Origin of the sequence: Saccharibacillus kuerlensis DSM 22868, from assembly GCF_000378145.1 — a bacterium.
GTDB classification, from domain to species: Bacteria; Bacillota; Bacilli; order Paenibacillales; family Paenibacillaceae; genus Saccharibacillus; species Saccharibacillus kuerlensis.
The window spans coordinates 1-57,671 of sequence record NZ_KB899289.1; the positions used below are offsets into that span (position 1 = coordinate 1).

Below are 57,671 nucleotides of genomic sequence, written 5' to 3' on the forward strand. Positions count from 1 at the left end.
TGGTCGGCAAAGCCTTCCCCCGTCTTACTTTTCTCAACCCACCGTTGAATCTGGGATTTATTTGCGATGTTCAGCTTCTCCATGATTTGGGGATAGCTCCAGCCTTCTTCGGTTCTCAACCTCACGGCTTCCCGTTTGGTTTCTTCCTCGTATCGCTTGAACGTTTGTCCTTTTTTAGCCATAAAAAATCCCCTCCGGTCTTCAGTGTTGATCTCATTTTACCATGAGGTCTTTTTTCACTGTCTACCTTGAGGGGATAATACCATTGCGCACGGCTTTTTTTGGGAGATCTTTCAGGTACAGTTTTTTGAGAAGGCTGATAAGCAGAGGGATCATTTCAGTGCAGGAGTGATAACGTTCGCCTTTGCAATCGGGAAGCTTCCGTCTTAATCTCATCCTGCTTCCCGATTGCAACACGCGACCGAAACGAAATGATCCCGGAGCCCCTCGGCCTTCTACACGAACAGGACTTGCTTTCTCCCAGATTCAGCCAAATCAAGCTCAGCCGCTCAAGCCCGGCCAAATCCAAAATAAGAAGCCGCATTTCCATAAGCGATATCTTCCACGATTCCTCCGAGCATTTCCACATCGTCCGGCGCTTCGCCTCGCTGGGCAAGCTCGCCGAACCATTCGCACAGCACGCGGCGGAAATACTCGTGACGCGTATAGGAGAGGAAGCTGCGTGAATCCGTCAGCATACCGACAAACCGCGGCAGCAGGCCGTTGTCAGCAAGCAGCGTAATCTGGCGGCGCATGCCGTCACGCGTGTCATTGTACCACCATCCGGAACCGAGCTGCATTTTGCCGGGAATATCCCGCTGGTAGCAGCCCATCAGCGCCAGCAGCGCCGGGTAGTCGCCGGGATTAAGCGAGTAGAGAATCGTCTTTGGCAGCCCCGATTCACTCTCGGCGCGGTCCAGCAGCTGCGAGAGCGGCTGAGTCAGCGGTAGATCGTTCAGGGCATCATAGCCGGTGTCCGGGCCGAGTTTGCGGAACATTGGCGTATTGTTATTTCGGTATGCGTGAAGATGAAGCTGCATCGTCCAACCCTGCTCTGTATACATGGCGATCAGGCGGGTCAGCAGTTCGGTCCGGTAGCGGGTGACCTCTACTCCGGACAAGGCTTGGCCGGTACGGCGTTTGGCATAAATCCGCTCGATTTCCTCCATATCGGATTTTTCATATTTGAGTGTATCAAGTGCATGGTCGGATAACCGGCAGCCCCGCTCGTTGAAGAAAAGTACCCGCTCCTTCAGCATGCCGATCAGTTCGTCGAACGATGAGGCGGAACGCCCGCAGGTCTGCTCAAGTCTCCCAATCCAGTCGGCGAAGCCCGGGGCGTCGATATTGAGCGCTTTATCCGGACGGAAAGTCGGCAGTACCGCAAAGCGCTGTTCTTCTTCTGCCAGCAGACGGTGATACTCCAAATCGTCGGCCGGATCGTCGGTCGTGCAGAGGATCTTGACGTTCGAATTTGCAATCAGAGAGCGGCGGGTGAATTCCGGTTCTTTCAGCCGCTCGTTGGCGCGTTCCCAGATTCCCGGCGCCGTCTGAACGTTTAAAGGCGTATCGATATCGAAAAAGCGCCGCAGTTCCAGATGAGTCCAGCTGTAGAGCGGGTTGCCGACTGTCTTCGGAACGGTCTCCGCCCAAGCCAGGAACCGGTCGTAATCGGATGCCGAGCCGGTAATCCGTTCTTCGTCGATTCCGTTGGCCCGAATCAACCGCCATTTGTAATGATCGCCATACAGCCAAGCTTCTGTCAGATTGGCAAAGGGACGATCTTCATAAATTTCTTTCGGGTCCAGATGGCAGTGATAATCGATAATCGGCATATCTTTGGCATGTTCGTGGAACAGACGTCTTGCCGTATCCGTGGACAGCAGGAAATGGTCGTTTAAGAATCCGCTGCTGTTTGCAGACGCCGAGCCGGTTTGCGCAGCCGATGATCCCGAACCCGTATCCTGCATACCTGTGCCCATACCTGTACTGACTGCCGATTGCGTTTCATTCGTTTCATTCATTTTCGAATTCATAGCGTTACCCCCGTTTTAAAAATAGCCAGTTCCCGCACCTGATTCTGCTCGTTGCGTGTCGGACGGCCGCTGGCGACTTCGATTAGATAATGGATAAACGATTCCAGCAATTCCTCCATCGGCCGCTCCAGCAGGGGACCGGCATTGAAATCCATCCAGTGTCCTTTTTTGGCAAACAATTCGTTGTTGGTCGCGATCTTCACGGTAGGCACGAAGCTGCCGAACGGGGTGCCGCGTCCTGTTGTGAACAGGACAAGCTGACAGTCGGCGGCAGCCAGTGCGGACGAAGCGACCAGATCATTGCCCGGCGCCTGCAGCAGGCTGAGACCTTTGCGGCGAAGTTTCTCCCCGTATTTCAGCACGTCGACAACGGCCGATGTACCGGCTTTCTGCGTGCAGCCCAGCGACTTGTCCTCCAGCGTGCTGATACCGCCCGCTTTGTTGCCCGGCGACGGATTTTCGTAGACGGCTTCACCGTGCGAAAGAAAGTACTGTTTGAAGTCATTGATCAGCCAGACGATCTTTTGGAACACTTCTTCGTTTTCGGCGCGGGCCATGAGCATCTTCTCGGCACCGAACATTTCCGGCACTTCGGTCAGGATTGTGCTGCCTCCCTGGCTGATCAGAAAGTCGGAGAATGCGCCGAGCAGCGGATTGGCAGTAATACCGGAGAAGCCGTCGGAGCCGCCGCATTTTAGTCCGACATTCAGTTCGCTCAGCGGCACCGGCTCACGTTGGTCGTCAAGTGCGGCTTCATACAGTTCTTCAAGAAGTGCAAGGCCTGCTTCGATCTCATCGCCGACTTCCTGCGCAATTAGAAATTTGACGCGCGACTCATCGAAATCACCCAGCTTCTCCTTGAAGTCGGCGACAATGTTATTCTCGCAGCCCAGCCCGAATACCAATACCCCGCCCGCGTTCGGATGATGCACCGCATCCATCAGAATATCGCGGGTCATGCGGTGATCGTCGCCGAGCTGCGAGCAGCCGTAAGGATGCTTGAGCACCGTTACATTGTCGAAGGTGCCCAGGTCGGGATAGAGAGCTTTGAATTCGGTGACCATCTGCTCGGCAATGCCGTTGACGCAGCCGACTGTCGGTACGAGAAACAGATCATTGCGAATCCCGACTTTACCGCTGCGCCGTCTGTAACCGTCAAAGGTCAATCCTCGGTTAGGATGGACGACCGGATGCAGTTCAGGCGTATAGCGATACTGTTCTTCGCCGGCCAGCGTCGTCTTGATATTATGCGTATGGACCCATTCGCCGGCATCGATATCTTCGGCCGCATAGCCGATCGGCGCACCGTATTTCATCACGACATCGCCTTTTGGAATAGAAGAGGTCGCCATCTTGTGACCCTGCGGAATATCCCGCAGGCTGAGTACTCCGGTACCTTCGCTGTCCAGATACTCTCCGGCTGTAAGTGGGCGCAGCGCAACCGCCACATTGTCTCTCGGATTCATTTTCATTAATGTTCTCATGCCGTATTCCTCCTCTATACGAGCTGGTGCAGCAGAGCACGCGAACCGGAAGCTTGAAGTTCATGGATATGTCCGTTCAGCCGTGCGGCAAGTCCCGGTACTTCGTTCAGATCGCTTCCCCACAGTGCCGATTCCTGTAAAATATTTTCCGTAAACGACTCCGGTTCTTGGCGAGCGCGGTCGAAAAGTTCCAGCACGGAAGCTTCATCCTGCCGCGGAATTCGCTCGTCCGAATAGCTGTAGAGCAGGGCGGCGAACGCCAGCGTGATCCGGGGCGGCAGCTGTCCGTGTTCACGGGTATAACGCAGCAGAATCGGCAGCAGGCGCGCTTGGAATTTCGATATGCTGTTAAGCGCGATCGAGCGAAGCTCATGCCGGATCGACGGATTGCGGAACCGGTCAAGTACGGCTTCGGCATAGCTGTGCAGCTCGTCCGCTGGGAGATCGAGCATTGGAATCAGCTCCTGTTCGATCAGGGAGCGAACAAAGGCGGAAAAGACCTCGTCGTTCATCACGTCTTCGACCGTTTCCAAGCCTGCCAGCATACCGAGCGGCACCATCGCCGTATGCGGACCGTTTAGCAAATGTACTTTGCGCTGGCGATACGGTGTCATATCGGAGGTGACGATCACGTTCAGTCCGGCTTTGGTCAGCGGCAGTTCTTCGGTCAAGCGCTGAGGACCTTCGATTGCCCAGAACAGGTAAGGCTCGGCCGTAACCATCAATTTGTCGCGGTAACCCAGCTTTGCTTCCAGTTCCTGTTCGCGTCCCTGCGGAAAACCCGGTACAATCCGGTCTACGAGACTGCTGCAGAACGTATTTTCCCTGTCCAACCATTGTTTGAATTCTTCGCCGAGTTCCCAGTCGTCTGCATGCTTTTGTACAATTTCCAGCAGCTTTTCACCGCTTCGCTCGATCAATTCGCATGGAATGACGGTAAAACCCGGTTTGCCGAGCGTATAACGGCGATGCAGCAGGGCGGTCAGCTTGGCGGGGAAGCCTGTCGGTGACACATCGTTTGGCCGATCTTCGGAGCGATAGACGATACCGGCTTCAGTCGTATTGGACACGATGAAGGTCAGTTCTTCGTTGTCGGCGAGTGACAAATAATCCGTATAATCCGTATAAGGGTTAACCAGGCGGCTGATACTGGATACCACCTGCACGGAATCGACGGTCTGTCCGTCTTGAATGCCGTTCAGCAGCACAGTGAACAAATAATCCTGCTCCGCATATGTCGGATTGGTTTCCTTGGAGAACGTCTGGACCAGTACGGCGCTGCCACCAAACAATCCCCGGTCGTTCATCTGCTGCAGCTGCCAATTGAAGAACGCCCGAAGAAAATTCCCACTGCCAAATTGGATGACCTTTTCGGGATAGACGGAAGGAACAAGTTGAGAAAGGCTGGACAGTGCGCTGCGCGACAATGTAGGAGTCATCTTATTTTTCGCTCCTTTACAGGTTTTTAAGAACTTTTTGCACACGTGAACATTTCAGGGTGAAAAATTCTGTTGGTGAGAAAATGGCAGGTAAGGACAGCCTACAGTTGAGAAATTCATCTCTAAAAAAGTTGCATAAAAGTACGGCTGTTCAGAAAAATGATGCCATCCAGGATAGTCTTGCTGCGGAGTGCGTTCCATCAGAAAATGTCAGGTGCTGACGCACCTTTCAGTTTTTGCGGTTAGAGAGATTGGAAACGGAACTTCGGCGAACCAGTTCGCAGCCGATCAATCGCTGTACCGGCGGAGTATCGGGCTGTTCCATAAGCTTCAGCAGCAGCTCCGTTCCTTCCCGGCCGATCTCTGATACGGATTTGCGAATCGTTGTCAGAGGCGGATTGGTGTAGGCGGCGAACATCATGTCATCGAATCCAATCAGCGATAAATCTTCGGGAATAAGGATTCCCTTGTCGAAGCAGGCGTTCATGGCGCCGATCGCCATATCGTCGTTGCAGCAGAATACCGCGGAAGGCTTATCTTCGAGTGAGAGCAGCTTTTCCATGGCAGCGCGGCCGCTTTCGATACTATAGTCTCCCTGTACAAAAAAGCGCATGTCCGGTGCCAATCTGTTCGCCAGCAGGCCGTCGATAAATCCTTGCCTGCGTTCGTCCGCGGACTTGAAGCCCGAACGTCCCTCGATAATACCGATCCGGCGGTGTCCCATCTCACAGGCATGTTGGGCAGCAGCCCGCGCTCCTCTACGATCTTCCGAAGCAACGTTTGGAATCGAAGGGTCATCCAACTGCCGGTTAAGCACGACGAGAGGAATGCCGGCCGCCTTGGCGTGATAAATAAATCGGTTGTCCCGCTCGCTCTGGCTCATGACGAGAATGCCGTCGAAGCGGCGCGGATGGATGCTGTCGAGACCGCTCATATCGTCGATTCCACTGACTGTCAGCATGTAATTTTCATTTAACATCTGACGAATTCCTTTTAAAGCATCAACCAGAAAGCTCGAAGACGTGCCCTGCTCCAGACTGGAGAAGAATAAGCCAATCGTGTTGGATTTCTTGGTGACCAAATTTTTCGCATTATAATTGGGTACATAATTCATGTCGGCGGCAATCTTCGCAATCTTCGCCCGCGTTCCCGGCTTGATCAGCGAACTTCCGTTCAATGCACGGGAAACGGTGGTGTGGGAGACGCCTGCCGCTCTCGCAATGTCTTTGATCGTAATCATGGCTTCGCTCCCAGTTATAAATGTTAACGTTTTCATCATAATAGGGTTGGAAGTCTTTGTCAATCGGACAGGAAGGCGTTAAGAGAGAAAAAGGCCAAACAAATACCTTGGTGATGCTTCATGTGGCGCTGTCTGATCCCTTGTTTTTGATATAAAAAGGGACTATACAGCTGCTATAACACGTGTTATATTCGACGCGAGGTGCTGATTATGACCAATAAACCGACTATGGGCAGTAAAAGAGTAACAAGTCAAGATGTCGCAAAGCATGCCGGTGTCTCAAGAAGTGTCGTTTCGGCAGTTCTAAATGGAACCCGAGGGATTGGAGTAAGCGCACAGACAAGGGAAATCGTGCTGGCTTCAATTGCGGAGCTGAATTATCAGGTGGATGCACAGGCACGCAGTATGAAAACAGGACGCAGCATGACGATCGCCGCTTTCGGTGACACAGCGCATCCGCTATTCATACGGCTGCTCGAAGGAATGCAGCGGGCGGGCGAGCGTGAAGGCTACCATCTGCTGCTCTGTTCGCCGAAAAGCGGAGAGAATCGGGAAGAAGACCGTGAAGGGCGGCATAAACTGCTGGATCTCTACCGACAGCGAAAGATCGACGGCATTGTCACACTGGACGATACCAGTTATGCGGATTCCGATTGGGCAGACGAGGTCCGGAGAATCGGAGTTCCCTACGTTTCCGTAGAAGGGTATGCGGAAGAGAACAGCATTTCGTCGGTGCATGCCGATTACCGGGGAAGCATGGAGACGGCGCTGGATTACTTGACAGAGCGGTACCCGGAGCTTACGCAGGCGCAGAAGATTGCCCCGGAGTATGCGGAAATAGAAAGCGCGGCTTTAGGGGGAAAGGTCAATTGGGCGGAACAGCAGCGGAAAACAGGCTATCTCGATTGGTGCAGCAGGCGGAATCTGAAGCCGCATGCAACCAATCTGCTGCAGCAGAACGGACATGTGAATTGGGATAATTGGCTGCAAGTCAGAGCTGAACAGCATGCACGGCCGGTACTTGTGAATTGGTCGAGCGCTGTTCTCGATCTCTACCGTATAGCCCGCCGTTTCGCTCTCGAAATCGGCGAAGATCTGCCCGTTATGGCTGCGGACAATACGATTCACGGAGACCGACTGAGCGTACCGACGCTAAGCTGTATGGAAATTCCGTATGCGGATATGGGCAGAGCGGCGGTAGAGATTTTGCTGCGCCGGATTGAAGGGGAGACAGATCGTCCGGCGAAGATGTGGCTTCCGGCTATTTTGAAACCCGGAGAGAGTGCCTAAATATTAAGAAATCAAATCTTAAAATTAGAACCTTAAACTTCGAACAGCGAAAGTTAAATATTGAACTTTAAAGGGAAGTTGATTGAGGCTTAAATGAGAAAAGCGGTTTTATGGCAAAAACCATATGACCGCTTCTCTTTTTAAAATATAACACGTGTTATGAGAGGAGATCGACATGTTCCAAACCGAAGAAAAGCTTGCCGCGCGTATTACCGAGCTGGACAAGTATCGCTATCGTGATGCCATACAACTGGAAGAGTGGTTGGGGCTGGAGGATGAGAAAGGAGAAAACGGGACTTTTCCGCCGGTCTTTGGAAAAGATCAATCGGCCAATGAAGACGGGCTGCAGACGCAGGTTTACCGAATCGGAGATCATTGGACCGGCCGGGACCGTTACCTCTGGCTGTACCGTCAGGTGGAAGTGCCTGCGGAATGGGCGGAGCGCCGGGTTGTCGGGCGTTTCGACTTTGGTCGAACCGGAGACTTTTACAACAGTGGGTTTGAATCGCTTCTCTTCTTGAATGGCCATCCTTATCAAGGTGTCGACTCCAATCATCAGGAAGTGTTCCTGGAATACTCGGCGGGCCATACGCTGGAACTGGCATTTCGGTTGTGGTCCGGGCTGGAAGGCGGAGGTCTTCCGCTGCCGCAGGAGCACAGGCTGCGTATGGCCGAGCTGGCCTGGCTGGACGAAGATACGGATGACTTATACTACACGTCGCGTGCCGTACTCGGCGTATACAAGCAGCTGCCGGACAATGAAGCGTTGAAGTCGGAGCTGCTGGCGCTGCTGAAGGGCATTTATAGGCTGCTGGACTGGTCGAAGCCTGGCAGCGAGTCTTTTTATACAAGCGTTATCGAAGCCAATACACAGCTGCGTGAGCAGTTGAAAGCAATGAAGCGGGAGCATCCTGTAACGGTAACCGCAATAGGACACACGCACATCGACGTAGCTTGGTTGTGGAGGCTGACGCATACGAGGGAGAAAGCGGCCCGTTCTTTTTCCACCGTGCTGCGTCTGATGGAGCAGTTTCCCGAATATGTCTTTTTGCAGACTCAGCCTCAGCTGTACGAGTATATCCGTCACGATTATCCTCAGCTGTACGAACGGATCGCCGAGCGGGTGAAGGAAGGACGATGGGAAGCCGGCGGAGCCATGTGGCTGGAAGCGGACTGCAATCTGCCAAGCGGAGAATCGCTGGTGCGGCAAATCTTGCAGGGAACGCTCTTTTTCCGCGAAGAATTCGGAACGGAATGCACGCATCTATGGCTGCCGGACGTGTTTGGATACAGCTGGGCACTGCCGCAGATCCTGCGCAAATGCGGTATCGAGACATTCATGACGACCAAGATCGGATGGAACACCTATAACCGGATGCCGCACGATACTTTTTATTGGAGAGGAATCGACGGCAGCGAAGTACTGACCCATTTTATTACGACGCCCGCGCGTGCAAATTCGGAAGGCTATACGTACAACGGCGTAATCGAAGCTTTTTCCGTACAAGGAATTTGGGACGGTTACCGGGAAAAAAGGCTGAACCGCGAACTGCTGCTGGCATACGGATACGGTGACGGCGGAGGCGGCGTGACGCGCGATATGCTGGAAATGCGCCGCCGCCTCGACGATCTGCCGGGTATCCCCAACGTCAAGCCGGGGCGGGCCGACGATTATTTCAAGCGCCTGAACGAGACCGTTCGCAATACAGACGAATACGTGCATAAGTGGGACGGCGAGCTGTATTTGGAGACGCACCGGGGCACCTACACCAGCCAAGCCTACGTTAAACGGATGAATCGCAAGCTGGAGCTGCTGTACCGCGAAGCGGAATGGATGCAGGTGCTGCTGGCCGCGGAAAAAGGGAGCTTTGATCATTATCCGGCGAACGAACTGCAGGAAGGATGGAAAATTCTGCTGCGCAATCAGTTCCATGACATTATTCCGGGCTCGGCAATCCGCGAAGTATACGAAGATGCGAGGCTTGAATATGAAGAAGCGGAAAGAATCGGCAGAAAGAGTATGCAGCAGGCGGCATCCGAACTGGTTGGGTTGAGCCGCCATGATCTTTCCAATTCAAATCTTTCCGACTCGAATGCATCGTCTGAAAAAGCTGAGGAGTATACGGTATTCAACAGTGCCTTTTTCTCCAGAACCGGACTTGCTGCAGTGGAATGTCCGGATAGTGGGGGAAGAAATTGGAAAGCATCAGACGGAAGCCTGTTAACCGCCCAGCGACTCGATGAACAATATTGGTTGGTGGAGGTACCTTCTCTGCCGATATTGGGGACAACGGTTATTCAAGCTGAGCGCTCCAATCCGCATCCTCAGAACGTTTCATCGAAGCTGCCTTTCTCATGGAATGGAACCCATTTGATTACGCCTTTCTACGAATTGGAGTGGACCGCAGGTGGGCAGCTCAGCCGAATTTACGATCGGGAAGTGGAGCGAGACGTGCTGGCGGAAGGCGAATGTGGGAACAGACTGCAGGTATTCGAGGACAAGCCGCTGGAGTACGATGCGTGGAATATCGACCTGTATTATACGGAAAAAATGCGAGAAATCACGGAACTTGTGTCTATGGAGCTAGTCGCAAATGGTCCACTATTCGCAGTGCTGCGTCTGACGCTGCGTTACATGGATTCTTCCGTCGTACAGGATGTTCGGGTATATGCGGGAAGCCGCCGAATTGACTTCGAGACCCGCGTCGATTGGCATGAACATCATCAACTGCTGAAAGTCGCGTTCCCGGTCGGAATTCGTTCTACCGAAGCGACGTATGACATTCAGTTCGGCAATGTAAAGCGTCCCACTCATTGGAATACGAGCTGGGATTACGCCCGGTTCGAGACGGTCGGTCATCAATGGGCGGATCTGTCCGAGCGGGGATACGGTGTCAGTCTGCTCAACGACTGCAAGTACGGCTATGATATTAAGGAAAATGTCATGCGTCTGACGCTGATCAAATCCGCGACCGAACCCGATTGGGATGCCGATCAAGGCGAGCATCTGTTTACGTACTCGCTGCTTCCGCATTCGGACGATTGGGTGGAGGGACGGACGGTAGAGGAGGCATGGGATCTCAATCAACCTCTCCATACGATCTCCGGAGCTTATTCGGCAGGAAAAGATCGATCGTTTATTCATATTGACGCGACCGGTTTGGCTGTCGATGCCGTCAAGCGGGCGGAGGATGGAGACGGGATTATCGTAAGGATGCACGAATATACAGGACGACGTGTAAAGGCGGAGATTTCCAGCGATTACAGTGTCCGGTCGTGGCAGCCGAGCGATCTGCTGGAACGTCCGATTGAAGACGCCAAACTTGGAAAACGAATGGTATGCACGTTCAAGCCGTACGAAATCATCACTCTGCGGGTACGACTGACGGATTGAGTGAACGTAACGTAGTCGTTGACGTATTCAATGACGTGCTCGCTAGCGTATTTGTTGATGTACTCGATGACATATTCAGTGACGTATTTGCAGAGTGATTTAGCTTCCGGTAAGTTCTTGGAGACATCCCGGACAGCCGCTTGAACATTTTGCCGAAGTGGGAAAAGTTATCGAAACCGGCAAGTTCCGAAACGTTCGTTACGCTGTGACTCGTTTCTCGCAGCAGGCGCTGAGCTTCCTTCACTCGCGTAATATTGACGTATTCGGCAAATCTAAAACCTGTCACGTCCTTAAATACTCGACTAAGGTGGCTGCGGCTGATATAGAAACGTTTTGCCAATTCGTCGAGTTCTAGCGGTTCGTCGTAATTCGCATTGATATGCCGAACGACTTCGGATATTTTGCGTTGAACAGGAGTCGGCTCGGGCAGTGCAGAGGAGCTGCGGCGCTGGAAGCAGCGGGCCGCAAGCAGCAGCAGTTCGCCCGCCATATGACGAACGTGCAGCCGGTAGCCGGGCGGACGTTCGTGCAGCTCGGCAAGCAGAGAGCAGAGCAGCTCTTCCGCTCGCATTCGCTCCTGCAGATTGGGCCGAATCAGCGGACTGCTCTGGGTGAATGGAGTCAGCAGCAGCTCGCGCTCCTCCAGGGAGTACTCGCGAAAGTATTCCGGCGCGAAATACAGCACCACCCGCTCGTGATCAGGTACACCAGAATCGCCGCTCTTGTGCAGCTCATTCGAATCGATCAGCACTAGATCTCCGGCATGAATCCGATAAACGCTGTCTTTGATAAAATAACGACGTTCGCCGCTGAACAGATAATACAGCTCGTAATCGCGGTGATAATGGTTTTCCTTCATCGAGTAATGTCCGCTTCTACGGTCAAATTCCATTCGAAGATGTTCATTTTCGTAATTCAGCACGTTGGGAATCTGTTGGAGCGTCATTGCCAACCTCCTCGTCTTTGTTCTACAATTTCTTCCAGTGTAACAAAAAAGGCGGGGTATTCGTCAAGAAAGCGCTTATATGCGGTGAAAATCCGTCCGTATCAAGGTAATCTGGTCGAAAAGAAAAGATAGAGCGAGAGGAGAAGAAAGCATGAAGATAACGAGTTTTTATCTGGCAGGCGATTCTACAATGGCCGATTATCCGGAAGAGCGTGCGCCGATGCAGGGATGGGGAAACAAGCTGCCTCTTTTTTTGCCAGGGGGAAGCAAGGTTGTCAACGAAGCGGTCTGCGGTCGGAGCAGTCAAAGCTTTATCGAAGAAGGCAGGCTGGATCGTATATTGCAAGCAATTAGAGAAGGCGATTATCTACTGATTCAGTTTGGTCACAACGACGCCAAAGACGACCCGGAGCGCCATACGAGTCCTTGGAGCAGCTACAGAGAATGTCTGCTGCGTTATATCGACGGAGCGAGGGGGAAAGGCGCTCAGCCGATTCTAATTACTCCGCTGAGTCGTCGTCATTTCGACGCGGATAATCTGCTGCTGGCTACCCACGGCGATTATCCCCGGGCGATGGAAGCATTAGCCGTACGGGAAAATGTTCCGATTATTGATCTGACAAGCCGCAGCGCCGCCGTTTACAAAGAAATGGGCGAACGGCAATCTAGACAATGGTTTACACAATTTGCTCCGGGTGAGCACCCCAACTACCCGGAAGGGATTGAGGACAATACTCATCTGAATGAGCAGGGGGCAGAAGCGGTGGCGGAACTGGTAGCGGACGGACTGCGGCGGATCGGAGTGCGAACATTAGGTGGAAGCTTTACCGAAGTGTCAGCGGAATTCCGAGAGGCGGTGGAAAAAGTTTGAATACAAATTTTTCTGCTGCAGAAGCTTTTTGTTTAAAGGGAAGTGTGCGCATTTGCTTATCGGAAGAAGTCGCGCAGTCCTCTGAGGTCACTCATGCGCTGCGGCGGCAGCATGGTCGTTCCGGGGACAGATCTGCCGCGTCATGGCATTCATAACCGATTAGCGTCGGAAATGGGATTGAAAGTGACGCATCATCACGCCGAGCCGTTGGGAGCGGAGATGTTTCTAAGAGCTTTTCCCGATCATCCTGGCAGCTATCATTGGGAACCCGAGCGATATGAGCGGCTGTGGCGTCAAGCGATCGAGGATCAGAAAGATCTGGATATAATCTGGGTACTGTCCTGCCGGGGAATGGGGATAAACCTTTTTGGGAGGATGATCCGGAATTTGATACTCCGGAGAAGCGTGGAGCACAGATTGGCAAAGTCATGCAAAGGCAGTACGATCTCGTCAAGAAATATGTGGAGAACCCGGTTTGCTACGCAGCGCTTTACGGTGAGATTGCCGAGCTGTACAAGGAAGGACATGTGCGTCTGCCTGAAGAAACAATTCGCGTATGGGCGGATAACGGCTATGGTTGCATGGTATCGAGACGCAGAGATCAAGAAAATTTGCGGATTCCGTCTCTTCCCGCTGCAGCAGAAAACGGTCTTCACGGTCTGTATTACCATATTACATTCCATGATCTGCAGGCATCCAATCATCTGACAATGTACACCGGTTCGGCCGAATTTTTGAAGAAAGAGCTGGAAACGGCTTTTTCCGCCGGCGCAGACGATTATCTGCTGCTTAACTGCGGGAATATTCGTCTGCATGTGTATCCACTGGATATTGTGCGCGTGCTTTGGAGCGAAGGACAAATCGATCCGCCAACTCATTTGCGTCAGTTCGTTATGAATTATTATTCAGCCGATTATCGTTCCACAGGGTATGATGGGCTTGTTGAATTGTACCAAAGTTATGCCGAAGCTGCTTTGAAATCTGGCCCGGATGCCGATGATATAGCGGGCGAGCAGTATTATCATCATCCGGCAAGACAGATCATCGGGCACTGGCTTCAGGGAAAAGAACATGAACCGGACAGACGGCTGGATTGGGCGGTAGGGACCGGAACGTTTGCAGAACGGATTCAGCGGTTTGAACGAAAATTGGAACCTGCTGCCGCTCGCTGGGATGCTTGGCTGAAGCGATGTGACGAGGTGATGGATGAGCTCGATGAACCGGACAGACGGCGGGCGGCAGACCAGCTTCGTATACACGGTGAGCTGCATAGGTCTGGTTCCATCGGATTCTATCTGCTGTGCCGGGCATATGCGGAGTACCGGAGACAACTTACCCGCAGGCTTTCGTACTGGCACCGGAGTCGTTGTGGAGTTATAAAAAAGGACTGGAAGCGTTAAGGGACGCAGAACATGAGAAATAGAAGGGTTTTTACAAAGCAGACTGGTTGACGAACATTGCAAGTACTGTACAGAATGTTGATACGCTTCGAAAGTGCTGCGCATGCATGGGGACAGTCCCGACTTCTTCCTATGGTACAAAGAATACCTGATGCCGGAGACGGAGAAATATATTTATCTGGAAAACACACATCGGCAGCCGCTGGAGGATGGTGAGCTGGCGCGAAGACTGAAGGAAACGCTTTTTTCAACTTCAATGAAGTAGTCGAATGTTATAGGGACCGCTTTTCCTTTTCCAGGATAGGCGGTTTTTTTTCTGGAGTAATCAGTTCGAGAAGATTCCTTTTCAATTCTTTTTCCAGCAGATGAACGACGATAAGAGCCGGGATTTCATGCATCAGTATATGGTGCCGAACAGCCGGGACGAGGGAATTACAGGAATTCAAACGGTCGGCATTCATGGAGAATGGACAGACGGCGATCTGAAAGTTGTAGAGGCTATTTTTGAACGCTGTGTGCAGAACGGACCTGATGGCCTATTGGAGATCGAGCTTTCGGGAGAAAGTAAGCAGCGGATCCGTTTATTTCCTGCCGATAGTTATAGGATGGAAATTACGCTTGCAGCGGACAACTCGGAACATGATAGAAAACGGATCGAAATGCCAAATGTAATACTGAATGTGAAGATGGAGAAAAAGGGGCTCGATCTGTGATAGATAAGGCTGAACTGAAGCCATCCGGCAGCTGAGAGCTCAACTTTCCACTTTGGACAGCTCAAAAAAAGAGAACCGGCAGCCGCCGGTTCTCTTTTTAAAGCAATCTCTAACTTACTGAAAAGTTACTGACTTAAGGATTACTGCGCAATATGCGCAATAATCTCATCTGTAAGATCCAACGTAATCTGATCCGCGAACACGCGCATCCGGTATTCTTGATCGAGATAACGGATAATCGCTTCGATCAGCGCGTTCTGGTTGATGTACCAGCTTCGTCCCTGTACCGTGACATGGGCGCTGTAGCCGAGATCTTCGTCCCACAGCATCTCGACCGTCACCTCGGTAGGCCGGATCATCCGGCGTTCCGCGATGTTGATACAGACAGCGTTGATGATTTCGTCCATCGTCAGCTGCATGGCTTAGTAACGTCCTTCCCGTTCGCGCGAACGGCGGCGATTTTCTTGAACGGCGCGGAAGACTGCACGAATGACTACAAACAGTGCATAAATGACGAGAACGTTAACAAGCAGGCCGAGCAGTCCGCCGAATGCGCCCATGTTGGCGAACATGCTGCCAAACAGGAGACCTGCCAGTCCGCCGAAGAACATGCCGCGGAAGAATGAGCCGCCGAAGCCGCCGCGGTTGTTCGTATTTGAACGGTTGTAGCCGTTATTATTGGACTGCGTATTGGAATTCGAGCGGGTGCCCGAATTAATGCTGTTGTCCGGTGCTTTGTTCGGCGTGCTCTGGTACGATCTTGGTCCCGAGCTGAAGCCGCCGCCGCGGCGTGCATCCGCTTGTTCCGGCACAACTGCCGAAGCTGCGAAAAGAATCAGAAAAGATAAAATGATGGAAAAGAATTTCTTGCTTCTGTTCATGATAAGTAAAATTCCTCCTATAGGGTCGGTAGTAAAGAGATAAGAATCTTGGATTCTCACCTCTTTCCGAACTAATACGGAGGAATGTCGCAGGCGTTTCGATTTTTAAGAAATATTTTGAACTTTTTTTGCAGAGTTGTTTTTTGATTGAAATTTAGGTCTCGGAAGTCCACTGTCCGTATTCCTGTTCGACCCAATCAATCCAATCCACACTTGCCTTAGTTCGCATATATGCTTTTTGCAGCAGGATATAATCTTCGAAACCGATATGGCCAGGATGACGGTGTTCCATCGGAATAGCATCCTGAATATCCTTGTAATATTTCATGCGTTCGATATGAAACTCCCGACGTTCTGCGAACAAACGGCGTACTTCGGAAGGTTCGGCCAAGTGAATGCAGAAGCATTTGAGATTAAATTCATCGCGCATGACTGGAGCTGCAGTCGGTTCCGACAGCCACCCATGCAGAGCCTGGGTGCCTTCAGGCGTAATGGAATACAATTTTTTATCCGGTTTGTCCGCCTGTTGAATCCATTTGGCACTAAGCAGTCCTTTTTCTTCCATGCTGCCAAGCAGCGGATAAATCTGGCTGTGCTTGGCCTGCCAGAAAGGCTGGATCTTGAGCATCAAATCGTAGCCCGAAGCTTCTTGGCGCGAGACCAGAGCAAGCAGACCGTAGGAAAGTATATTCATAAAATCACCCGTTCCCTGTATTCAAGGCACCTGCCGCAGGGCAGAAGCTCTTCTCTGACCAAGTGTACAACATACAAAGAGCCTGCGGCAACCGATGAAGAACAGGAAATGTGCGAAAAGTATAACTTTAATGGATATTTAGAATGAAAGTGTTCGACGATGAAGAAGCGAGAAATTAAAAAAAATGTAAAGCGACCTATTTACAAAAATTGAAATAATGGAGATAATTTTCTAGGAGGCTCTTTGGGGCAATCGAAATTGAATATTTTGGAGGTTATAGGTTAATGAAAAGTAAAATTTTTAAAATTGTGATGGCTGGTACTTTGGCTGTTGCCGGCAGCAGCCTGTCTTGGAACTCGAAGTCTCTGGCGGCGGCAGCCTTTAATGAGACATTCGAGCAGGGCAATGCCAGTGCTTGGTCAACCCAATACGGGACCTGGTCGGTTGTTTCTGCCGGAGAAGGACATGCTTACAAGCAGTCCGCCCTGGATAAGGAAGCCCGCGCTTATGCGGGAGAGGACCGCTGGTCCGATTACCGGGTGGACGGGGATGTAACAGTTCTGGACTTCAACGGCTCCAATCGTGCGATGATCGCGGGACGTTATAAAGACGGGAATAATTACTATGCCGCTTCATTGACCGGAGGAGATAAGCTGGAACTGCGCAAGAAAGTAAACGGTTCTTCAACTACGCTGGTGTCCAAGGACTTTATCTCACAGGAGAATCATACATACCAAATCGGTCTGGTCTTCAGCGGTTCGAAGATCGAGGTCTATGTCGATGGTGTTCTTCAGCTGTCCGCAGTCGACGGAGACTTGACCAACGGATCTATTGGCTTGATCGGTTACAAGACAGTTGTACAGTTCGACAATATTGTCGTAACGGAGGATGGGGGCAGCGATCCAGATCCTATCGTAGCCGAACCGACTCCAACGCCGATTCCTGAGCCAACCCCGCAGCCAAGCGAACCAGGCGCAGCACAAAATAACGTATTCGAACCTCAGTCGGTTGACGGAGCATCCTCTTATGCGCTGGGAGGCTTCGCTGCCGGGGTGACTGGCGGTGGCGTTATTGCGGAGAACACATCGACTTACCGCAAAGTGTACACGGCTTCAGACCTCGCGGCTGCTCTGAAGAAAGGCTCCGGCGTTAAGGTAATTGAAATCATGAATGATCTGAATCTGGGCTGGAACGAAATTCCTGCAGCGGCCAAGACTGCTCCGTTCGCTCAGCATAGTAATGCCCCGTTGACCCATCCAGTGCTTCTGAAGTCCGGTGTAAGTAATATAACCGTGGAAGGGTTTGACGGACTGACGATTTTCTCGACGAATGGTTCCAAGATTAAGCATGCGACGATTACGGTTAAACGCAGTTCTAACTTGGTGATCCGCAACTTAGAGTTCGACGAGCTGTGGGAATGGGATGAGGCGACCAAAGGTGATTATGATCGCAATGACTGGGATTATCTGACGATTGAGAATTCCCACAAAGTCTGGATTGACCACAGTACCTTCCACAAAGCTTATGACGGTCTCGTCGATGTGAAGAAAGGTTCTACAGGCGTGACGATTTCCTGGTCCAAGTTTATGGGAGACAATCAGAGCAGCACGGGCTGGGTAGCCCAGCAAATCAATGCCATGGAGAAAAGCCGGGCCCAATATCCAATGTATGACTATTTGCGCAGCTTAGGGCTTAGTGCAGCGGATATCATTGCGATCGCGTCCGGCCAGAAGAAGGGTCATCTGATTGGAGCTACCGATTTTGCCTCTGATAACGCAAATTTGCAGGTTACCCTGCACCATAACTATTATCAGAACATTCAGGACCGGATGCCTCGCCTGCGCGGCGGTAATGTTCATGCCTATAACATTGTCATGGATGCCAGCGGAACACTGGCCGCCAAACAGCGACTGACCTCGAAAATAGAATCGGCCATCAAATCCAAAGGATATCATTTTGGCGTCACAAGCAACGGCGCAATTTCGACGGAGGGAGGTTCAGTTCTGCTGGAAGGCTCCCAGATTATCGATGTGCTGTCACCCGTGCGGAACAATCAAGTGAGTGCCAGCAAGTCGGAGTACACCGGTAAGATTAAAGTCGTGGATACCATCTATACGCTGAAAGGGCAGACTTTCCGCGGGGGAAGTGAAACATCAGGAAGTCCCCTTGCTCCGAAGCCTGCAGCCGTGAAACCCTTTGCCTGGAACGGGTTCAGCAAGCTTCCCTATTCTTACACGGTAGAGAATCCGTCTGGTCTGAAGGAAAAGCTGTCCTCTGCCAGTGGAGCAGGTGTACTGAGCTTAAGTAAGGCCGAGTGGATGAAGACAGTTGAAAAATAAAGCGACTCTAAGCTGCAGAAAAAACGGTCTCTCTTAAAGAGAGAGCGCCAGGCTGTCGAGAAATTCTCGACAGCCTCTTTATGTTCAATTTGTTTGTGACGACAGAGGGTTAATCTTGGGCAGTAGAAGCAGCTTGTAACGAACGGAAGCTGTTCTCATGCTGCGTCCGAATCGAGAGAAGTAACAACCTTATGAACTCTCTTCGATTGAAGATCTTGTTCCCGAAAACCATATGCTGCGCAACATTGATCAAGAGTGGCGTGGGTTTCGTTATTTTAGGCTGCGAGACTTGCGAATGTAGCGGAGCAAGCACTCTTAACCGAGTTGTTTCTATCTCTTTCAATGTAAATTTTGTTGCAAGTGAAGCAAGCTTAGGTAGAATAATGCTTTCCTATGTGTTTAAAAGCATAGGATGCCGGATCAGTGCCAGGCATCCTCCAAGCGCTGAATTCACCTCCGTAGCCGGAAACCATTTGTGATGCCAATTGCATCTTTTTTCTTTTTTATCATGTTTATACTCTCCTTATTTCACGAAAATTGTTCGTCAGGGCTACTCCAGAACTATGTGCTTGTTTTTCATTTCCGGCGTATCTGCGTCTGTTTTAATTTTCATGATTCATGGATAAACCTTTCTTCTAACTAACTGCCGTTCAATACGTACCAGCGATCGCCTCTGTTATAAAGGTTCCCCTTTTTTCTCAGAGTCCTTAACTGCTTGAAAATAGTAGCTTGTACATTCGTTTCTTCGGTTACCGTCAAACCGTTTGTTTTGGAATGCAAACACGAAACTACCTTTTTGCTCTCATTCCCGGATGTTCTTTTATACAAGCGAGGATAACGTCCTCCACTTCCATGGGTCACATCGCTCCTTCGTTTAATCAAAGTATCATTGAGTCTCTTTCGTTTCTTGGTCAGATCGAATATCGATTGTGAGGATAAGGTAAACCCAAATTTCCGCGCAGCGTATCGGATTCGTATTCTTTGCGGAAAATTTCCTTGTCCTGTAAAATCGGAACCACCAAATCAATGAAATCATCGAATCCGGAAGGATGCTCCTGTCGGATCAGCAGCAAATCCAGCGCTCCCGCCTCGTACCATCGCTCAATTTCATCGGCCACTTTTTCGGCCGAACCGAAAAGTTTCGGTTTCGGAATGCGATAGATCGGCATCAGCGACTGCAATTCCCGAAACTTCTCTTCCGCTTCTTTTTCCGTTCTTCCTACAATCGGATTATGCGCAATCGTGATAAGGAAATCATCAAACGATCGGCCTTGCGACTCTACTCTTCTTTTGAGCTCCCGGCTCCGTAATTTTGCGTCTTCCAAATTGTCGGCCCGGAGAAATGCGGCGTCGGCATGCTGCGAGGCAAGGTTCATAAATTCCGGAGAGTTGCCGGCTTGGAAAATGACCGGTCTTCCCTGTCGGGAACGGCTGATATTCAAAGGTCCGTCGACGGAAAAATATTGGCCTCTGTAGTTTAACGGATGCATTTTTTCGGGATCTAAGAAGATGCCTCTTGCTTTGTCGCGTATAAAAGCGTCATCCTCGTAGGAGTCCCAAAGCCCCTCGACGATCTCCAAAAATTCTTTTTTCATTGGGTATAAGTCCGCTTGCGAAAGATGGGCACGGCTGTAATTCGCCAAGCCTCCCGGATTCGAAGTGATGGCATTCCATGCCGCCCGGCCATTGCTGATTTTATCCAAAGATGCCATCTGGCGGGCAACCGTGAACGGGTCCGCGTAGGAAGTGGCGATCGTCGCAGCCAGTCCGATGGAATGGGTGACCATACTTAAGGCGGACAGAATAGTCACCCCTTCGAACATGCTGAGGTAATGCGGGATCATGCCCGGCCCGATATGGCTGACGTCGACCAAAAAGATGACATCGAATTTTCCTTCTTCCAGTCTTTTGGCTTTTTGTACATAGTATTCAATGCTCTCACTCGCGTTGGCCGGCATGTCGGGATGGCGCCATCCCATGTAATTCCAGCCCACGCCGTCTATATTTCCACCGATTTTAAGCTGTTTTTTCATTGCAATCATTCTCCTTTTTACATTACTTTTCATTTAAATCGAATGCTTCTGCCAATAAGGAATAAGCTTTTATACGCGTCTCCTGATTCGGATAAAAATCCGCAAGCATGATCTCGTCCACCTGGGTTTTTCAGCCAATTCTTTTAACTGAGCGGCTACTTCGTCAACGCTTCCGATCACGAACCGATTTCGGTTGTGTTGCGTACGCTCTCGGCAGGTGTGCCGTTCTGAAAGATGTGAACGTAGTCCAATATGGATAATTTTAATTTACTGTTCAAAAGAACCTCTCCTTAAATGGGGTATCGCATTTATTTTCAACCGAATGAAGTTAGTCTACTAAGTAATAAAACGACGGTACGTATATCTTCTTTTCCATCTCCCTTTTCGCAGCTTCTATTCAGAGGCGAAAGGACAGAAAAAGAGTGTTTGCTTAGTAGACTAAATAAATTATCGAGGAAAACTTAAAATAAGTTTTTCTCTAAACGCAGCATCAAATCTCTCAAGATCAAGCGTTCTTCCGTTGAGATCGAATGCAGTAATTTGTTTTGCTGCTGCTTCCATTTGAAACTAACCGGCTCCTCTAAATCCTTGCCCTTATCGGTTAAATAAATGCGCATTACCCTGGCATCCTGCGTATCCTTTTTACGGTAAATGAAACCATTTTGCTCCAACGACCTCACCATATTGGTGACCGTCGGCGGTTCACATTTTAAATGATCGCACAGCTGCATCTGGGTGATTCCATCGCCTGACCACAATCGGGAGAGCAAATTATCCTGGCCTACGTACAGATTGAGTTCCCTCAGGCTTTCACTGTAATCCCGACGCATCTTGGATGAAATTTTATCTAACGACTGGCGAATGTCACAATCAACTTTATTGTCCATAGATAGACCTCCGCTGATCGAATTATATTTAGCACACTAAACATATCGCACAGGTATCCAACTGTCAACAATTTATCTATCACCTAAATAATTTCGAACGTAAAAACACACGTTTACGGACGCTTTAAAATTTCCTGTTCTAAAAGCATAGGAAAAAGCACAGTTTCGAAAGAAACTGTGCTTTTGAATTGCCGATTCGGTCTGTTTATAGTTGAATCGACAGAGATATAAAAAAGGCATACATTTAGTTATTCAAGCGCTCATAACCGTCGGAAATAAGTTCCAGGGCTCCGGTTTTGGGATCAATCAGCATACCGTGCACGGGTACGCCTGGCGGCATCAGAGGATGGTTGGCAATCATATTCACACTGTGCATAACGCCTTCGGTCTCGTTCTCCACACCTTTGAACCACTGACCAAGCTGTACGCCAGCATGATCAAGTGTCGAGAGAACTTCTTCCGAAATGCCGCGGTCGCGCATTTTACCCATAATCCGATCGGCGTTAAGCGAAGCCATGCCGCATTCATGATGGCCGACGACAATCACTTCTTCCGCCTGCAGCTCATACAGCGCAACCAGAACGCTGCGCATAATACTGCCGAAAGGCGAAGAGATAACAGCTCCCGCCGTTTTCAAAATTTTGGCGTCGCCATTGCGTAGGTTCATTGCACGAGGCAGCAGCTCTGTAAGGCGAGTATCCATGCATGTGAGTACAACGACCTTTTTGTCTGGAAACTTGCCGCTGATAAACGACTGGTATTCCTCATTTTCGACGAATGCTTTATTGTGGTTTAAAATATCCGTAATCTGACTCAAAGTCCGCTCCTCCTTTTTCGCCCTCTGGGCGTTATCAGGAATTTTACCTAAAGCCCAGGGGAAAATTCAAGAGCAAATTTTTCGGAAGTTCAAAGAAAACGATTCAGATTCCTATTTTTGCTTCTGATCGGCGGTCTTCAATACGGATGCTGGAACCGTAAGACTGACCGTCGCTGGCAAGGCGGACCGACGATTTGTCAAAGCCGCTGATCGTAAGGGACAGATTTTGATCGAAGTAAATGGCATCGTTCCGATCTACAATCAAGGGAAGTCCGCTTTCGGAAGAAATGTTCAAGTCTGCTGCTCCCGGTTGATCGACAAGCCAGAGCGCAATGGCGCCGCTCAGTGAACAGCCGCAGCCTTCATTGTCGTAAGCAAGGCGAATATAACCCGGACGACCGTCGAATTTCTGTTCAAGCAGGTTTTTTGCATCGGCAGATACTCTCAAGGTCAATGACATGGGACAAGACTCCTTTTAAAAAATTATATTTCGCAAAACCTTTTTCTAATATTGATTATAGGCTCTCCAAAAAGTATGATCAAGAGGTGAATGATGAATTAGGCTATTCTTTTTCCCAAATTTAAGAAATTATTAAACAAACGGGGTGAAGTTTTCGGATGGAACAGCAGCTGCAGGAAAAATGGAATGAATTTCGTGAATTGGTGGCAAAGATCGGAAGTTACAATGAAGCCGTCGGCTTAATGTATTGGGATCTTCGCACCGGCGCCCCTCGTAAGGGAGCAGAAACGCGGGCGGAAACAATCGGACTGCTGTCGACGGAAGCGTTCAAGCTGCAAACGTCGAATGAAATGGGTACATATCTCGATCTGCTGACGCAGGAAGAGAGTCTGTCACAGCTTGATGACGTTGATCGTCGGCTTGTGGAAACGGTTAAAAAAGAATACGATCAGAGCCGCAAAATTCCAGAAAGCGAATTCAAAGCGTATACGATTCTGACTTCCAAGTCGGAAACAAAATGGGAAGACGCCAAGGAAAGTGGGGATTTCGATTCGTTTGAGCCTTATTTGACCGAAATCGTCGGTACGCTGCGCAAGTTTATCGGATACTGGGGAACAAAACATACGCCGTATGATACGCTGCTCGACATGTATGAACCGGATATGACGGTAGAGCGTCTGGACGAAGTATTCGACCGACTCAAAAAGCGTCTTGTCCCACTGGCGGAAGCGATCGCGGCATCGGATATTAAGCCGGAGCTGCCGTTCCTAAACAAAACGTATCCGAAGGAAGGGCAGGAGGCGTTCAGCCATTTTATTTTGAAAGAGATGGGCTATGACTTCGACGCCGGCCGTCTGGACGAAGCGGTACATCCATTCGCGACAGGGCTTAATCCGGGCGATGTGCGCATCACGACCCATTACCATGAGAACGATCTGCTGAGCGCGGCATTCAGTTCGCTGCATGAAGGCGGTCATGCGCTGTATGAGCAGAATATTGACCCCAAGCTGACCGGCACGCCGCTCGCACAGGGAACGTCAATGGGCATCCATGAATCGCAGTCGCGCTTCTGGGAAAACATGATCGGGCGCAGCCTGCCTTTCTGGCAGAAGTACTTCGGTGAACTGCAGCGGCAGTTCCCGGATCAACTGATCGGCGTGACGCCGGAACAGTTCCATTTTGCGGCAAATCGGGTAGAAAACTCTCTGATTCGTATTGAGGCCGATGAGCTGACCTACAACTTGCATATCATCATTCGCTACGAGATTGAGAAAATGCTGTTTAATGAAGATCTCGACGTGAAGAAACTGCCGGAAGTCTGGAATGAAAAATATCAAGATTATCTGGGAATCACGCCTCCGAACAATGCTCAAGGTGTGCTGCAGGACGTGCACTGGTCGGGCGGTTCGTTCGGCTATTTCGCTTCGTACTCGCTGGGCAATATGTACGCGGCGCAGATGATGCATACGCTGCGCAAAGAAATGACGAATTTCGACGAGCTGATCGAACAGGGTAATCTGCTGCCGATCAAAGAATGGCTGACTGAGAAAGTTTACCGTTTCGGTAAGTCGAAAAATCCTTCCGAAATCATCTTGGATGTAACTGGAGAACCGTTGAATCCAGACTATCTGGCAGATTATCTGGAACAGAAGTACTCAAGCCTGTATAATCTCAAATTGTGAAGACCTGCTTTATTTGGAGTAGGTACAGATCCTGTCGGTTCCCAGTGAACCGGCAGGATTTTTGTCTCCGAGCAGGTTTGTAAAAGTTATGGGGAATTGAAAGTGCATTGAACGTTTCTGAAAAAGAGGGAAAGGATTCGGTGGCACGCATGTTTGGTTTTCGCGTCATCAAAACGGCGGCTGCGGCTTTTGCCGCAATTATGATCGCGCACCTTGTCGGCATACCGTCTGCAACATCGGCAGGGCTGCTGGCCATTCTGGGGCTGGATACGACCATTAAGAGGAGTGTCAAAACGGTCGTGGACCGCTTTTTTGCTTCGATTGTCGGCTTGGTCGTCGCCTGCGTATTGTTCGGGACGCTCGGCTTCCATTATTGGGTCATTCCACTGTACATTTTGATTGCTTTCCCCTTGATTGTCAGAGCAACATTTAAAGGCGGAATCGTAACCAATGCGGTTGTCGTTTTTCACGTCTTCAATGCAGGAGAAATTACCTGGCCGGTACTGTGGACGGAGCTGCAGCTGCTTGTAATCGGACTCGGCTCGGCAATGCTGGTCAACTTGATCTATATGCCGAATCCGGAGGAGAAGCTGTCGAATATCCGCAGTGAAGCGGATCGGTATTTTTCGCGCATTTTTGCCCAATTTGCTAAGACGCTGCGCAATCCGGATTATATGTGGGATGGCGGCGAGCTGATCGAAGCGGATCGGAAAGTGGAAGAAGGTTTGGAATTGGCAAGACGCTCCAGAGAAAATCAAGTGTTGAAATCCGACGAATTTTGGAGTGCTTACTTCTACATGCGCAAGCAGCAGCTGGAGTCAATCCAGTCGATGGCACTGCTCGTCTCACAGGTGTATCGGCAAATTCCTCAAGCCGAGCTTACCGCAGAACTGTTCGATCAGTTGGAGCAGGATGTGAAGCGGGAGCACTATATGGGCAAGGCGGAAGAAATGCTGCGCGAGTTGGAAGAACGGTTTAAGGAAATGAGTCTGCCTGAAACCCGGGAAGAATTCGAAGTCCGTTCGGCAATTCTGCAGCTGTGCCGAGAGTTGAGCCGCTATCTGGTGCTGTCGAAGAAGGACAAAGCGCCGCATGTAACATGAAACGAAAAAGCTTTGACAGGTGTATTTAATTTTATTTCAGCAGATGGAGAATCGAAAAAAGATCGGATTTTGATGAGAAAGCTGCCGCTTTTTGAAACGAGTGTCAACATAGGATGCTTTCCTGTAGGCTTTCAAAGAACTGTTACGAAAAACTGTTACAAAGAACTGTTACGAAGAACGGTTACGAAAAATTTTAGATCCTGCTGTAACTTTCTGTGTCACAGATTTGTCTGATGCGATGCCGGAAAAGAGGACGGTGAAGATACCGGCCTCTTTTTTGATGAGAACAGACGAAAGAAGTTACACATTTGCATATCTGCAATGAACGGCTTAAATTTAACTTTTGTATCATGGAAGCCGGCGAAGCCGATTTTTGCATATTTGTTCAGAGGGCTGACAAAAATAGTTCTGGAAATAAACCTGAACAAATGTTCGTATATAAACGCTTTTTACCGGAATTCTGTTATAATCGTAGGGAGAAAAGAAGGCAGGTAGATGGAGGGGAATCATGGCCAAGTTAACGCCGATGATGGAACAGTATCTCAAGATCAAGGAAGAAGCGAAGGATGCGATCCTCTTTTTCCGTCTGGGAGACTTTTATGAAATTTTTTTCGACGATGCCCTGACGGCTTCGCGAGAACTTGAAATTACATTGACCGGGCGCAATGCCGGCATGGAAGAACGGGCGCCCATGTGCGGCGTGCCGTATCATGCGGCGGAAGGTTATGTGCAGCGTCTGATCGAAAAAGGATATAAAGTTGCGATCTGCGAGCAGGTTGAGGATCCGGCAACAGCCAAAGGAGTCGTACGCCGCGAAATCATTCGTGTTGTAACGCCAGGTACGCTGATGGAAAGTCGGGCGCTCGGCGAAAAGTCGAACAACTATCTTGTCTGCGTGACAAGCTCGAACGGCATGACGGCGATTGCGGCCTGTGACTTGTCCACGGGCGATCTGCATGTCACTTCGGCACCGGACAACGCGGAGTGGATAAAAGGCGAAGTTGCCGTGTACCAGCCGTCGGAAGCGATCGGCGACAGCCGGCTGCTCGGTCTGTTGGAGTCGCAGGTGGCGCCAATGGAACGCCGGCTCGTCTGCACGCCATGGGAAAAATCCAAGGAAGACGGTGCACGTGAGCAGTTCGGTGAAGCGGTCTGGGCTCGTCTGGACGATGAACGCCGTCTGTGTGTAGCCCGTCTGTTCGCCTATTTGGCGGAGACGCAGAAGAGAGCGCTCGGCCAATTGACAAAAATTTCGGTGTACGAGCCGAATCATTATATGATTCTCGATTCGTTTACCCGGCGGAATCTGGAACTGACGGAGACCGTACGGGAGCGATCGAAAAAGGGCTCGCTGCTCTGGCTGCTCGATCGCACGAAGACGTCGATGGGCGCGCGTACGCTTCGCCGCTGGATCGACAAACCACTGCTTCAACGCGGTGCGATCGAGGAACGCTTGGAAGCGGTGGAACATCTGCACCGCAACTTGATTCTGCGCGGCGACGTGCAGGAAGCACTGAAAGAAATCTACGATCTTGAACGTCTTGTCGGACGCGTAGCGTTCGGCAGTGCCAATGGACGCGACATGGTAGCGCTGCGAGATTCACTCGTGCAAATTCCGGGACTGAAAGAGATCTGTCTGAATTCCGGTTCCCAGACGCTGGCTGCAACGGCAAACCGGATGGACGAATGCGCCGATCTTGCCGAAGCGATCGCTGCGGCAGTTACCGACGAACCGCCGGTATCGGTCCGCGACGGCGGTCTGATTCGCAAAGGATACCATGAACATCTCGACCAGCTGCGCGAAGCAAGCGTCAATGGTAAACGCTGGATTGCCGAGCTGGAGGCCGAGGAACGCCGGGTAACCGGTATCCGTTCATTGAAAGTCGGCTATAACAAGGTGTTCGGTTACTATATTGAAGTGACGAGAGCTAATCTGAATCAGCTGCCGGAAGGACGTTACGAACGCAAACAGACGCTTGCCAACGCCGAACGTTATATTACGCCGGAGCTGAAGGAAAAAGAATCGCTTATTCTTGAAGCCGAAGAGAAAATGGCTGATCTGGAGTACGGGCTATTTCTGGAACTGCGAGAAAAAGTCGCGGAGCGGATTCCGCGCCTTAAATCGCTGGCCGAGCGTGTAGCGGAGATCGATGTGTATCAAGCGTTTGCCGAAGCGAGTGCGGAAAAAGCGTTTGTGCGTCCACAGCTGCACGACGGCTATGATCTGACCGTCGACAATGGCCGTCATCCGGTCGTCGAAGCGGTCATGGAAGGCGGATCTTTCGTCGCCAATGCAACGGATTTGGCTCGCGAAGGCGCAAACATTATGCTGATTACCGGCCCGAACATGGCGGGGAAAAGTACTTATATGCGCCAAGTGGCCTTGATTTCGATCATGGCGCAGATCGGCTGCTTTGTGCCGGCGGATCGGGCGAGCGTTCCGATGCTGGACCGGATCTTTACCCGGATCGGAGCAGCGGATGACCTGGTCGGCGGCCAAAGTACGTTCATGGTCGAAATGGCCGATATTCAGGTCATGACCCAGCAGGCGACGAAAGACAGTCTAATTATTATCGACGAGCTGGGCCGGGGAACTTCGACGAGCGAAGGCATGGCGATTGCCCAGGCGGTGATCGAGCACGTCCACGAATCGATTGGCTGCAAAGCTCTCGTATCGACTCACTTCCACGAGCTTGCTCATCTTGAGGAAAGCCTGCCGCGTCTGCGAAACTACTGTATGGCGGTGCGCGAGAGCGGCGATAAAGTTACATTCCTGCGCAAATTGGTTGCCGGAGCGGCCAGCACCAGCTACGGAATTTACTGTGCCCGTTTGGCTGGTCTTCCTGGCAGCATTATCGACCGGGCTTACGGTCTGCTGCAGGGATTTGAACAGGCAGCAGCGGGAGTGGCCGTCGGCAGTGCAGGCGGAGCGGAAGCGGCGAAAAATTCTGCTGCGAACGCAGTCGAGCAGATCGATACCCGACTGCCTGGAAGGGAAGGCGCAGCAGAAGCGAAAGACAGAGCAGAAACGCAAGTCAATGTGAAGCGTCGGGAAAATGAAAGTCAAGATACAAGCAAAGATACAAGCGAGGTCGGACATGTTTATTCCGATCGATCGCTGGGAGCAGAGCGTCAACCGAGCGAAGTACGTGAGCGTGCGATATTCGAGACGGGGACGTCTTCAGGATCGATGTCGACGGATGGGGAAGCTGGCGTTCAGAAAGAAGATGGCGCCCAGACAAAAGGAGGCTTTCAGACAGAAGGCAGCGGTCCATTGACTTCTGCGGTACTGGAGGAAAGAGAAACTGGAGTATCAGCCGGAGGACAGTCTTCTTCCAGAGAAGTCGTACAGCTGTCGATCTTTGGAGACGAGGAGCAGTCGGGCCGAACTTCACAGCCTGCCCATACGCCATCCAAAGAAGATGTGAAAGTTAAAAAGATGCTGCAGCGCGTGCGAGAAGTCGATGTGATGAATATGACGCCGCTGCAGGCGATGCAGATTCTGAATGAGCTTAAGTTGGAAGCTCAGCGGCTGTAGACGGTGAGCAGAGCGATTTTTGGGTGAAGTATTGGATGAATGAAGTAAACAAGCTAATCAATGAGTTATGAAGAAATGAAGCAGGCGCTGGGCCTATATAATAAGTTTTCGTTCGTTTCTTACACTATGTTTTAAGAAAGGGGAACCGGTATGGCCAAAATTAAGGTACTGGACGAACACGTTGCCAACCAGATTGCGGCCGGCGAAGTTGTGGAGCGGCCCGCTTCGGTCGTCAAGGAGTTGGTTGAAAATGCTATCGACGCCGGGGCGGCAAAGGTCGACGTATGGATCGAAGAAGGCGGTTTGTCTTCGATTCGTGTAACGGACAACGGATCGGGCATCGATCCGGAAGACTGCGAGACGGCTTTTTACCGACATGCAACGAGCAAAATATCGGGAGGCCGGGATTTGTTCCAGATTACGAGCCTCGGCTTCCGCGGTGAGGCGCTGCCGAGTATCGCTTCGGTCTCCAAAGTCGAAGTGCTGACAGCCTGCGACGACGATGGAGCGGGCCGTAGGCTCGTCATTGAAGGCGGTACACTCAAGACAAACGAGGATGCTCCGGCTTCCCGGGGAACAGATTTCCGTGTTCGTGAGCTCTTTTACAATACACCGGCCCGGCTGAAATATATGAAAACGGTACAGACTGAGTTGGGCCATATTTCCGACTATATGTACCGAATGGCGCTATCTCATCCGGAGATCGCTTTTACACTGCGGCATAACGGCAATTCTCTGCTGCAAACGCTTGGCGGAGGGGATCTGCTTCAGGTTATTGCCGCCGTGTACGGGACAACGAGTGCCAAAGCGATGATTCCGCTGCAAAGTGAAGGCTTGGACTTTGCAGTCGGAGGATTCGTCAGTCTTCCGGACTTTACCCGCTCCAATCGAAGTGCGATTACGACGGTAGTTAATGGCCGCTTTATACGCAGTCATGTGCTGAATCAAGCCATTATGCGTGCTTATCACACACTGCTGCCTGTCGGCCGTTATCCGTTGGTTGTGCTGAGTCTGGCTATGCATCCGTCGCTTGTCGACGTAAACGTGCACCCGGCAAAACTGGAAGTTCGCTTCAGCAAAGAAGCTGAACTGACGGCATTTGTGGAAGAAATGATTCGGGCTGCATTGTCCCGCGAAGTGCTAATTCCCAAAGCCGTCAATCAGCGTGTTGGTAAGAGCAATACCATGGTTCAGGAACAATTCCACTTTCCGAAACGGGAAGCGCTGATTGAAGAGCTTGCGGCAGCTCAGCCGCAGGATAAAGAGGCGCCGTCCGGCGGAAATGAGACGCTGGGCGGTGTAAGCTCCGGCAATGCAGGTGCAGAAGGACCAAACGCTGGAAGTGCAGGTACCGGTGAGGCCGGTTCGCAAGTGCCGAGCAGTGGAACTGCAGGCACCGGTAATCGTGGTGCCGAATTACTGCCCGGCGCCGGGCAGCCGGGCTCTGAAGCTGCCGCGCCTTGGGCAGGGCGCGCCGGAGAGTACGGCCGCCCTGCCGAGGCGGCCGGCCAAGAGCAGAGCCGCGCCTTGCCTGGCGCGGCAGGGGCTTCGGGCGCGCAGAACGCAGCACGCCCTGAGGCTGCCGCCGCCGATGGAGCGGCGGCGAATCCGCCAGCGGCCGCTTCGCAGGCCGCCGAACGGCGCGGCTCCGCCGCAGGCGGTGCGGAAGTGCCGGACGCCTTGAAGGCGTCCGCGTCCTACCCGGCCGCCGGCGGCGTGCGCGATCCGCTCCCGCAGCAAGTGCGGGAGCCGGGCCACGGCATGGGCTACACCGGAGGACGCAAAGCGTCCGGCGGTGCCGGCCGGGCGTCCTCGTCCGGTAATCCCGGCGCTCGGCAGCCGGCTCAGTCGGGACAGAACGCTGCATTGGCACGCGCGGCTGAGCTTTACAGCCGGGGTGAAGTGCCCAAACGCCCTGCTTTTCCAGAAATGACGCTGATCGGCCAGCATCACGGGACCTATCTGATCGCTCAGAACGATCAAGGATTGTATCTGATTGATCAGCATGCTGCGCATGAGCGAATCAATTACGAATATTATTACGAGAAATTCGGTCAGCCGGAATCGGCTTCACAAGAGCTGCTGCTGCCGATCACACTTGAGTTTACGTCGGCGGAGAGCGCCAAAATCCGCGATCGAATCGGCTGGTTCGAGCAGGCGGGCGTATATATGGAGCCTTTTGGAGGCCAAACGTTCCGCGTCACTGCCTACCCGCATTGGTTCCCGCCCGGCGAAGAGCAGTCCATTATCGAAGAGATGGCCGAGTGGGTGCTGAGCGAGCGTGCGATCGATCTGGCCAAACTGCGTGAGAAAGCGTCCACGCTCTGCTCCTGCAAAGCTTCGATCAAGGCCAATCAACGTCTTAGCGACGTCCAGGCCCAGACGTTGATCGAACGGTTGGGGGAGTGCAAACAGCCTTATACTTGCCCTCATGGCAGACCAATTGTCGTATCTTTTTCTTCTTATGATTTGGAGAAATTGTTTAAAAGAGTGATGTAAAAACCTTCCCCCAATCCTTAAGCGACTTTAATTAAATTTTCGAAACAAGACGCTTTAACTTGTTTCGAAAATGACCTGAGAGCGATCTAATCAACTGGGGGAAGGTTCTGCTTCATCGAATAAGCGCCCCAATCCTTAAGCGACTTTAATCTTCCTTGAACGGCCGCTTGCGGAAAGCCGTTCGCGCACCTGAGAGCGATCTAATCAATTGGGGGAAGGTTCTGCTTCATTGAACAAGCGCCCCAATCCTTAAGCGACTTTAATCTTCCTTGAACGGCCGCTTGCGGAAAGCCGTTCGCGCACCTGAGAGCGATCTAATCAATTGGGGGAAGGTTCTGCTTCATTGAACAAGCGTCCCAATCCTTAAGCGACTTTAATCTTCCTTGAACGGCCGCTTGCGGAAAGCCGTTCGCGCACCTAAGAGCGATCTAATCAATTGGGGGAAGGTTCTGCTTCATCGAATAAGTGCCCCAATCCTTAAGCGACTTCAACCGGGACAGTTTCGCATCATCGCTACGACAGCTTAACCTGCTTAATACTAACTCTAGCTGCGGCATCCGCCGCAGCTACGTTGCTGAAATGACAAAGCAGACGCCGCAGATGGATTTCCGGCGACGCTTGCTTTGTCATTTGGGCAGCGTAGATCTGTCTGAATAATTTTCAAATGCAAATAACACCGCGCCGCAGACTGTATACGAATGCGGCATAAGCATGACCAAAGGAGAACGACCTATGATGATTGTAACTACCGGCGATTCGCCGGCCGAAGCTGAACTGCAGCGGGCGCGAAAGATCGCTGAGCAGGCAGGAATTCGGATTGTAACGCGCGGACGGACATCGATTCCCAAATTATTTTCGAAATACGGCGCTGATGCTGTTTTGATTGTCACACAAGGCAAGGTCAGGCTGTTCCGGGAAGATCAGCCTGTGCTGGAATACCATCCGAGCATGGGTTATGTTCGGGCCAAGCGCCTGCTTAAGGGCGAGCCCGATCCAATGATCGACGCTTCTCGGGCAGAACAAGGGGATTCCGTACTTGACTGTACGGCAGGACTGGGTACCGACTCGCTCGTTTTTGCAGTCCGTGTCGGTCCTTCCGGTCTTGTGCGTGCATTGGAGGCTTCGCCTCAGCTTTCGGTTCTGCTGCGGGAAGGGCTGTCCAGTTACGAAGTTGAGAAATCTTCTGTTACCGAGGCTATGCGGCGTATCGAGGTTGTGAATACGGATCATTTGGAGTACTTGAAGTCGCTGCCGGACAATAGCTTCGATATCGTCTATTTCGACCCAATGTTCCGTAAGCCGGCTTACGATTCGTCGGCGATCTCGCCGCTGCGTACTTTTGCCGACGCTCGGGCTCTAAGCGAGGAATCGATTCGAGAAGCGGTACGTGTCGCTCGCAAGACAGTTGTATTGAAAGAGAAAAAAAGCAGCGGGGAAATGGAACGCCTAGGCTTTGTGCCGGACGGCCGAAACCACGCCAAAATTACGTACGGAGTGATTCGAATTGACTGACAATCCCAAAAAAATAATCGGACCAGAAGGTGAGTGCGCCGAGTTGGCAGCAGTCTCCGGAGTCGATGCAGCAGTTGACGGGCATAAAGAGTCTGAGGAAACCGCATCCAGTGGTGTTTCTTCCTCTTCTTTGTCTTCCAAGCCCAAACTTCTCGTTCTGATCGGTCCAACTGCGGTAGGCAAGACCAGGCTCAGCATTGAAATAGCCAAAGCTTTCTCCTGCGAGATCATCTCGGGCGACTCCATGCAGGTATATCGGGGCATGGATGTCGGCACGGCCAAAATTTCGGAAGCGGAGATGGAAGGTGTGCCGCATCATCTGATCGATATTCATGATCCTGACGACCCTTTTTCCGTTTCGGAGTTCCAGGAACGTTGTGATGCCCTGATTCCGGAGATTACGGCTCGCGGCAATGTGCCGTTTATTGTGGGAGGAACAGGACTGTATATCGAATCGTTCTGCTATCGCTATGAGTTTGCGGAAAGCGGAGCGGACGAGGAGTTTCGACGTGAACAAGCTCAATTTGCGGAAACTTATGGCACGGAAGCGCTGCACGACAGGCTGCGGGAGATTGATCCGGAGTCGGCTGCACGTCTCCATCCTAACGATACCCGCCGCGTCATAAGAGCTTTGGAAATTTATAAGCTGACGGGAGAAACGCTGTCGGAGCGACTTGCGGGACAAAAAAAGACCACACCTTACGACCTATGTCTGATCGGTTTGACAATGGACCGTCAAATGCTATATAACCGTATTGAAGAGCGAATCGACCAAATGATGGAACAAGGATTGATTGAAGAAGTAAGGGCTTTGCAGGACCGCGGATACACGCCGGATATGGTTTCCATGCAGGGTCTCGGCTACAAAGAAATCTGGCCGTATCTGAACGGATCGACGACGCTCGAAGAAGCGGTGTACCGATTGAAGCGGGACACTCGGCATTTCGCCAAGCGGCAGCTTTCCTGGTTCCGTCACATGCACGACATCCAATGGGTGGACGTTTCCGAACCGGAAAACTTTTCTGCAATTTACGAGAAGGTTCATGGTATAATTACGGGAAGGTTTAGCTCCGATTTTGAACAAAAACGACAGTAAAATGACAATTGGGGGTACCGGTTATGAACAAATCCATTAATATTCAAGACACGTTCCTGAACCAACTGCGCAAAGAGAATATCCCTGCAACGGTTTATCTGACCAACGGTTTTCAAATTCGGGGCACGATTAAGGCGTTTGACAACTTCACAATTGTGATCGACAGCGATGGACGTCAGCAAATGGTGTACAAACACGCCATTTCTACCTTTATGCCGCAGCGTAACGTATCCCTGACTCAGCAGGAAAGCACATTAGGAGAGCAGTAATAGGTAGGCGCTGCATACGGTGTCGCATGCTTTACTCTTTTTGATTTTTTATGTCTCCAACGTTAACAAAGGGATGACAAACCTGTAATAGCCTTTTTTGAAACTTTTCGTGTAAAGTAACGTCTAAATCAATAGTTTACGATGAGAGCAACCTTTACGGGTTGTTCTTTTCGTTAGTTGAAACAGCCAGATATAGAGCTTACGGCTGCAAAGAAAGCAAAAGGGGTGTCATCAAATACTATGCCTAATCCACAACTGAGCCGCTCCAATCGGACAAGCGGAGCAAGCGGCGGAGGTAACGGCGGCGGTAAAAAGCCTCCGGCAAAGAAGAAAGCTTCTTCCAAAAAGAAGAAAATCACAGGTAAACGCGTTTTTTGGACGTTATTTTTTACAGCTGCATTTGCAGTATTGTGTGCACTTGGCGGCTACTTGATCGTCACGGTAAACGGTGAAAGAATTCTTGCAGAAAATAAAGATAAGATCGATATCAAAGCGCCGACAGTCATCTATGACCGTACAGGTGTACAGATTGGCGAAATCAAGATCCAGCGTGGTGAATCTGTAGAAGCACAGGATATTCCGGAACTTGTTAAAGATGCTTTTGTAGCAACTGAAGATAAACGCTTCTTTGAACATTCCGGCGTCGATTTAAGATCGATTGGTCGGGCAGCAGTACGGGATATTATTGCACGTTCCGCCGTCGAAGGCGGAAGTACGATTACCCAGCAGCTCGCAAAAAACATTTTCCTGTCTGCAGACAAAACGTTTTTCCGCAAAGCGACGGAAGTGTCAATTGCACTCGCATTGGAACGGCAGTATTCCAAAGATGAAATTCTCGCCATGTATCTTAATCGGATTTCGTTCGGCGGTCAGTATTACGGGATCAAGGCTGCTTCCGAGCGTTACTTTGGTAAAAGTGATCTGAATAAGCTGGAGCTGTGGGAAATCGCGACGCTTGCGGCGATGCCGAAGGCGCCAACACGATATAATCCGATCGCAAATCCGGATAAGTCGAAGGAACGCCGTGCTGTTGTACTCCAGCTGATGTATGAGCAGGGATATATTACGGAGGCAGAGCGTGACAAAGCGAAGGAAGTGGATTACAGCTATACACCGCCGGAAACGAAGGAAACTCATTATCGGGCGTTCATCGATTACGTGCTGCAGGAAGCCGAAGATGCGACTGCGTTAACTGAAGATGACCTTAACCGCGGTGGTTACAAAATTTATACGTCGATGGACGCCAAAGCCCAGCAGACGCTGGAAGAAGCGTTCAAGGACGATTCGCTGTTCGAACAAAGTCCCGATGACCAGCCAGTACAGGCTTCGATGACCATTACAAATAACCAGAATGGTAGTATTGTAGCTATGCTGGGAGCTCGGAATTATCATAAAGGCGACTTTAACCGGGCGGTTAACAGCCGCAGGCAGCCGGGTTCGGCTTTCAAGCCGATCGCCTCTTATGCGCCGGCGCTTGAAACGGGTCAATTTACTACAAACTCTCAACTCAGCAACGAGCAGCAGAGCTTTGGGAACTACAGCCCGAAGAACTTGCACGGCTACAGCCAAAGCGTTTCGATGAAAGACGCTTTGTCGGAGTCGATGAATATCCCGGCCGTATGGCTGCTTAATCAGATTGGGATTGAAACCGGATATCAGTTTGCCAAATCTCTCGGCATTCCATTAACCGAAGAAGATCGCAATCTGGCTCTTGCGCTTGGAGGTCTTCAGAAGGGAACCAATACACTGGAGATGGCTCAAGCTTACAATTCCTTCGCTAATGGAGGGGAATTTATCAGCGCATATGCAATCAAGTCGATCAAGGATTCCAATGAAGTTGAGATTTACAGTCGAATCGACAATAGGAAGCAGGTTATGAGCCCTCAGACAGCTTACGATATGACAACCATGATGAAGAGTGTTGTCAGCGATGGTACAGGTCGCAAAGCCGATATCGGACGTCCGCTGGCCGGCAAGACCGGTACAACGCAGAGCGGAATTGAAGGCAATAGCTCAAACCGGGACGTCTGGTTTGTAGGCTATACTCCCGAATGGACGGGAGCTGTATGGATGGGCTATGACAAGCCTGATAGCACACACATGCTTAAGAACAGCAGCGGCTTGGCTGCCACCATGTTTGCACGCGTAATGAAAGAAGCGCTCGAAGGCGTTCCAGTTACCGACTTTAAAGCACCGGATGCTCCGGCTTCAGAGCCGGTAGAGGCTCCGGAACCTGTAGAACCGGTACAAACGGAACCGGTGGGAGCACCGACAGGGCTGGTCGCTTCCTACGATGTGGCCGGCGAGAGAGTCGCATTGTCCTGGCAGCCGGTAGATGGGCCGAATGTTCGTTACCGCCTTTACCGTCAGGAATCGTCCGAAGCTCAACCTTCTCTATTGACGGAAGGTTTGTCATCAGCATCGGTTACGGATCCAAGCGCCCTGTCGGGACTGACGTACAGTTATGCGGTAACGGCTTATCGGGCTGGTGAAGAGCCGATCGTCGAGTCTGCTGCTTCAAACACGGTCAGCCTGACTGTACCTGCAGATGATAATCTGGAAGAGGATTTGCCGGAAGAAACCGTTCCTTCGGAAGAAGAACCTGAAGAACCTGCTGAAGTCCCGGATGAAGAACCGGTAACACCGCCGGTAGATAACAGCGGGCAAAACGGAGACGCAAACGGGAGTCAAGGCAATGGCAATAACGGAAATGGTAATAACGGAAATGGTAACAACGGCAATGGCAATAATGGCAACGGCAACGGCAACGGCAACGGCAATGGTAATAACGGTAATGGCAATGGCAATAGCGGCGGCGATTCGACCGGCGGAGAGAATCCGGATTCGGGTACTGAAGCTCCCGCAGAAGGAGAAACTTCTGTACCCGGCACTGTTGTTCCAGACGCACCGGCGGATCAGACGCAGCCAGAGCCTGTGCCGGATTCGTCATCGGATCCAAGCGTTCAGACGACCGATCCAACTGCCGAGGACGGTGCCGCGGTAAATCCGGACGGAACGTCTACCCAGCCGTAATTTTCAACGAAATTACAGTATAAAGCAGTATACAGTGTTGGTCTGCATATGCAGTTAAAGAACTACTGTCGATAAAATCAATCAAGCTTCGGAAGCCGGAAACGGCTTTCCGAAGCTTTTTTGCCATATTTTCGCTCAAAACGGGTAATGTAAGGCATGAGCAAGCCAGTTCTTTTGTGAAGTGGCCCGAGAATGTGATAAGCTTGATTCAAATGGAGAATGGAAAGGGTCGGTTCCCTATGAAACGTAAATTTGCTGACAGAGCCAACTGGCGGCGCGTAACCGACCGGAGATTTTTGTGCCGGTATATCGACAGCCGCCGTTTTACAGGCTACGTAACCTTGTACAACATGCTCAAGCTGAAGGAACCGCTGATGAAAACGTATGGAGGACTCACGTTTTGTGTGGCCGACAAAGGTTATTCTTGGCTGCAGTATTTTCCCAAGGATGCCCATTTCATCGTCACGACTATGTTTAATGAAAAAAGGGAAGTCGTGGAGTGGTATATCGATATCTGCAAATCGCAGGGCGTAACGGATCAAGGGGTACCCTGGTTTGACGATCTGTATCTGGATATCGTCGTATTGGGCGATGGAACGGTCTTCTTGCTTGATGAAGACGAGTTGGATGACGCATTGCGGCGCGGAGTCATTACGGAAGCGGACTATGCGTTGGCTACGAGAACGGCGCACGGTTTGCTGCGAATGATCGATGCCCATGCTTTTCCGTATTTCCGGCTTTCAATCGAGCATCGCAGAAGACTGTTCCCGGCCTCGGCGCTCAAGGTCTGAGTACGCAGGCGGATGTAAAGGAACGATGGAAGTGAAAGGGGAAGTTGGAAAGTGCTCCATAAAAAGCGGGCGGACGCGTTTCTTGGCGCCGGACCGGTACGTATGCCGATCCGGCGCAGTAAAAGCGATCGTTGGAAAAAGCGTCTTTTTGTCACATTGTTGCTTGGGCTGATTCTCTTTGCAGCATGGGTGCTCTATATCCAAATTCGTATCGGACAAGGAACGTCGCTGGCGCAGGAGCACAAGACGGATGTGGCAATCGTACTGGGCGCCCGGCTCTGGAACAATAAGCCAAGCCCTGCTCTAAAAGAGCGTTTGGATGCCGTTTATGCGGGCTATAGGAGTGGTGAATATCCGATGCTTGTTGTCAGCGGCGGACTCGATAGTCCAGAAATGAAACTCACCGAAGCGGAAGGCATGGCTGAATATTTGCAAAAACTCGGCATTCCGAAAGAACACATTTTGCTGGAAAACGAAGCAACAAGCACATATGAAAACCTGCTGTTTAGCCGGAGGATCATGGAAGAATACGGGATGCAGACGGCGACAATCGTTACCCATCAATTTCATGGTGCAAGAGCACGGGACATTGCGGAATTTTTGCATTATGAAGATCCACAGTTTATCGTTACCCCTACGAGAGAGCTCAACCTTTGGCAGACACGCGGGCGAGAAACGCTTGCTTTTACCAAATGGCTGTTCACCAAGATGACATTGCCAGACGGCAAATAATCGGGGATAATGGGAAGCCGGGTTTTTCAAAATGCTGCCGAAGCTTCGGTTTATAAGCATGAAAAATCCCATACGAACAGAAGGAGAACAACAGTATGCGAAATACAACTCACGATACATCGGCGGAAGAGCGCCCAAGAGCGGTTCTGGTCAGCCTGGTAACCGACGACGTCAAGCGCTCGGGAATCGATCCCGTCTACTCGCTTGAAGAACTGGTAGCTCTTGCCGAAACGGCCGGAGTCGAAGTTCTGACGAACATGGTACAAAATCGGGAAAAGAAAGATACCAAGTGGTTTATCGGTAAGGGGAAAGTGCAGGAACTGAAATTGATCGCGGACGAATTAGGTGCAAACACGGCGATTTTCGATCAGGAACTTTCAGGAGCGCAGGTGCGCAATCTTGAAGAAGAGCTGGATTTGAAAATCATCGATCGTACGCAGTTAATTCTGGACATATTCGCCCAGCGTGCCAAAACGCGCGAAGGGATCATTCAGGTTGAACTTGCACAGCTCAGCTATCTGCTTCCGCGCTTGTCGGGTCAGGGACGCAATCTCTCGAGACTTGGCGGCGGGATCGGCTCACGCGGACCGGGTGAAAGTAAGCTGGAGACGGACCGCAGACATATTCGTGGACGGATTGACGAGCTCAAACGCCAGATCGGCGAAGTCGAGAAGCATCGTACTATGCAGCGTCAGCGCCGCAAAAAAAGCGGAGCCGTGCAGGTTGCTTTAGTAGGCTATACCAACGCGGGCAAATCTACAATCCTGCGTCAGCTGACCAATGCCGACGTCTATGTGCAGAATCAGCTGTTTGCAACACTGGACCCGACCTCGAGAACGTTGGAACTGCCGGGCGGTCGTGAAATCGTACTGACCGATACGGTAGGGTTTATCCAAAATCTGCCGCACAACCTGATAGCTGCATTCCGTGCGACGCTTGAGGAAGTAAATGAGGCGGATTTGGTTCTGCATGTTGTAGACGCTTCCTCCGATATGCTGGAAGACCAGATGAAGGTCGTAGAGAGCATTATGGAGGAGCTGGGCGCAGGCGGAAAGCCGCAGATTCGGATTTATAACAAAAAGGATCTCTGCACACCGGAACAGCTGGAACTGCTGCCTGAGGATGAGCATAATTTGCGTCTGAATGCTTATGACGAGAAAGATCAGGAGAAGCTCTTGAATCGTCTGCAGGAAGAGCTGACGGGCGGTACGGTTACGTATCGAATTCCGGCAGCCCGTGGTGATCTGACTTCTCAGCTCTACAAGATTGGCGAAGTTGTTACGCAGGAATTTGATGAAGAAGATGTATTATACGAAGTACGACTGCACAAGGGCGAAGCTGAAAAGTACGGCCATCTGCTGGAAGAATACAAAGTTCGATAATAGATAAAAACTGCCGCTCCCTGTCTTGGCGAAAAAGGGAGTGGTTTAAACTGTAATAAGAATCTTCTGAACACCGAAGCGGCAACCTTACGCAAGTGTGACGCGTTAATCATGCAAAGTGTCAGCTCTTTGTCTGACATCAGAAGTGATGAGCGTGTCTGGATGGAGAGGTTTGCAAAGCGTTGGCAGATTGAATCGTAAATGAGAAGGACGGAATGGTAAGCGATGAAAACTTTTGATACTCAAATCGAGCAGTGGAAAAAAGAAGCGGAAGAGCTGGTCAAATCCCGCTTTGATGTAGTAGATACAATTGTCGAGCATAACCAATGGAAAGTAATCGAGGCTTTCCGCGCGTGTAAAGTCAGCGATTATCATTTTAATCCTTCTACGGGTTATGCTTACAATGATCGCGGTAGAGAAGTGCTGGACGAACTGTATGCCAAAGTTTTTGGCGCGGAAGCGGCGCTGGTACGTCCACATTTTGCTTCGGGTACGCATACGATTTCGACCGCGCTGTTTGGTGTGCTGCGTCCTGGCGACGAGCTGCTCTATATTACCGGGACACCTTACGATACGCTGCATAAAGTCATTGGCAAAAAAGGCGACGGCACAGGATCTCTCGCCGATTTCGGTATCGGATATCGGGAAGCCGATTTACTTGAAGATGGCGGAATCGACTGGAATGAAGTAGCTCGTCAGATCACACCCAACACCCGGGTTATCGGCATTCAGCGATCTCGCGGATACGCTTGGCGTCTGCCATTTACGGTAGACGAAATTGGAACAATGACGCGAAAGGTCAAGGAAATGTGTCCGCAGGCTGTCGTATTTGTAGACAACTGCTATGGCGAATTTACGGAAAAGATCGAACCGACGGAAGTCGGGGTGGATCTGATGGCCGGCTCGCTGATCAAGAACCCGGGTGGTGGTCTGGCAGAAACCGGGGGTTACATTTGCGGGCGCAAAGATCTGGTCGATCTGGCCGCGTATCGCCTGACAGCACCCGGGATTGGAGCGGAAGTCGGCGCAATGCTCGGCACAACAAGAGGGATCTATCAAGGACTTTATATGGCACCAACCATTGTCGGACAGGCTGTGAAAGGAAGTATTTTTGCCGCTGCAATGTTTGAAATCGCCGGCTTCAGCAGCAGTCCCGCTTGGGATGCGACAAGAACGGATTTGATTCAGGCTGTCGTATTTGAGCGCGAAGAACAGCTGATTGCTTTTGTGCAGGGCGTTCAGCTGGCAGCGGCAGTAGATAGCCATGTCGTTCCGGAACCTTGGGATATGCCAGGTTACGAACATCCTGTCATCATGGCGGCAGGAACGTTTATCCAGGGCGGAAGTTTGGAATTGTCAGCGGATGCTCCGATTCGGAAACCTTATATCGGCTATATGCAGGGTGGATTAACCTACTCTCATGTGAAATATGGGGTACTGAATGCCCTTCAGACACTTTTTGACCGCAATTTACTGTAAGTTAACCTAACACATCATTGACGCTTCCTATCAGGATATGTACAATAAGAGAGAGAATAAGGTTGGCTTCGAAACGACAACGCTGGATGACAGGGTGCTCTGCGCCCGGAGTATTCGTGATTGCAGTTTGTTTCGACAGTGAACCGAGAAAAGTACATTGGAAGGTTGATGAATACATGGGCGACGATATTCGCAGAAATATGGCCTTGTTCCCAATAGGCATTGTAATGAAATTAACTGATTTGTCCGCGCGGCAGATCCGCTATTATGAGCAGCACAGCTTGATCGTTCCGGCGCGTACGTCGGGCAATCAACGATTGTTCTCGTTCAACGACGTAGAGCGTCTTCTTGAGATCAAGGCACTGATTGAGAAAGGCGTTAACATCGCGGGCATCAAGCAGGTCATGAATCCTGTAACCAAGGAGTCCGAAGAAGCTACAGTTCTGAACGCTGCGACCGAAGAGAAACGCAAGGAACTTTCCGATTCGCAGCTTCACCGTATGCTTAAGCAGCAGCTGGTTTCCGGTAAGAAGCCGGGTCAAGTCTCGCTAATTCAAGGAGAGCTGTCCCGATTCTTTAATAGAAAATAAGCTTTCGCTTCATGTTTCGTATTGCAGTATACTCTTGGGCATACTGCGATACGGGTACTTAATTTGGTTAAAGAGAATAGAGCTGCAAAAGAAAAGAGACGAAGAGGAGAGGGTATCTTGAGTTACAGCAAAGAGGACATTCTACGTATTGCCAAGGAAGAAAACGTTCGTTTCATTCGTCTTCAGTTCACGGATTTGCTCGGAGCAATCAAAAACGTTGAGATTCCGGTCAGCCAGCTGACGAAGGCACTCGATAACAAAATGATGTTCGACGGCTCTTCCATCGAAGGTTATGTACGGATCGAAGAATCCGACATGTACCTGTACCCGGATCTCGATACCTGGGTGATCTTCCCCTGGGTAACAGAGAACCGTGTCGCACGTCTGATCTGCGATATCTATATGCCGGATGGCACTCCGTTCCCTGGTGATCCACGTGCCGTTCTGCGCCGTGCACTGGAAGAAGCCGAAGAAATGGGCTTCAGTGCAATGAACGTAGGACCGGAACCGGAGTTCTTCCTTTTCCGTACAGACGAAAAGGGGAACCCTACAGACGAGCTGAACGACCAAGGTGGATACTTTGACCTGGCACCGACAGATCTGGGTGAGAACTGCCGCCGCGAGATTGTAATCACGCTTGAAGAAATGGGCTTTGAGGTTGAAGCTTCCCACCACGAAGTGGCACCGGGTCAACATGAGATCGACTTCAAGTATGAGGACGCAATGAAAGCTGCCGACCAGATCCAGACGTTCAAACTGGTTGTAAAAACGATTGCCCGTCAGCATGGTCTGCATGCGACATTCATGCCAAAACCGCTGTTCGGTATGAACGGTTCGGGCATGCACTGTCACCAGTCGCTGTTCCGCGGTGGAGAGAATGCCTTCTACGATGAGAGCGATACGCTTGGTCTGAGTGACACAGCTCGTTACTACATGGCTGGTATTCTTAAGCACGCACGTGCATTCGCAGCGATTACTAACCCAACTGTTAACTCGTACAAGCGTCTTGTTCCAGGTTATGAAGCACCTTGTTACGTCGCTTGGTCTGCCAGCAACCGCAGCCCAATGATCCGTATCCCGGCATCGCGCGGTCTGAGCACTCGGATCGAAGTTCGTAATCCGGACCCGGCAGCCAATCCTTACCTGGCGCTGGCCGTCATGCTCAAATCCGGTCTGGACGGTATTCGCAGACAGCTGCAGCTGCCGGCTCCGATCGACCGTAACATCTATGTGATGTCCGAAGAAGAGCGGATTGAAGAAGGCATCCCAAGCCTTCCAGCCGATCTGAAGGAAGCCTTGAACGAATTGCTCCGCGACGAAGTCGTGGTACAAGCGATGGGCGAGCATGCTTTGACTCACTTCTATGAACTGAAAGAAATTGAATGGGATATGTACCGCACTCAAGTTCACCCTTGGGAACGCGATCAGTATATGACGCTTTACTAGGACTTCAAGCCCTTGGCGCTCTAAGCGCTGAGGGTTTTTGTTTTTGTGGGTATCACTCTATAAACATCCTCGACATAGGGATGAGAGGTCGCATGACCATCCTTACTGGTATCAATTGAGATCAGGTGGTCATCGTGAATCTCGTATTTCATTGAGCGGACATCAAGCGTCATGAAGCACCTTCACTATTATGAATGTCCTGCATTCTGAGTATATCAAACAATCGGATCCAATAGTCCGATGACATATACCAAGCGAGGAATTATCTTCCTTTTGTCAAATAAATCAAGGCAGTAGAAAGTGAACAAACAAAATTAGACAAACAAAAGCCCGCTCAGGTCTTAAACCTGCTGCGGGCTTTGTCTTTTGGATTTTAAGCATGAATGAATTCGTTTAACAGACCAGACCGGAAGAGTAAAAATCTGATCTTCACTTTTTACACCAAAAAGTAATTTATTATGAGTATGTGGTAAGCACGTACCTTCATAGTACTCTCCACTTACTGTATGAACGGTAACAGGCCGATTACATCGAAGAGCTTCTTCTAAGGTGATAATCATGGATATCAGCCTCTCAATATTATTTTATTTAAAAATACTTACCACGACATGATAACGAATAAACGTTTTTTCCTTAATTTGTAATAAAATATTTTGAGACTCCAGCCTATATATTTTTTTGGTATGGTACTGGAATAGGCTATGAATTGGTTTACACCTAATCCAACAACAGTTAGAATAACAACAGTTGAAAGTTTCCGACTTCTGGCACGCTGCTGTGAAGTCGATTTTGTATGTGAGGGGAATCGCGGATGAACACCTATAAGGAATTGATCAGCAATGAGGAGTTTTTCGCCGCGGCGCTGTTTCAGATTTACGTTTTCGTTATTGACGTATTGGAAGATTCACCAGTTGGGAACGGAGGCGCTGTAGAGAAGTATACGGATTTTAGTGTATGGATCGATGGAGAATGTTATCCACGGCATACGCATACGTTTAAAGTTGCAGCAGTGTTGTAAATCTGCGATAAATGTATAGAAATCAAAACGTGAGTTGAGGAAACTGCGGAACTTAGACTGGGGACGTCCTGCCCTGGGCTCTTATTTCGGTAGGGTCAAAAGGCAAACAGCTTTCGATCGAGTAGGTCGAAGGCTGTTTTTTTGCTATTAGGGCTTCGTTTACAACACGCCGTGTTCAAATCTAACGTAATTTGCTAGACTGAAGGTACTATGTCGGAGTGAGGGATCGGTTGAAGATGAATGCTTACGGAAATTACAAAGAATTCGACCGAGCGAGATGGGCAGGGCTGCGAAGCCGGACTCCATTAATGCTGTCGGAAGAAGAGCTGGAACAAATCAAAGGATTAAACGATAAAATTTCGCTTCGGGAAGTCGAAGAAATCTATATTCCGCTAACGCGGCTGATTAATCTCAAAGTAAGGGCCGCACAATATTTACGAGAGGTTACAAGCGCTTTTCTAGGCTGTGAACCGCCAAACAAACCGTTTATTATCGGAATTGCCGGCAGTGTAGCCGTAGGAAAAAGCACGGTTGCCCGACTTCTTCGAACGCTGCTGTCACGCTGGGAACATCATCCGAAAGTCGATTTGGTGACGACGGACGGATTCCTATACCCTACCCGTGTATTGGAAGAGAAAGGGCTTATGAGCCGAAAAGGCTTTCCTGAGAGTTACGATACGAAGAAATTGATCGATTTTCTGGGAAAAGTGAGAGAAGGCGAACGAAATGTCGAGGCGCCACTGTACTCGCATGTGACATATGATGTCCTGCCGGATCGTTTTGAAGTGATTGACAGTCCTGACATTCTGATTGTGGAAGGCATTAACGTACTCCAGGTGAGCAAAAGGCAGCCGGTATTCGTCAGCGATTATTTCGATTTTTCGCTGTATATCGATGCGGACACCGAAGATATCCGCCGTTGGTACCTTGACCGATTTCTGGTGCTGCAGCGTACGGCATTCCGCGAGCCGCTGTCTTATTTTCATCGGTATGCGGAACTCAGTGAGACGGAGGCAATTGGGCACGCTTCGAACATTTGGGAGAGCATTAATCTGCTGAATTTGAACGAAAACATTTTGCCGACCCGTCAGCGGGCCGACCTGATTTTGAGAAAAGGACGCGATCATCAGATTCATCAGGTCTATTTGCGGGAAATTTGAATATTTGATAGGCGAAGGGAGAGCTGAAGGGATGCAAAAACTAAACTTATTTAAGTTCGCTAAAGGAAGCACAGATTCAAAAAAGCTGCCTAAAATCGCAGTCGTTCCTCTGGTACTGTCGCTCGTTATAGGCGGAAGCGCAACGCTGACTTATTCGGAACCGGCTGCAGCTTCTTCGCATACCTCTACAGTCCTTGCGGCTTCTTCAGCGAAACTTGCGGCAGGCATGCATAGTGCAAACGGTATACTGATACGCGTGAGCGACGGAAAAGTATTAATGATGAAAAATATCAATCAAAAAGTGTATCCGGCGTCGATGACCAAAATGATGACTGTCTTGGTAGCCTTGGAAAACCTGCCAAATCTTCAGAAAAAAACGACCCTGCCGACCGGAATGTTCGCAGCTCTGGAGAAGCAGGGGGCATCGATGGCAGGGTTCAAGCCGGGTGAGAAACTCAAAGCGATCGATCTGCTGCATGGTTCAATGCTTCCTTCTGGAGCGGAGGCTTCAATGGGATTGGCTTATGCGGTGTCGGGATCGGAAGCAGCTTTTGTGAAAAAAATGAATCAAAAGGCCAAACAGCTTGGTATGAAGCATACAAATTTCACTAACGTCACCGGTCTGCACCATGCCAATCACTACACGACGGTCAAAGACATGTCGATCTTGATGAAAGCTGCCCTTAAAAATCCGAATTTTCGTAAGCTTGCGACAGCACAAAAATATACGGTAGCACCGACCAACAAGCATCCTAAAGGTATGACGGTAAAGAGCACCCTCACCAAGAGCGCACCGACGTTGAATTTCAAAGGCGGCAAAATTGTCGGAGGCAAAACCGGTTATACGCGCGCGGCAGGCCTGTGTCTGGCTTCGCTGGCCATTAAAGATGGAAAACAATATATTTTAGTAACGGCCAATGCGGACGGAAGTCCTTGGACTAAGCCGTATCATATTCTTGACGCCTTAAGCGTCTATTCAAAGATTTGATAAAAGAATGGCTTAAAAAGCGAAGTTGTTCTATAATACAAACATACGTTCTTGTTAGAGGGGTGTGTTTGTGAAGATGAGTCGATTAGAGCGGAAAATTCTCGGAATGCTGCATCGTCATCGTTGGAACTCATTTCGATGGTTATCGATGGGATCTCTGCTTCAACGCAGTGGGGGAGCTTTCCGTGAAGTTACGATTGCCTTGATTAATCTGGAACATGATGGATATATTCGCTGGCCCGACAAGTCTTCTCTCCGGCACATTGTTCTGCTGCGCAAAGACGCCGACCGCGGTGCGCAATAATCTTAATCTCGTGAGACAAGCAGGACAAGTATCAAAAGAAAGCAGGAAAAGCATCCAAAGAAGAACGGGCTTTGGTCATGCCTGAATTTTTGGAACTTTTATACGGCGGGGAAAGACCTTTTGGCTTAAGAGCCGTTCGAGCGCGCCAGAATAATCATCGAGATCACGACAAGCAGAAGACTGAGCAGAGCAAGGCTGAAATAGAGGCGGATAAGCTTTTTTTCACGCCGGAAGACAGCAACGGAACCAAGCACACCGGTAACTGCACATATAATGAACGAAACGATCATCAGATCGGACATCAATAACGATCCTCCTTGAACGATAGCAGATTGACAGCGAAAGGTCGAACAAGATTTTGCCTGCTGGGTAAGTTTTAGTATAACAAAAAAGTGCATATTACAGCATGATGTATAATTGTTGATCCTCTTCCCTGCATGAAACATATATCGTACACCGCAAAAAAACTCCTCCGTTGACCGGGGGAGTTTTTCTAATTGGGACAATAATGTCCGGATACGCGTCCAAGCCTCAATGGAAATTGCGGAACAGGCCGACGACTTTACCGAGAATCGTAACATGAGTCAAACGAAGCGGCTCATACGTTGGATTTTCGGGTTGAAGGCGAATATGATCTTTTTCCTTGTAGAAAGTCTTAACTGTTGCTTCGTCTTCTTCGGTCATCGCTACAACGATGTCACCATTGTTGGCGGTTTGCTGTTGACGAACGACAACATAATCGCCGTTATTGATTCCTGCTTCGATCATACTGTCCCCAATAACGGAAAGCATGAACACCTGATCTTCACCGACCATCGTTTGCGGCAGCGGGAAGTAATCTTCAATATTTTCGGTAGCTGTAATTGGCACACCTGCCGTAACTTTGCCTACAACGGGCACGCGCCGGATGGTGGAATCGAACAAATTGCTGCTGTCGGATTCTTCCATGCCCAAAAGTTCGATTGCACGCGGTTTAGTCGGGTCACGGCGGATCAACCCTTTTTTCTCAAGACGATCCAGATGACCGTGAACGGTAGAACTGGAAGCCAGACCAACAGCCTCGCCAATCTCGCGAACGGACGGCGGATAACCTTTGGACTTGACCTCGGTGCGGATAAATTCCAATATAGCCTGTTGGCGTATGGAAATCTTCGACATATCGTATCAACCCCAATCCATAAGTCGTTTAGTTTTAGTGTAAAAGCATTCAAAGAGACAATAAATTAATATTGGATGCTATATGGGTCGATTATATCATAGAACTTCCGTTCGTACAAACGTAAGTTCTGAAGAGATGATAGTAAGCTGACAAAAAAATTATATATAGATTACTGACCAAACGTAAGAATTCGCCGCTGTTTAAAGAAGCAGAAAAATACGAACAAATTTTCCCGAACAAGCGTTCCAAAAACTCTTGCCATGAACGTATGTTCGTGCTATATTTATTCGCAGAAGGCAGAACAAACGTTTGGGAGAGTGTTGAACATGCCAAAATATACGACTTATAAGAGCATTTACGAGACGGCAGGAAATTATAACGAATCACATGAGAACAAGGGAACGCGCGGAGACAAGCTTTTTTCCAGCTCATCTTTTTTACATAGTATCGGAATGCCGAAGTATCGGTTTTCCAAAGCCGGCGCTGCAAGATTTCGTCTGCTGCTGTTCATTATGATTGGTTTGTTTGCGGGAACAGGAGTTGTTCATGCCCTGCAGAATAACGATCCTGTTACGGAAGTACGCAGTGTTATTGTTTCACCCGGTGATACGCTTTGGTCAATTGCAGAGAGCAACAAGCCAAAGGGAACGGATACACGAATTTTCATTTCAGGAATTAAGCAGAAAAATGGACTGAGCGGCAGCCATATTAATACCGGCGACGAGCTGCTTCTCCCGAATTTCTGACAGATACAGGAGAAGATTTTGTAAGAAAATAATAGATATATGGGATGTAATGAACGACTGGAGAGCTTGCAGGCAATCGCCTTGACAAGCTCTTTTTTTCATGTGAAAGTATAAGGAAGTATGTTTACAAGGAGGCAGCTATGGATATCGATATTTTGGTAGGCCGGATCAATGAACTGGCCCGTAAAAATAAAGCCGAAGGGTTGACCGAGGAAGAGGCTCAAGAACGGGCCAAGCTTCGCGAAATGTACCTTGGCAACGTGCGGCGCAATTTCCGCCAGGAGCTCGATATGATCAAATGGGTAGACGAAGAACCGGGTAGCGATTCGAAGCCGCATTAACGAATCCCGCATTTTCTGAGCAAGCGCTTTACCGAAACGGAAGGGCTCGCCGGTCCGCGGGAAGGGAGTGCCGCGTGCTGGCGAGTTTTTTTGATGGATTCATTTTATTTCAAGGGGGAAAAGGGATGTCCCGTTCATGGGAGAGACAGGTCCGTAAAAATCAACAAAAAGCAAACACGATCAGACAAAAAACAGGTCAGGATCGAATCGGTACAGGGGGAAGTCAGGCGTTCGATACGTTCAAAGGCAGAAACTACATGTTCCCGTCGTTTCTGTTGATTATCGCGATTTTCCTGACAATCATTACGATTGCGGCGCAGACTTCAGGCGTAGAAGAGGCGTCAAGCACTTCATATTGGTTCATCGTTGTGATGTACATCGTGTTGGCAGTCATCATGTTCCTGCGCCGTCCATTTTTGCGTGTAGGCAAAGACCGTCTTGCAACAATGCGCTTTAACCGTGAGCGAACATTGTTGGCTGGTGACATTGCCAAGTTCCGGATTGAAAAAGGTTATGTAACGGTAGAGACGAAAGGCAGAGGCGGCAATTGGATCTTTTCCCGTTTCTTGAAAATGTACAATACGGACGAGATCGCGGAACGAGTAACGGAATTTGCGGCTCAACACGAAATTCCTGTAGAAAAGAAATAAAAATATAGAAATAAAAGATTGAAATAAAGATTGAAATAAGAAATCGGAAAAAGCTTAGGCACGATTATAACGGTAAAGCGAGGGGACACGTATGACAGGAGAAAGTGCGGTAAAACATGAGGTTAAAGCGGTAATTTTCGACCTGGATGATACACTGCTCTGGGATGAACGAAGCGTAAAAGAATCGTTTGAAGCAGCTTCCGTGGAAGCTGCCCGGCGCACAGGTGTCGATGCAGCCGCCCTGGAGAAAGCGGTACGTGAACGCGCTCGTGAACTTTATGCAACGTACGAACCTTTTCCGTTTACTCAGATGATCGGGATTAATCCGTTCGAAGGACTATGGGCGCGCTTTGACAAAGGCGATCAACCTCAGTTCCGGCAGCTGCAGGAGATTGCTCCTGTTTACCGCAAGGAAGCATGGCGCCTCGGTTTGGAAGACTTAGGTGTCATTAATGAAGAACTTTCTTGGGAGCTGTCGGATCTGTTCGCTGCGGAGCGCCGCAAGCGTTCATACGTATACGACGAAACCTATCAGGTATTGGATGAGCTAAAGGGCCGTGTAAAGCTGCTCCTGCTGACAAACGGCTGCCCGTCTCTCCAACAGGAGAAGTTGGACGGGGTACCGGAATTAGTGCCTTATTTCGACCATATTGTAATTTCGGGAACATTCGGAAAGGGAAAACCGGATACGGCTATTTTCCGACATGCACTGGAACTGCTTGGTACATCTCCTGAGGAAACGCTGATGGTCGGCGACAAGCTGACTACCGATATTCGAGGTGCGCTTGATACCGGTATTCCTTCCGTTTGGATTAATCGGGTCGCTCATCCTCCTCAATCTGACATCGTGCCCGTTTATCAAATCGATTCCTTGCAAGACCTGCCTCAGTTGGCGGGAATTCGCAATTCCTGAGAAATCGGCGATACGGTTTTCCGTCCGCCCGCTGAGGCGGGCGGGCTTTTTTTCGCCTTCTTGACTGGTTAAGTATACGAAGAAGAACGATTATTCGTATCTCGATTCGGGTATTAAACTACCATTTAGAAAAAGGAGCGTGCAGCTGTGGAACTTTATTTTCTCGGCACCAATGCGGGACTGCCGACCACGCAGCGCAATGTAACGTCTGTCGCACTCCGAATGCTGGAAGAGCGGCGCTGCTCGTGGTTGTTTGACTGCGGCGAAGCGACACAGCATCAAATTTTGCATTCGCCGCTGAAGCTGAATAGACTGGAAAAAATTTTCATTACACATATGCATGGCGACCATGTTTTCGGACTGCCGGGATTGTTGTCCAGCCGCGCCTCGCAGGAAGGAACATCTCCGCTGACCGTATACGGACCTCAAGGATTGAAAGCTTTTCTGGAAGTAACGCTCAGTGCGACACAGAGCCGTATCGAATTTGGATTGGAAATTGTCGAACACTCCGGCGGCCTGATTTTTGAAGACAAGCAGATTAAAGTCGAAGCGGCTGCTCTGGAGCATCGGATTGAAAGTTACGGATACCGGATTACGGAGAAAGATCGTCCGGGAAGCTTGAATATGGAACTTCTGCAGGAATGGGGCGTGCGTCCGGGACCGGAATACGGTAAGCTTAAAGGTGGAGAGAGTATTACGGCGAATGGGCGTACCATCACGTCCGGTGAAGTGCTCGGACCGCCCAAGCGCGGTCGGATTGTTACGATTCTAGGCGATACTCGCCCTACCTCCGGTATTCATCCGCTTGCGGAAGGAGCAGATATGTTGGTGCACGAGTCGACATTCACTAGAGAATTCGCCGATCTGGCGCAAAAATATTATCACAGCACCGCCGAACAGGCAGCAAATGCAGCGAAGAAGGCAGGGGTGGGCGAGCTGATTCTTACGCATTTCAGCTCTCGTTATAAGGATTATGAACAGCTTCAGCCTTTGCTGGAAGAGGCCAGAGCCATATTTCCAAACACACAGCTGGCAGTCGAGCACCAATCGTATCCTATACGTTCTGCACAAGACAGAGAAAAGGAATGAAGTGAAATGACGTCAATCCACAATGCTTTATTGATCGATCTGGATGGAACGCTGTATCATGGAGATCGCATGGTTCCGGGCGCGGATCAACTGATCGCGGCGCTGAATGAACATGGAATTCCGTTTTTGTTTCTAACCAATAATTCGTCCGCTGCGCCGGAGGCGGTTGCTTTAAGATTAAATAAGATGGGCATTCCGGCAAAGAAGGAACAGGTCTGCACCTCTTCAATGGCTGCAGCCGCCTATATAGCGGCTCGCAAACCGGGCGCTTCGGTTGCAGTATTCGGCGAAGCTGGACTTAAGGGGGCAGTTGCCTCAGCGGGTCTTCACGAGTTTACCGATGAAAACGGTCAGCCAGATTATGTGCTTCAAGGCATCGACCGCGAGTTTTCCTATGAGAAATTGGCTCGTGCAGGACGCTGGATTTTAACAGGGGCAGAATTTGTGCTCACCAATCCGGATCTGCTGCTGCCTTCCGAAGGCGGATTAATGCCGGGAGCCGGTACGCTGGGAGCGGCAGTCGAGTCGATGACGGGAGTCAAACCTACAATTATCGGCAAACCGTCGCCAATTTTAATGAACTTTGCTTTTAACTTGCTTGGCGTGAGCGCTTCGCAGGTAACGATTATTGGCGATAACATGATGACTGATATCAAAGCAGGTGCGGAATCCGGCTGTCGTTCGCTCCTTCTGCTGACGGAAGAAGGCGTTACGACACCGCATAATTTAGAACGTCATCAACGATTGGCGGACATCGAGCCGGATCTGATCAAACGGGATTTGGAAGAGATTATGGAATGGGTATTAAACAGATAAAGAAAGATACGGAAAGGGACGATAAATATGCCTGAACTACCGGAAATCGAACATTATCGCAGACAGCTGGGCCAATGGATTCTCGATCGCCCAATTGAACGGGTACATTTGGCGAACAAAAAAGGCACTGATGTGTCGCCGGAAGAATTCTCGGAAGCACTGACAGGAAGAAGTCTTCTGTTTTTAGAACGTAGGGGCACTTTCTTGATTTTTCACCTAGATAATGGACACCGTCTTCTGATCGCATTGTCCAAAGATGGGGCTCTGTATTACGGAGAAGGTGAAGAGAAGCCGCCTTTTGCCGCACAGGCCGAAATTAATTTTGGAGAACGGACTTTATATGTTGCGGGTAAGGGAAGTGTACTTCGTTTGATGACAGTGCGCGGTCTTGACGAAGTGTTGAAAACAATCGGTCCCGATCCTTTGTCTCGTCAAGCGACACCGGAATATTTTATATCACAGCTCAAGAAGCGCCGCAGTGCGCTGCGAAACGCTCTAACCGGACAAAAGCTGCTGGCAGGCATTGGCCCGCGTTATGCGGACGAGATCGCTTTTACGGCCGGACTGCTGCCTTCCGCCAAAGCGCATGAACTGAATGGAGAAAGCGCCGCCAGACTTTATGAAGCGATGGAAAGTGTGCTGAATGCGGCAATCGACGCTGGAGGCTGCATTACGACTCCAATGAGTGCGGACGATACCGTAACAGGCGGTTATTTGGCCCAGTGCCGAGTTTATGAACGGGAAGGACAGCCCTGCACGGAAAATGGAGCCCTTGTCGAAAAGATGGATGTGTCCGGTAAGAAAGCTTATTACTGTCCGCAGTGCCAGCATGAACAGACAGCCGTATTCTCTTAAAAGAAGCGGCAGTTTGGGAAAGGAGTGAGAACGTGACTAACTCGGAAAACAAGTCAAAAATCCATTTGTACATGGATGACTGGCGTCCTTGCCCAAAAGGATTTGCGCTTGCACGTACAGGCGAGGAATGTTTGATGATGCTGAAAGAATGCGAAGTGGACATTTTGTCGCTGGACCATGAAATGGGACCTGGCGAGCTGAGCGGCAGTGAAGTGGCGGCGCTTATCGTAGCAAATGGTACGTTCCCGCGCGAAATTTATTTGCATACGTCGAGTGAATACGGACGGCGCAGCATGTATGAAACGCTGTATACAGCCAAGCCTGAGCATGTTGTTCTGCACCATGGCCCCATGCCGGAAGAGGTTTTGAGACGTGCAGCCGGAGAGTCGGCGCAATGAGGGAGACGACGGAAAAGGAGCTGTACGGCTGGATTAAGGCCAGCGAGCGCCGCGTCATCGTATTCGGACATACGCCTTTTTGCGGGACATGTAAGGCGGCTAGGCGGATGCTGGAAGTGATCGAAAGCATGCGACCGGAAATTGACGTGTACGCCCTGAATCTGAATTTCTCACCGCATTTTATTCAAAAATATCAAATTGGGAGCACGCCTTCGCTTAGTGTTTTCGAACCCGGTAGACAGGAACCGCGCACGGTATACGCCATGCAGTCGGTCCCTCATCTGCTGGATTTTATCGAAAATGATTAGGATAACGGAGCTATGTTCCGGCAAGAACGCAGCAAACAAGAAGGGGATGGATTGTGCCGAAAGGCAGCATATCGCAGCCCTGTGGAGGTTAACGTATTTTGAGTGAGCATGAAGAGGAAAAACAGGTAATCGTAAATGAAGTACAGGGGCAGGGAGAGAGTGTATTTGTCTGCACGGCAAACCGCGATTTCGCCGCCTACGCCCAAGAAGAGCTTCGCCGACTGTTTGGCTCTGTCAAAAGCAGTGTTCTGAGCGACCGTGAAGTTCTGCTGGTCAAGCTGAATACGACAGAGGAAGAAGCGGTACGTCAAATTGTGGACAGCCGTCCGATTTTTCTGCGCCATATTCAGCCTGTTCATTTTGAGCGCGAAGGCGAAAATGCAGGAGAACTGCTGGCTGAAGCCGCTTCGTTTGTATTAGGCAGCGGAAAGCTTGGTGCAGGTGTCAAAGTGGCGCTGCAGGTTCGGAAAAGTGCTGATGCCGACTCCGACAGTTCTTCGCAGCTGAAAGAATGGCTGGAGGAACTGCTCCGTTCGTCGGAAGCGGAATTTGTAGCGGCAGGGGCCGATTGGATCGTATCCATTTATCTGACCGGATCTGCTTTATATGCGGGCATTTCGCGTCCGGAGAATAACTTGTCCGACTGGAGTGGTGGTGCAGTCCGTTTCCGCCGCGAAGAAGGACAGCTCTCGCGTGCCAAATTCAAGCTGTTGGAAGCGGAGCGCGAATTCGGACTCGACTTTTCGGCTTATCGCAGCGCAGTAGATATCGGAGCGGCGCCTGGCGGATGGACATCGCTGCTGCTTGAACGCGGACTCAGAGTGACAGCAGTCGACCCGGCCAAACTGCATCCTTCGCTGCTTAAGCTGCCGAATCTGACTTATATACGCAAAAATGCGGGCGAGATCAAGTTCCGCGACAACGAGTTCGATCTGTTGGTCTGCGATATGAGCTGGAGCCCCAAGTTAATGGTACAGCTTGTAACAGGACTGCTGCATGCGCTGAGTCCGGGTGGTACGGCAATCATTACAATCAAGCTGATGCACAAAAAGCCGATGGCTTTGATCAAAGAAGTCATTGCTTCCTTCGAAGATTCTCGTTTGCAGGTGCAGCGTGCCAAGCAGTTGTTCCACAATCGCGAGGAAATTACGCTGTATATGATTAAATATTAAGAATAGGTCTTTACACTTAGCAAGCAATAGGTTTATAATGACTTCAAAATCATATGAACGACAAAAACGGGAAAGCATCCCTCATGACCAAGCCTTTAGGCCTGGTTCGCGAGGGGTGCTTTCTTTTTTTGTCCGGAAAGGGGTGAAATTCATGCCGTACCCGCCGAAGTTGGAGCGAGGAGCCATTATAGGAGAACGATACCGGGTGGAACGCGTACTCGGGAGCGGCGGAATGGGCCGGGTCTACCTGGCCTCTGATGCCAAGCTGCCGGGCAAATGGTGGGCTGTCAAAGAAACAATGGCCGATACGGCGGATTACGAACGAATCGAGAACGAGGCGCGAATGCTGACCCGTTTGCGACATCACAGTCTGCCGCAGGTTGTCGACTTTTTCGCACCGGACGCCGAAGGCCGAGTTTTCTTAGTCATGGAGTATATCGAAGGTTCAAATCTTGATGAATACGCCATGATGGCAGGAGGGCGACTGGATATTCCGTTCGTGCTGGAACTGACGCTGCGGATTTGCGAAGTATTGGAGTATTTGCATGCGCAGGATCCGCCGGTCGTTTTCCGCGATCTGAAGCCGGGCAACATCATGATTGGGGAAGGAGGGTCGATTCGCCTAATTGACTTTGGAATTGCACGCAGTGCAGGACCAGAGAAAAGTGCAGATACGGTTAAGCTTGGCACGATCGGCTTTGCCGCCCCTGAGCAGTACGAAGGACGAAGCGATCCGGCCAGCGACCAATATGCGCTTGGAGCGCTGCTGCTGTATCTTTGCACGGGTGGGAGATTCAGTGAATGGACATCGGAAGCGCAGCGGGCACTTCGTTCCGATATGCCGCCAGTATTGTTACCTGCAATTCGAAAGATGCTCAGTCACCGACGGGAAGATCGATATGGAAGTATCGAGGAAGTAAAGCGGCTGATTCGACCAAATGATTTCGGGGATGGGGAGCAGACAGCGGGCGGAGTCGGATCGGGCACTTCGACGATTGCGGTTTTGGGCAGTTTTCCCGGGTGTGGAGCGACCCACACTGCGATTGCGGCAGCGCATGCGTTAGCGAAAAATAGCGGACGTACTGCAGTAGTCGAGCTTGGGCGGACAGCAGGTGCATTTGGCCGGATCGCACTCGAATGGCAGGGAGAGCCGCTCAAGGGACAGCCCATGTTCAGTATTCGCGGAGTGGATTACTGGCCTTCGGCGGATCGAGAAAAGTTAGCGGATATTTTCGGGCGGGGTTACAGACATATCGTGCTGGATCTTGGGACCTGCAGCGACGCTAGGGACTTTGAAGAGTTTCTCCGTGCGGATATTCCGCTGATTGTCGGTTCAGCGAGCGAATGGAGAAGCGGAGAGTTGGTTGCTTTTGCTCATCGCGAAAGCCTGAGGGTGCGTCCTAAGTGGACATATGTTCTGCCTTTTGCCAACGACGAAGCGATTCGCGATATGCGCCGCAGACTCGGACATAAGCGTGTATATGCGATGCCTATGCTGTCAGATCCTTTTGGCAGTGATGCACGTGAATGTCTTGAGCCAATGATCGGCACACTTTATATGCGACAGGCACGGCGTCCGTTCTTGAAACTGGGCTTTCGCTAAAGGGTAGTCCTAGTCCGAACTGCCAAGCGGAAGTCCCACAAGCGAGTTAGAAACGAAGGGAGAACAATCATGTCA

At 50.3% G+C, this 57,671-nt stretch carries 50 protein-coding genes and 1 pseudogene (1 of these 51 running past the window's edge); 36 read left to right on the forward strand and 15 right to left on the reverse strand.

Annotation, left to right across the window (positions count from 1 at the left end; translation table 11 throughout):
- The 5 genes from F456_RS0113610 to F456_RS0113630 form a co-directional block, all read right to left on the reverse strand.
- Window positions 1–182: helix-turn-helix domain-containing protein (locus tag F456_RS0113610; protein WP_018977598.1), on the reverse strand; the 182-nt coding region annotated here is incomplete at its 3' end.
- A gap of 327 nt (window positions 183–509) precedes the next feature.
- Window positions 510–2,036: a glucuronate isomerase gene (gene uxaC / locus F456_RS0113615; RefSeq protein WP_018977599.1), complete on the reverse strand. Its 1,527-nt coding sequence runs from the start codon at window positions 2,034–2,036 to the stop codon at window positions 510–512.
- Window positions 2,033–3,520 carry a UxaA family hydrolase gene (locus F456_RS0113620; protein WP_018977600.1) on the reverse strand — a complete coding sequence of 496 codons (1,488 nt, stop codon included), beginning with the start codon at window positions 3,518–3,520 and terminating at the stop codon, window positions 2,033–2,035. The genes uxaC and F456_RS0113620 overlap by 4 nt, the downstream gene beginning before the upstream one ends.
- 14 nt (window positions 3,521–3,534) lie before the next feature.
- Window positions 3,535–4,959: a tagaturonate reductase gene (locus tag F456_RS0113625; RefSeq protein ID WP_018977601.1), complete on the reverse strand. Its 1,425-nt coding sequence runs from the start codon at window positions 4,957–4,959 to the stop codon at window positions 3,535–3,537.
- 229 nt (window positions 4,960–5,188) lie between these two features.
- Window positions 5,189–6,199: a LacI family DNA-binding transcriptional regulator gene (locus tag F456_RS0113630; protein ID WP_018977602.1), complete on the reverse strand. Its 1,011-nt coding sequence runs from the start codon at window positions 6,197–6,199 to the stop codon at window positions 5,189–5,191.
- Window positions 6,200–6,409: 210 nt separating this feature from the next.
- Between F456_RS0113630 and F456_RS0113635 the strand changes: the two genes are divergently transcribed.
- The gene (locus F456_RS0113635) at window positions 6,410–7,489 is read left to right on the forward strand and encodes a LacI family DNA-binding transcriptional regulator (RefSeq protein WP_018977603.1); all 1,080 of its coding nucleotides are present in this window, start codon (window positions 6,410–6,412) and stop codon (window positions 7,487–7,489) included.
- 175 nt (window positions 7,490–7,664) lie between these two features.
- The gene (locus tag F456_RS0113640; protein ID WP_018977604.1) at window positions 7,665–10,883 is read left to right on the forward strand and encodes an alpha-mannosidase; all 3,219 of its coding nucleotides are present in this window, start codon (window positions 7,665–7,667) and stop codon (window positions 10,881–10,883) included.
- Here the strand turns inward: F456_RS0113640 and F456_RS0113645 are convergent.
- Window positions 10,855–11,829, reverse strand: a complete 975-nt coding sequence (locus tag F456_RS0113645; protein ID WP_018977605.1) for an AraC family transcriptional regulator — start codon at window positions 11,827–11,829, stop codon at window positions 10,855–10,857. The genes F456_RS0113640 and F456_RS0113645 overlap by 29 nt on opposite strands.
- A 151-nt stretch (window positions 11,830–11,980) precedes the next feature.
- Between F456_RS0113645 and F456_RS22575 the strand changes: the two genes are divergently transcribed.
- From F456_RS22575 to F456_RS0113660, 3 genes and pseudogenes are all read left to right on the forward strand, one after another.
- A complete protein-coding gene (locus F456_RS22575) occupies window positions 11,981–12,700 on the forward strand; it encodes a rhamnogalacturonan acetylesterase (RefSeq protein ID WP_018977606.1) in 720 nt (239 codons plus the stop codon).
- Window positions 12,701–12,811: 111 nt separating this feature from the next.
- Window positions 12,812–14,100: pseudogene (locus F456_RS22580) on the forward strand (glycosyl hydrolase 115 family protein).
- Window positions 14,101–14,492: 392 nt separating this feature from the next.
- Entirely contained in the window at window positions 14,493–14,813 is a 321-nt protein-coding gene (locus F456_RS0113660; RefSeq protein WP_018977608.1) for a hypothetical protein, read from the forward strand.
- Window positions 14,814–14,953: 140 nt separating this feature from the next.
- Here the strand turns inward: F456_RS0113660 and F456_RS0113665 are convergent, their stop codons facing one another.
- The 3 genes from F456_RS0113665 to F456_RS0113675 form a co-directional block, all read right to left on the reverse strand.
- A complete protein-coding gene (locus F456_RS0113665; protein ID WP_018977609.1) occupies window positions 14,954–15,232 on the reverse strand; it encodes a DUF2653 family protein in 279 nt (92 codons plus the stop codon).
- A 3-nt stretch (window positions 15,233–15,235) separates the two neighbouring features.
- Window positions 15,236–15,694, reverse strand: a complete 459-nt coding sequence (locus F456_RS0113670) for a hypothetical protein (RefSeq protein ID WP_018977610.1) — start codon at window positions 15,692–15,694, stop codon at window positions 15,236–15,238.
- Between the two features lie 154 nt (window positions 15,695–15,848).
- The gene (locus F456_RS0113675; protein ID WP_018977611.1) at window positions 15,849–16,388 is read right to left on the reverse strand and encodes a PadR family transcriptional regulator; all 540 of its coding nucleotides are present in this window, start codon (window positions 16,386–16,388) and stop codon (window positions 15,849–15,851) included.
- Between the two features lie 911 nt (window positions 16,389–17,299).
- On the opposite strand from F456_RS0113675, the gene F456_RS0113680 reads away from it, so the two are divergent.
- A complete protein-coding gene (locus F456_RS0113680) occupies window positions 17,300–18,727 on the forward strand; it encodes a pectate lyase family protein (protein ID WP_425314182.1) in 1,428 nt (475 codons plus the stop codon).
- A 911-nt stretch (window positions 18,728–19,638) separates the two neighbouring features.
- Here F456_RS0113680 and F456_RS0113685 read toward each other — a convergent pair.
- From F456_RS0113685 to F456_RS0113705, 4 genes are all read right to left on the reverse strand, one after another.
- Window positions 19,639–20,760 carry an NtaA/DmoA family FMN-dependent monooxygenase gene (locus F456_RS0113685; protein ID WP_018977613.1) on the reverse strand — a complete coding sequence of 374 codons (1,122 nt, stop codon included), beginning with the start codon at window positions 20,758–20,760 and terminating at the stop codon, window positions 19,639–19,641.
- 461 nt (window positions 20,761–21,221) lie between these two features.
- Window positions 21,222–21,647 carry a MarR family winged helix-turn-helix transcriptional regulator gene (locus F456_RS0113695; RefSeq protein WP_018977614.1) on the reverse strand — a complete coding sequence of 142 codons (426 nt, stop codon included), beginning with the start codon at window positions 21,645–21,647 and terminating at the stop codon, window positions 21,222–21,224.
- A gap of 244 nt (window positions 21,648–21,891) precedes the next feature.
- The gene (locus tag F456_RS0113700) at window positions 21,892–22,464 is read right to left on the reverse strand and encodes a beta-class carbonic anhydrase (RefSeq protein ID WP_018977615.1); all 573 of its coding nucleotides are present in this window, start codon (window positions 22,462–22,464) and stop codon (window positions 21,892–21,894) included.
- 103 nt (window positions 22,465–22,567) lie between these two features.
- A complete protein-coding gene (locus F456_RS0113705) occupies window positions 22,568–22,924 on the reverse strand; it encodes an iron-sulfur cluster biosynthesis family protein (protein ID WP_018977616.1) in 357 nt (118 codons plus the stop codon).
- A 158-nt stretch (window positions 22,925–23,082) separates the two neighbouring features.
- Here F456_RS0113705 and F456_RS0113710 point away from each other — a divergent pair, with 158 nt between their 5' ends.
- From F456_RS0113710 to F456_RS0113800, 18 genes are all read left to right on the forward strand, one after another.
- Complete coding sequence (locus F456_RS0113710) at window positions 23,083–24,606, forward strand: carboxypeptidase M32 (protein WP_018977617.1); 1,524 nt, start codon at window positions 23,083–23,085, stop codon at window positions 24,604–24,606.
- Window positions 24,607–24,755: 149 nt separating this feature from the next.
- Window positions 24,756–25,709 carry an aromatic acid exporter family protein gene (locus F456_RS0113715; protein ID WP_040925258.1) on the forward strand — a complete coding sequence of 318 codons (954 nt, stop codon included), beginning with the start codon at window positions 24,756–24,758 and terminating at the stop codon, window positions 25,707–25,709.
- Between the two features lie 508 nt (window positions 25,710–26,217).
- On the forward strand, window positions 26,218–29,247 hold the full coding sequence (mutS, locus tag F456_RS0113720) for a DNA mismatch repair protein MutS (protein WP_018977619.1): 3,030 nt from the start codon (window positions 26,218–26,220) through the stop codon (window positions 29,245–29,247).
- A gap of 150 nt (window positions 29,248–29,397) precedes the next feature.
- A complete protein-coding gene (gene mutL / locus F456_RS0113725) occupies window positions 29,398–31,746 on the forward strand; it encodes a DNA mismatch repair endonuclease MutL (RefSeq protein WP_018977620.1) in 2,349 nt (782 codons plus the stop codon).
- Window positions 31,747–32,478: 732 nt separating this feature from the next.
- The gene (locus tag F456_RS0113730; protein ID WP_018977621.1) at window positions 32,479–33,258 is read left to right on the forward strand and encodes a class I SAM-dependent methyltransferase; all 780 of its coding nucleotides are present in this window, start codon (window positions 32,479–32,481) and stop codon (window positions 33,256–33,258) included.
- Window positions 33,259–33,388: 130 nt separating this feature from the next.
- Window positions 33,389–34,354: a tRNA (adenosine(37)-N6)-dimethylallyltransferase MiaA gene (gene miaA / locus F456_RS0113735; protein ID WP_026293882.1), complete on the forward strand. Its 966-nt coding sequence runs from the start codon at window positions 33,389–33,391 to the stop codon at window positions 34,352–34,354.
- Window positions 34,355–34,377: 23 nt separating this feature from the next.
- Complete coding sequence (hfq, locus tag F456_RS0113740; RefSeq protein ID WP_018977623.1) at window positions 34,378–34,623, forward strand: RNA chaperone Hfq; 246 nt, start codon at window positions 34,378–34,380, stop codon at window positions 34,621–34,623.
- A gap of 240 nt (window positions 34,624–34,863) precedes the next feature.
- Window positions 34,864–37,656 carry a transglycosylase domain-containing protein gene (locus F456_RS0113745; protein ID WP_018977624.1) on the forward strand — a complete coding sequence of 931 codons (2,793 nt, stop codon included), beginning with the start codon at window positions 34,864–34,866 and terminating at the stop codon, window positions 37,654–37,656.
- A 239-nt stretch (window positions 37,657–37,895) separates the two neighbouring features.
- Window positions 37,896–38,447: a ribonuclease FAU-1 family protein gene (locus F456_RS0113755; RefSeq protein ID WP_018977625.1), complete on the forward strand. Its 552-nt coding sequence runs from the start codon at window positions 37,896–37,898 to the stop codon at window positions 38,445–38,447.
- 51 nt (window positions 38,448–38,498) lie between these two features.
- Complete coding sequence (locus tag F456_RS0113760) at window positions 38,499–39,179, forward strand: YdcF family protein (RefSeq protein WP_018977626.1); 681 nt, start codon at window positions 38,499–38,501, stop codon at window positions 39,177–39,179.
- Window positions 39,180–39,274: 95 nt separating this feature from the next.
- Window positions 39,275–40,561, forward strand: a complete 1,287-nt coding sequence (gene hflX / locus F456_RS0113765; protein WP_018977627.1) for a GTPase HflX — start codon at window positions 39,275–39,277, stop codon at window positions 40,559–40,561.
- 225 nt (window positions 40,562–40,786) lie between these two features.
- On the forward strand, window positions 40,787–42,040 hold the full coding sequence (locus tag F456_RS0113770) for a methionine gamma-lyase family protein (protein ID WP_018977628.1): 1,254 nt from the start codon (window positions 40,787–40,789) through the stop codon (window positions 42,038–42,040).
- A gap of 176 nt (window positions 42,041–42,216) precedes the next feature.
- Complete coding sequence (locus F456_RS0113775) at window positions 42,217–42,630, forward strand: MerR family transcriptional regulator (protein WP_018977629.1); 414 nt, start codon at window positions 42,217–42,219, stop codon at window positions 42,628–42,630.
- Window positions 42,631–42,747: 117 nt separating this feature from the next.
- Complete coding sequence (gene glnA / locus F456_RS0113780) at window positions 42,748–44,076, forward strand: type I glutamate--ammonia ligase (RefSeq protein WP_018977630.1); 1,329 nt, start codon at window positions 42,748–42,750, stop codon at window positions 44,074–44,076.
- 811 nt (window positions 44,077–44,887) lie between these two features.
- Window positions 44,888–45,094, forward strand: coding sequence for a hypothetical protein (locus F456_RS0113785; protein WP_018977631.1), 207 nt, complete (start codon window positions 44,888–44,890; stop codon window positions 45,092–45,094).
- Window positions 45,095–45,330: 236 nt separating this feature from the next.
- A complete protein-coding gene (gene coaA / locus F456_RS0113790) occupies window positions 45,331–46,254 on the forward strand; it encodes a type I pantothenate kinase (RefSeq protein ID WP_026293884.1) in 924 nt (307 codons plus the stop codon).
- A 31-nt stretch (window positions 46,255–46,285) separates the two neighbouring features.
- Window positions 46,286–47,242: a D-alanyl-D-alanine carboxypeptidase family protein gene (locus F456_RS22585; protein ID WP_018977633.1), complete on the forward strand. Its 957-nt coding sequence runs from the start codon at window positions 46,286–46,288 to the stop codon at window positions 47,240–47,242.
- 76 nt (window positions 47,243–47,318) lie between these two features.
- On the forward strand, window positions 47,319–47,546 hold the full coding sequence (locus F456_RS0113800; protein ID WP_018977634.1) for a hypothetical protein: 228 nt from the start codon (window positions 47,319–47,321) through the stop codon (window positions 47,544–47,546).
- Between the two features lie 125 nt (window positions 47,547–47,671).
- On the opposite strand, the gene F456_RS24340 is transcribed toward F456_RS0113800, so the two are convergent.
- Window positions 47,672–47,848, reverse strand: a complete 177-nt coding sequence (locus F456_RS24340; RefSeq protein ID WP_018977635.1) for a hypothetical protein — start codon at window positions 47,846–47,848, stop codon at window positions 47,672–47,674.
- A gap of 229 nt (window positions 47,849–48,077) precedes the next feature.
- Window positions 48,078–48,704 carry a transcriptional repressor LexA gene (gene lexA, locus F456_RS0113810; protein ID WP_018977636.1) on the reverse strand — a complete coding sequence of 209 codons (627 nt, stop codon included), beginning with the start codon at window positions 48,702–48,704 and terminating at the stop codon, window positions 48,078–48,080.
- A gap of 327 nt (window positions 48,705–49,031) precedes the next feature.
- Here lexA and F456_RS22590 point away from each other — a divergent pair, with 327 nt between their 5' ends.
- From F456_RS22590 to F456_RS22600, 12 genes are all read left to right on the forward strand, one after another.
- Complete coding sequence (locus F456_RS22590; protein ID WP_018977637.1) at window positions 49,032–49,451, forward strand: LysM peptidoglycan-binding domain-containing protein; 420 nt, start codon at window positions 49,032–49,034, stop codon at window positions 49,449–49,451.
- Window positions 49,452–49,591: 140 nt separating this feature from the next.
- The gene (locus F456_RS0113820; RefSeq protein ID WP_018977638.1) at window positions 49,592–49,792 is read left to right on the forward strand and encodes a DUF896 domain-containing protein; all 201 of its coding nucleotides are present in this window, start codon (window positions 49,592–49,594) and stop codon (window positions 49,790–49,792) included.
- 125 nt (window positions 49,793–49,917) lie between these two features.
- Complete coding sequence (locus F456_RS0113825) at window positions 49,918–50,442, forward strand: hypothetical protein (protein WP_018977639.1); 525 nt, start codon at window positions 49,918–49,920, stop codon at window positions 50,440–50,442.
- Between the two features lie 91 nt (window positions 50,443–50,533).
- Window positions 50,534–51,355 carry an HAD family hydrolase gene (locus F456_RS0113830; protein WP_018977640.1) on the forward strand — a complete coding sequence of 274 codons (822 nt, stop codon included), beginning with the start codon at window positions 50,534–50,536 and terminating at the stop codon, window positions 51,353–51,355.
- A gap of 147 nt (window positions 51,356–51,502) precedes the next feature.
- Window positions 51,503–52,444, forward strand: coding sequence for a ribonuclease Z (gene rnz, locus F456_RS0113835; protein WP_018977641.1), 942 nt, complete (start codon window positions 51,503–51,505; stop codon window positions 52,442–52,444).
- Window positions 52,445–52,450: 6 nt separating this feature from the next.
- Window positions 52,451–53,260: an HAD-IIA family hydrolase gene (locus tag F456_RS0113840; protein WP_018977642.1), complete on the forward strand. Its 810-nt coding sequence runs from the start codon at window positions 52,451–52,453 to the stop codon at window positions 53,258–53,260.
- 27 nt (window positions 53,261–53,287) lie between these two features.
- Window positions 53,288–54,115 carry an Fpg/Nei family DNA glycosylase gene (locus tag F456_RS0113845; RefSeq protein ID WP_018977643.1) on the forward strand — a complete coding sequence of 276 codons (828 nt, stop codon included), beginning with the start codon at window positions 53,288–53,290 and terminating at the stop codon, window positions 54,113–54,115.
- Between the two features lie 32 nt (window positions 54,116–54,147).
- Window positions 54,148–54,513 carry a cyclic-phosphate processing receiver domain-containing protein gene (locus tag F456_RS0113850; protein WP_018977644.1) on the forward strand — a complete coding sequence of 122 codons (366 nt, stop codon included), beginning with the start codon at window positions 54,148–54,150 and terminating at the stop codon, window positions 54,511–54,513.
- Window positions 54,510–54,821, forward strand: coding sequence for a thioredoxin family protein (locus tag F456_RS0113855; RefSeq protein WP_018977645.1), 312 nt, complete (start codon window positions 54,510–54,512; stop codon window positions 54,819–54,821). The genes F456_RS0113850 and F456_RS0113855 overlap by 4 nt, the downstream gene beginning before the upstream one ends.
- Before the next feature lie 98 nt (window positions 54,822–54,919).
- On the forward strand, window positions 54,920–55,993 hold the full coding sequence (locus F456_RS0113860) for an SAM-dependent methyltransferase (RefSeq protein ID WP_018977646.1): 1,074 nt from the start codon (window positions 54,920–54,922) through the stop codon (window positions 55,991–55,993).
- A 151-nt stretch (window positions 55,994–56,144) separates the two neighbouring features.
- Window positions 56,145–57,596 (forward strand): serine/threonine protein kinase, encoded by a 1,452-nt coding sequence (locus tag F456_RS22595; protein ID WP_040925253.1) that lies wholly within the window; start codon window positions 56,145–56,147, stop codon window positions 57,594–57,596.
- A gap of 69 nt (window positions 57,597–57,665) precedes the next feature.
- Window positions 57,666–57,671: the 5' end (the start) of an SAF domain-containing protein gene (locus F456_RS22600; protein WP_018977648.1), read on the forward strand. 960 nt of this gene lie beyond the right edge of the window; 6 of the gene's 966 nt are visible here — the first part of the coding sequence; the start codon lies at window positions 57,666–57,668; the stop codon falls past the right edge of the window.

Bases quoted from the DNA above. Each gene is read 5' to 3' on its own strand.
- F456_RS0113825 (WP_018977639.1), top strand. From the start codon at position 49,918: ATGTCCCGTTCATGGGAGAGACAGGTCCGTAAAAATCAACAAAAAGCA.
- F456_RS0113840 (WP_018977642.1), top strand. From the start codon at position 52,451: ATGACGTCAATCCACAATGCTTTATTGATCGATCTGGATGGAACGCTG.
- uxaC (WP_018977599.1), bottom strand. From the start codon at position 2,036: ATGAATTCGAAAATGAATGAAACGAATGAAACGCAATCGGCAGTCAGT.
- F456_RS0113770 (WP_018977628.1), top strand. From the start codon at position 40,787: ATGAAAACTTTTGATACTCAAATCGAGCAGTGGAAAAAAGAAGCGGAA.
- F456_RS0113670 (WP_018977610.1), bottom strand. From the start codon at position 15,694: ATGAACAGAAGCAAGAAATTCTTTTCCATCATTTTATCTTTTCTGATT.
- mutL (WP_018977620.1), top strand. From the start codon at position 29,398: ATGGCCAAAATTAAGGTACTGGACGAACACGTTGCCAACCAGATTGCG.
- F456_RS0113730 (WP_018977621.1), top strand. From the start codon at position 32,479: ATGATGATTGTAACTACCGGCGATTCGCCGGCCGAAGCTGAACTGCAG.
- F456_RS0113630 (WP_018977602.1), bottom strand. From the start codon at position 6,199: ATGATTACGATCAAAGACATTGCGAGAGCGGCAGGCGTCTCCCACACC.
- F456_RS0113820 (WP_018977638.1), top strand. From the start codon at position 49,592: ATGGATATCGATATTTTGGTAGGCCGGATCAATGAACTGGCCCGTAAA.
- F456_RS22595 (WP_040925253.1), top strand. From the start codon at position 56,145: ATGCCGTACCCGCCGAAGTTGGAGCGAGGAGCCATTATAGGAGAACGA.
- F456_RS0113635 (WP_018977603.1), top strand. From the start codon at position 6,410: ATGACCAATAAACCGACTATGGGCAGTAAAAGAGTAACAAGTCAAGAT.
- F456_RS0113640 (WP_018977604.1), top strand. From the start codon at position 7,665: ATGTTCCAAACCGAAGAAAAGCTTGCCGCGCGTATTACCGAGCTGGAC.
- F456_RS0113675 (WP_018977611.1), bottom strand. From the start codon at position 16,388: ATGAATATACTTTCCTACGGTCTGCTTGCTCTGGTCTCGCGCCAAGAA.
- F456_RS0113695 (WP_018977614.1), bottom strand. From the start codon at position 21,647: ATGGACAATAAAGTTGATTGTGACATTCGCCAGTCGTTAGATAAAATT.
- F456_RS0113685 (WP_018977613.1), bottom strand. From the start codon at position 20,760: ATGAAAAAACAGCTTAAAATCGGTGGAAATATAGACGGCGTGGGCTGG.
- F456_RS0113625 (WP_018977601.1), bottom strand. From the start codon at position 4,959: ATGACTCCTACATTGTCGCGCAGCGCACTGTCCAGCCTTTCTCAACTT.
- F456_RS0113645 (WP_018977605.1), bottom strand. From the start codon at position 11,829: ATGACGCTCCAACAGATTCCCAACGTGCTGAATTACGAAAATGAACAT.
- F456_RS22575 (WP_018977606.1), top strand. From the start codon at position 11,981: ATGAAGATAACGAGTTTTTATCTGGCAGGCGATTCTACAATGGCCGAT.
- mutS (WP_018977619.1), top strand. From the start codon at position 26,218: ATGGCCAAGTTAACGCCGATGATGGAACAGTATCTCAAGATCAAGGAA.
- F456_RS0113755 (WP_018977625.1), top strand. From the start codon at position 37,896: ATGAAACGTAAATTTGCTGACAGAGCCAACTGGCGGCGCGTAACCGAC.
- F456_RS0113830 (WP_018977640.1), top strand. From the start codon at position 50,534: ATGACAGGAGAAAGTGCGGTAAAACATGAGGTTAAAGCGGTAATTTTC.
- F456_RS0113785 (WP_018977631.1), top strand. From the start codon at position 44,888: ATGAACACCTATAAGGAATTGATCAGCAATGAGGAGTTTTTCGCCGCG.
- F456_RS24340 (WP_018977635.1), bottom strand. From the start codon at position 47,848: ATGTCCGATCTGATGATCGTTTCGTTCATTATATGTGCAGTTACCGGT.
- F456_RS0113710 (WP_018977617.1), top strand. From the start codon at position 23,083: ATGGAACAGCAGCTGCAGGAAAAATGGAATGAATTTCGTGAATTGGTG.
- F456_RS0113775 (WP_018977629.1), top strand. From the start codon at position 42,217: ATGGGCGACGATATTCGCAGAAATATGGCCTTGTTCCCAATAGGCATT.
- F456_RS0113665 (WP_018977609.1), bottom strand. From the start codon at position 15,232: ATGCAGCTGACGATGGACGAAATCATCAACGCTGTCTGTATCAACATC.
- F456_RS0113660 (WP_018977608.1), top strand. From the start codon at position 14,493: ATGCATCAGTATATGGTGCCGAACAGCCGGGACGAGGGAATTACAGGA.
- F456_RS0113745 (WP_018977624.1), top strand. From the start codon at position 34,864: ATGCCTAATCCACAACTGAGCCGCTCCAATCGGACAAGCGGAGCAAGC.
- F456_RS0113855 (WP_018977645.1), top strand. From the start codon at position 54,510: ATGAGGGAGACGACGGAAAAGGAGCTGTACGGCTGGATTAAGGCCAGC.
- F456_RS22590 (WP_018977637.1), top strand. From the start codon at position 49,032: ATGCCAAAATATACGACTTATAAGAGCATTTACGAGACGGCAGGAAAT.
- hflX (WP_018977627.1), top strand. From the start codon at position 39,275: ATGCGAAATACAACTCACGATACATCGGCGGAAGAGCGCCCAAGAGCG.
- lexA (WP_018977636.1), bottom strand. From the start codon at position 48,704: ATGTCGAAGATTTCCATACGCCAACAGGCTATATTGGAATTTATCCGC.
- hfq (WP_018977623.1), top strand. From the start codon at position 34,378: ATGAACAAATCCATTAATATTCAAGACACGTTCCTGAACCAACTGCGC.
- F456_RS0113715 (WP_040925258.1), top strand. From the start codon at position 24,756: ATGTTTGGTTTTCGCGTCATCAAAACGGCGGCTGCGGCTTTTGCCGCA.
- F456_RS22585 (WP_018977633.1), top strand. From the start codon at position 46,286: ATGCAAAAACTAAACTTATTTAAGTTCGCTAAAGGAAGCACAGATTCA.
- coaA (WP_026293884.1), top strand. From the start codon at position 45,331: ATGAATGCTTACGGAAATTACAAAGAATTCGACCGAGCGAGATGGGCA.
- F456_RS0113705 (WP_018977616.1), bottom strand. From the start codon at position 22,924: ATGTCATTGACCTTGAGAGTATCTGCCGATGCAAAAAACCTGCTTGAA.
- F456_RS0113620 (WP_018977600.1), bottom strand. From the start codon at position 3,520: ATGAGAACATTAATGAAAATGAATCCGAGAGACAATGTGGCGGTTGCG.
- F456_RS0113845 (WP_018977643.1), top strand. From the start codon at position 53,288: ATGCCTGAACTACCGGAAATCGAACATTATCGCAGACAGCTGGGCCAA.
- F456_RS0113800 (WP_018977634.1), top strand. From the start codon at position 47,319: ATGAGTCGATTAGAGCGGAAAATTCTCGGAATGCTGCATCGTCATCGT.